48 protein-coding genes (2 of these 48 cut by a window edge) are annotated in these 57,671 nt (G+C 69.7%); 17 read left to right on the forward strand and 31 right to left on the reverse strand.

What is annotated here, in order from left to right; genetic code table 11:
• The 3 genes in view from AB1K54_RS05615 to mtrA are tightly spaced (at most 7 nt apart) and all read right to left on the reverse strand, a layout consistent with a single transcriptional unit that may run on beyond the window.
• Positions 1-243, reverse strand: the beginning of a protein-coding gene (locus AB1K54_RS05615) for an LpqB family beta-propeller domain-containing protein (protein WP_371201738.1). Its footprint begins 1,485 nt before the window's first position; only the first 243 of its 1,728 coding nucleotides appear in the window; its start codon is at positions 241-243; the stop codon falls past the left edge of the window.
• The gene (mtrB, locus tag AB1K54_RS05620) at positions 243-1,982 is read right to left on the reverse strand and encodes an MtrAB system histidine kinase MtrB (RefSeq protein WP_371201739.1); all 1,740 of its coding nucleotides are present in this window, start codon (positions 1,980-1,982) and stop codon (positions 243-245) included. The genes AB1K54_RS05615 and mtrB overlap by 1 nt, the downstream gene beginning before the upstream one ends.
• Before the next feature lie 7 nt (positions 1,983-1,989).
• Entirely contained in the window at positions 1,990-2,670 is a 681-nt protein-coding gene (gene mtrA / locus AB1K54_RS05625; protein ID WP_371201740.1) for an MtrAB system response regulator MtrA, read from the reverse strand.
• Between the two features lie 192 nt (positions 2,671-2,862).
• On the opposite strand from mtrA, the gene AB1K54_RS05630 reads away from it, so the two are divergent.
• The 6 genes from AB1K54_RS05630 to aqpZ all read left to right on the forward strand — a co-directional run bounded on the left by AB1K54_RS05630 (position 2,863) and on the right by aqpZ (position 9,618).
• Positions 2,863-4,326: a hypothetical protein gene (locus AB1K54_RS05630; RefSeq protein ID WP_371201741.1), complete on the forward strand. Its 1,464-nt coding sequence runs from the start codon at positions 2,863-2,865 to the stop codon at positions 4,324-4,326.
• Positions 4,317-4,997, forward strand: a complete 681-nt coding sequence (locus AB1K54_RS05635) for a DUF4129 domain-containing protein (protein WP_371201742.1) — start codon at positions 4,317-4,319, stop codon at positions 4,995-4,997. The genes AB1K54_RS05630 and AB1K54_RS05635 overlap by 10 nt, the downstream gene beginning before the upstream one ends.
• Positions 4,994-6,226: a DUF4350 domain-containing protein gene (locus AB1K54_RS05640; protein WP_371201743.1), complete on the forward strand. Its 1,233-nt coding sequence runs from the start codon at positions 4,994-4,996 to the stop codon at positions 6,224-6,226. Before AB1K54_RS05635 ends, AB1K54_RS05640 begins: the two co-directional genes overlap by 4 nt.
• Positions 6,223-7,362, forward strand: coding sequence for an AAA family ATPase (locus tag AB1K54_RS05645; RefSeq protein ID WP_371201744.1), 1,140 nt, complete (start codon positions 6,223-6,225; stop codon positions 7,360-7,362). The genes AB1K54_RS05640 and AB1K54_RS05645 overlap by 4 nt, the downstream gene beginning before the upstream one ends.
• A 64-nt stretch (positions 7,363-7,426) precedes the next feature.
• Complete coding sequence (locus AB1K54_RS05650; protein ID WP_371201745.1) at positions 7,427-8,740, forward strand: DUF58 domain-containing protein; 1,314 nt, start codon at positions 7,427-7,429, stop codon at positions 8,738-8,740.
• A gap of 89 nt (positions 8,741-8,829) precedes the next feature.
• The gene (aqpZ, locus tag AB1K54_RS05655; protein WP_371201746.1) at positions 8,830-9,618 is read left to right on the forward strand and encodes an aquaporin Z; all 789 of its coding nucleotides are present in this window, start codon (positions 8,830-8,832) and stop codon (positions 9,616-9,618) included.
• A gap of 78 nt (positions 9,619-9,696) precedes the next feature.
• On the opposite strand, the gene katG is transcribed toward aqpZ, so the two are convergent.
• The 3 genes from katG to AB1K54_RS05670 form a co-directional block, all read right to left on the reverse strand.
• A complete protein-coding gene (gene katG, locus AB1K54_RS05660) occupies positions 9,697-11,985 on the reverse strand; it encodes a catalase/peroxidase HPI (protein ID WP_371201747.1) in 2,289 nt (762 codons plus the stop codon).
• A 36-nt stretch (positions 11,986-12,021) separates the two neighbouring features.
• The gene (locus tag AB1K54_RS05665) at positions 12,022-12,456 is read right to left on the reverse strand and encodes a Fur family transcriptional regulator (RefSeq protein ID WP_371201797.1); all 435 of its coding nucleotides are present in this window, start codon (positions 12,454-12,456) and stop codon (positions 12,022-12,024) included.
• Between the two features lie 112 nt (positions 12,457-12,568).
• A complete protein-coding gene (locus AB1K54_RS05670) occupies positions 12,569-13,564 on the reverse strand; it encodes a stage II sporulation protein M (RefSeq protein WP_371201748.1) in 996 nt (331 codons plus the stop codon).
• A gap of 18 nt (positions 13,565-13,582) precedes the next feature.
• Here AB1K54_RS05670 and AB1K54_RS05675 point away from each other — a divergent pair, with 18 nt between their 5' ends.
• The gene (locus AB1K54_RS05675; RefSeq protein ID WP_371201749.1) at positions 13,583-14,446 is read left to right on the forward strand and encodes an RDD family protein; all 864 of its coding nucleotides are present in this window, start codon (positions 13,583-13,585) and stop codon (positions 14,444-14,446) included.
• A gap of 102 nt (positions 14,447-14,548) precedes the next feature.
• On the opposite strand, the gene ahcY is transcribed toward AB1K54_RS05675, so the two are convergent.
• The 7 genes from ahcY to manA form a co-directional block, all read right to left on the reverse strand.
• The gene (gene ahcY, locus AB1K54_RS05680; RefSeq protein WP_371201750.1) at positions 14,549-16,027 is read right to left on the reverse strand and encodes an adenosylhomocysteinase; all 1,479 of its coding nucleotides are present in this window, start codon (positions 16,025-16,027) and stop codon (positions 14,549-14,551) included.
• Positions 16,028-16,061: 34 nt separating this feature from the next.
• On the reverse strand, positions 16,062-16,268 hold the full coding sequence (locus AB1K54_RS05685; protein ID WP_371201751.1) for a DUF3499 family protein: 207 nt from the start codon (positions 16,266-16,268) through the stop codon (positions 16,062-16,064).
• A gap of 72 nt (positions 16,269-16,340) precedes the next feature.
• Positions 16,341-16,772: a metallopeptidase family protein gene (locus tag AB1K54_RS05690; protein ID WP_371201752.1), complete on the reverse strand. Its 432-nt coding sequence runs from the start codon at positions 16,770-16,772 to the stop codon at positions 16,341-16,343.
• Positions 16,773-16,827: 55 nt separating this feature from the next.
• Positions 16,828-18,219 carry a DUF5719 family protein gene (locus AB1K54_RS05695; RefSeq protein ID WP_371201753.1) on the reverse strand — a complete coding sequence of 464 codons (1,392 nt, stop codon included), beginning with the start codon at positions 18,217-18,219 and terminating at the stop codon, positions 16,828-16,830.
• A complete protein-coding gene (locus tag AB1K54_RS05700) occupies positions 18,216-21,173 on the reverse strand; it encodes a glycosyltransferase (protein ID WP_371201754.1) in 2,958 nt (985 codons plus the stop codon). Before AB1K54_RS05700 ends, AB1K54_RS05695 begins: the two co-directional genes overlap by 4 nt.
• A gap of 68 nt (positions 21,174-21,241) precedes the next feature.
• Positions 21,242-21,571, reverse strand: coding sequence for a WhiB family transcriptional regulator (locus AB1K54_RS05705; protein WP_371201798.1), 330 nt, complete (start codon positions 21,569-21,571; stop codon positions 21,242-21,244).
• A 161-nt stretch (positions 21,572-21,732) separates the two neighbouring features.
• Entirely contained in the window at positions 21,733-22,875 is a 1,143-nt protein-coding gene (gene manA / locus AB1K54_RS05710) for a mannose-6-phosphate isomerase, class I (RefSeq protein ID WP_371201755.1), read from the reverse strand.
• A 43-nt stretch (positions 22,876-22,918) separates the two neighbouring features.
• Between manA and AB1K54_RS05715 the strand changes: the two genes are divergently transcribed.
• The 3 genes from AB1K54_RS05715 to AB1K54_RS05725 are packed head-to-tail and all read left to right on the forward strand — an operon-like array spanning position 22,919 to position 26,700.
• Complete coding sequence (locus tag AB1K54_RS05715; protein WP_371201756.1) at positions 22,919-24,322, forward strand: O-antigen ligase family protein; 1,404 nt, start codon at positions 22,919-22,921, stop codon at positions 24,320-24,322.
• Positions 24,319-25,647, forward strand: coding sequence for an O-antigen ligase family protein (locus AB1K54_RS05720; protein ID WP_371201757.1), 1,329 nt, complete (start codon positions 24,319-24,321; stop codon positions 25,645-25,647). The genes AB1K54_RS05715 and AB1K54_RS05720 overlap by 4 nt, the downstream gene beginning before the upstream one ends.
• A gap of 54 nt (positions 25,648-25,701) precedes the next feature.
• The gene (locus AB1K54_RS05725) at positions 25,702-26,700 is read left to right on the forward strand and encodes a glycosyltransferase family 2 protein (protein WP_371201758.1); all 999 of its coding nucleotides are present in this window, start codon (positions 25,702-25,704) and stop codon (positions 26,698-26,700) included.
• 93 nt (positions 26,701-26,793) lie between these two features.
• On the opposite strand, the gene AB1K54_RS05730 is transcribed toward AB1K54_RS05725, so the two are convergent.
• The 4 genes from AB1K54_RS05730 to lhgO all read right to left on the reverse strand — a co-directional run bounded on the left by AB1K54_RS05730 (position 26,794) and on the right by lhgO (position 30,890).
• Positions 26,794-28,029 carry a glycosyltransferase family 4 protein gene (locus AB1K54_RS05730; protein WP_371201759.1) on the reverse strand — a complete coding sequence of 412 codons (1,236 nt, stop codon included), beginning with the start codon at positions 28,027-28,029 and terminating at the stop codon, positions 26,794-26,796.
• A gap of 98 nt (positions 28,030-28,127) precedes the next feature.
• Positions 28,128-28,874, reverse strand: coding sequence for an ABC transporter ATP-binding protein (locus AB1K54_RS05735; protein WP_371201760.1), 747 nt, complete (start codon positions 28,872-28,874; stop codon positions 28,128-28,130).
• Positions 28,874-29,680, reverse strand: a complete 807-nt coding sequence (locus tag AB1K54_RS05740) for an ABC transporter permease (RefSeq protein WP_371201761.1) — start codon at positions 29,678-29,680, stop codon at positions 28,874-28,876. The genes AB1K54_RS05735 and AB1K54_RS05740 overlap by 1 nt, the downstream gene beginning before the upstream one ends.
• A gap of 10 nt (positions 29,681-29,690) precedes the next feature.
• Positions 29,691-30,890: an L-2-hydroxyglutarate oxidase gene (gene lhgO / locus AB1K54_RS05745; RefSeq protein WP_371201762.1), complete on the reverse strand. Its 1,200-nt coding sequence runs from the start codon at positions 30,888-30,890 to the stop codon at positions 29,691-29,693.
• Between the two features lie 266 nt (positions 30,891-31,156).
• Here lhgO and AB1K54_RS05750 point away from each other — a divergent pair, with 266 nt between their 5' ends.
• From AB1K54_RS05750 to AB1K54_RS05765, 4 genes are all read left to right on the forward strand, one after another.
• Complete coding sequence (locus AB1K54_RS05750; protein ID WP_371201763.1) at positions 31,157-32,356, forward strand: nucleotide sugar dehydrogenase; 1,200 nt, start codon at positions 31,157-31,159, stop codon at positions 32,354-32,356.
• A complete protein-coding gene (locus AB1K54_RS05755; protein ID WP_371201764.1) occupies positions 32,353-33,114 on the forward strand; it encodes a glycosyltransferase family 2 protein in 762 nt (253 codons plus the stop codon). Before AB1K54_RS05750 ends, AB1K54_RS05755 begins: the two co-directional genes overlap by 4 nt.
• A complete protein-coding gene (locus tag AB1K54_RS05760) occupies positions 33,114-34,142 on the forward strand; it encodes an NAD-dependent epimerase/dehydratase family protein (protein ID WP_371201765.1) in 1,029 nt (342 codons plus the stop codon). Before AB1K54_RS05755 ends, AB1K54_RS05760 begins: the two co-directional genes overlap by 1 nt.
• Before the next feature lie 85 nt (positions 34,143-34,227).
• Positions 34,228-34,770 (forward strand): GtrA family protein, encoded by a 543-nt coding sequence (locus AB1K54_RS05765; RefSeq protein WP_371201766.1) that lies wholly within the window; start codon positions 34,228-34,230, stop codon positions 34,768-34,770.
• A 13-nt stretch (positions 34,771-34,783) separates the two neighbouring features.
• Here the strand turns inward: AB1K54_RS05765 and AB1K54_RS05770 are convergent, their stop codons facing one another.
• On the reverse strand, positions 34,784-36,412 hold the full coding sequence (locus AB1K54_RS05770) for a hypothetical protein (RefSeq protein ID WP_371201767.1): 1,629 nt from the start codon (positions 36,410-36,412) through the stop codon (positions 34,784-34,786).
• Positions 36,413-36,576: 164 nt separating this feature from the next.
• Here AB1K54_RS05770 and AB1K54_RS05775 point away from each other — a divergent pair, with 164 nt between their 5' ends.
• Positions 36,577-38,019, forward strand: a complete 1,443-nt coding sequence (locus tag AB1K54_RS05775; protein WP_371201768.1) for a glycosyltransferase family 4 protein — start codon at positions 36,577-36,579, stop codon at positions 38,017-38,019.
• 7 nt (positions 38,020-38,026) lie between these two features.
• Here AB1K54_RS05775 and AB1K54_RS05780 read toward each other — a convergent pair whose 3' ends face one another.
• Genes AB1K54_RS05780 through AB1K54_RS05800 form a run of 5 tightly spaced genes read right to left on the reverse strand, consistent with a single transcriptional unit; the run spans position 38,027 to position 44,862 of the window.
• A complete protein-coding gene (locus tag AB1K54_RS05780; protein ID WP_371201769.1) occupies positions 38,027-40,069 on the reverse strand; it encodes a DUF6541 family protein in 2,043 nt (680 codons plus the stop codon).
• Positions 40,066-41,949: a glycosyltransferase gene (locus tag AB1K54_RS05785; protein ID WP_371201770.1), complete on the reverse strand. Its 1,884-nt coding sequence runs from the start codon at positions 41,947-41,949 to the stop codon at positions 40,066-40,068. The genes AB1K54_RS05780 and AB1K54_RS05785 overlap by 4 nt, the downstream gene beginning before the upstream one ends.
• A 5-nt stretch (positions 41,950-41,954) precedes the next feature.
• The gene (gene glf / locus AB1K54_RS05790; RefSeq protein ID WP_371201799.1) at positions 41,955-43,091 is read right to left on the reverse strand and encodes a UDP-galactopyranose mutase; all 1,137 of its coding nucleotides are present in this window, start codon (positions 43,089-43,091) and stop codon (positions 41,955-41,957) included.
• Between the two features lie 11 nt (positions 43,092-43,102).
• On the reverse strand, positions 43,103-43,783 hold the full coding sequence (locus AB1K54_RS05795) for a UDP-N-acetylglucosamine acyltransferase (RefSeq protein WP_371201771.1): 681 nt from the start codon (positions 43,781-43,783) through the stop codon (positions 43,103-43,105).
• Positions 43,780-44,862: a lysylphosphatidylglycerol synthase domain-containing protein gene (locus AB1K54_RS05800; protein ID WP_371201772.1), complete on the reverse strand. Its 1,083-nt coding sequence runs from the start codon at positions 44,860-44,862 to the stop codon at positions 43,780-43,782. Before AB1K54_RS05800 ends, AB1K54_RS05795 begins: the two co-directional genes overlap by 4 nt.
• A gap of 25 nt (positions 44,863-44,887) precedes the next feature.
• On the opposite strand from AB1K54_RS05800, the gene AB1K54_RS05805 reads away from it, so the two are divergent.
• Entirely contained in the window at positions 44,888-45,988 is a 1,101-nt protein-coding gene (locus AB1K54_RS05805) for a DegT/DnrJ/EryC1/StrS family aminotransferase (RefSeq protein ID WP_371201773.1), read from the forward strand.
• The gene (locus AB1K54_RS05810) at positions 45,985-46,938 is read left to right on the forward strand and encodes a Gfo/Idh/MocA family protein (RefSeq protein ID WP_371201774.1); all 954 of its coding nucleotides are present in this window, start codon (positions 45,985-45,987) and stop codon (positions 46,936-46,938) included. The genes AB1K54_RS05805 and AB1K54_RS05810 overlap by 4 nt, the downstream gene beginning before the upstream one ends.
• 36 nt (positions 46,939-46,974) lie before the next feature.
• On the opposite strand, the gene AB1K54_RS05815 is transcribed toward AB1K54_RS05810, so the two are convergent.
• The 8 genes from AB1K54_RS05815 to AB1K54_RS05850 form a co-directional block, all read right to left on the reverse strand.
• Positions 46,975-47,397 carry a DapH/DapD/GlmU-related protein gene (locus tag AB1K54_RS05815; protein WP_371201775.1) on the reverse strand — a complete coding sequence of 141 codons (423 nt, stop codon included), beginning with the start codon at positions 47,395-47,397 and terminating at the stop codon, positions 46,975-46,977.
• A gap of 23 nt (positions 47,398-47,420) precedes the next feature.
• Positions 47,421-48,347, reverse strand: a complete 927-nt coding sequence (locus tag AB1K54_RS05820) for an NAD-dependent epimerase/dehydratase family protein (protein ID WP_371201776.1) — start codon at positions 48,345-48,347, stop codon at positions 47,421-47,423.
• A gap of 37 nt (positions 48,348-48,384) precedes the next feature.
• Positions 48,385-49,515, reverse strand: coding sequence for a DegT/DnrJ/EryC1/StrS family aminotransferase (locus tag AB1K54_RS05825; RefSeq protein ID WP_371201777.1), 1,131 nt, complete (start codon positions 49,513-49,515; stop codon positions 48,385-48,387).
• Between the two features lie 130 nt (positions 49,516-49,645).
• Complete coding sequence (locus tag AB1K54_RS05830) at positions 49,646-51,601, reverse strand: hypothetical protein (RefSeq protein ID WP_371201778.1); 1,956 nt, start codon at positions 51,599-51,601, stop codon at positions 49,646-49,648.
• 382 nt (positions 51,602-51,983) lie between these two features.
• A complete protein-coding gene (locus AB1K54_RS05835) occupies positions 51,984-53,213 on the reverse strand; it encodes an ABC transporter ATP-binding protein (RefSeq protein WP_371201779.1) in 1,230 nt (409 codons plus the stop codon).
• Positions 53,214-53,217: 4 nt separating this feature from the next.
• The gene (locus AB1K54_RS05840) at positions 53,218-54,135 is read right to left on the reverse strand and encodes an ABC transporter permease (RefSeq protein ID WP_371201780.1); all 918 of its coding nucleotides are present in this window, start codon (positions 54,133-54,135) and stop codon (positions 53,218-53,220) included.
• A 44-nt stretch (positions 54,136-54,179) separates the two neighbouring features.
• Positions 54,180-56,123, reverse strand: coding sequence for a rhamnan synthesis F family protein (locus tag AB1K54_RS05845; RefSeq protein WP_371201781.1), 1,944 nt, complete (start codon positions 56,121-56,123; stop codon positions 54,180-54,182).
• On the reverse strand, positions 56,120-57,671 hold the 3' portion of the coding sequence (locus AB1K54_RS05850; protein WP_371201782.1) for a rhamnan synthesis F family protein. It continues 392 nt past the right edge of the window; 1,552 of the gene's 1,944 nt are visible here — the last part of the coding sequence; its start codon lies beyond the right edge, outside the window — the gene reads right to left on this strand; its stop codon occupies positions 56,120-56,122. The genes AB1K54_RS05845 and AB1K54_RS05850 overlap by 4 nt, the downstream gene beginning before the upstream one ends.

Consider the following 57,671-nt stretch of genomic DNA (forward strand, 5'->3'; position numbering starts at 1 on the left):
GTCGACGATCTCGGTGGGCGTCGCGCCCGGCTGCGGCCCCGCCGGGGCGAACGCGAACTCGGGCTCGGTCAGCGAGTCGACCACCGGCAGGCCCTGGTACACCTGTCCGTCGGTCGGCAGGCTCCCGCAGGCCGTGAGGGCGAGCACGGCGGCCGCGGCGGCGAGCAGGCCCAGGATGCCGCGCCCCCGCGCGGTGCTCGGGCTGCGGCGCGACCTCGCCGGGGCCGCGGCGATCGACGGCATCAAGCGCTGCCTCCCGGTGTCGGCTCCGCCCCGGCGTGGGGAGGCACCGCCAGCGGACGAATGTCGAGGGGCTGGGTCAGCCCGAGGGCGTCGAAGGCCGAGGCATCGTCGTCTCCCGGCTCGAGCGGAACCGGCGACACGCCGTCGAAGCTCGAGCCCGAGCGCGGGATGGTCAGCACGAAGTTCGACCCGCGCCCCGGCTGCGACCACACCGCCAGGTCGCCGCCGTGAAGGCGCGCGTCGCCGAGCGAGATCGACAGGCCCAGGCCCGTGCCGCCGATCGTTCGCGTGCGCGACGGATCGGCCCGCCAGAAGCGGTCGAAGACATGCTCGAGGTGCTGCGGCTCGATGCCGAGTCCGAAGTCGCGCACGCCGAGCGCGACGGCCTGCTGGTTGCTGTCGACGGTGACGACGATCGGATGCCCCTCCCCGTGCTCGATCGCGTTGCCCAGCAGGTTGCGCACGATGCGCCGCACGCGGCGGGCATCCATCTCCATGGGCGAGTAGCCGCCTGGGGCGACCAGCCGCACGTCGCTGCCGTGCTGCTCGGCGAGCGCCTGCATCGAGCCGATGACGTCCCCGGCGAGATGCGCGAGGCTGGTGGGTTCGAGCTCCAGCTGCACCGACCCGGCGTCGTAGCGGCTGATCTCCAGCAGGTCGGTGAGCAGCGTCTCGAAGCGCTGGACCTGCGCGTTGAGCAGTTCCGCCGCCCGAGCGGTCGCCGCGTCGAACTCGTCGCGTCGGTCGTTGATGATGTCGGCTGCGAGGCGGATCGTCGTCAGGGGCGTGCGCAGCTCGTGCGAGACGTCCGACACGAATCGCTGCTGCACGAGCGAGAGGTCGGCGAGCTCCTTGATCTGCGACTCGATGCTGTCGGCCATCGCGTTGAACGACCGGCCGAGCGTCGCGAACTCGTCCTCGCCGCGCACCGGCAGCCGAACGCCCAGGTCGCCGGCGGCCAGGCGCGCGCTGGTGTCGGCCGCATCGGCGATGGGCGTGGTGACCGAGCGCAGCACGAACCACGCGATGGCGCCGATGAGCAGCACCAGCCCCACCCCGACGATCCACAGCGTCACCTGCACGAACCCGAGGGTCTGCGCAGGTCCGACGAGGTCGTAGGCGAGGTAGAGCTCGTAGCTTCCGAGTGCCGGCACCTGCAGCTGCTGGCCGACGAGGATGCCGGGCGCGGTGCTCTCACCGATCGCGATGCCGATCGATTGCCACCACTGCTGCGAGGCATCCTGCTCGACGGCGGCGCTCATGGCGTCGCTCACCGTGACGAGCCGGTTGAACCCGCCCGAGAAGAAGTCCGGCGGGGCGATCGACGATGGCGTCTGATCGGTGCGGATCATGGTGAACAGGTCGGTCTCGGACTGCTGCGCGATCGTGCTCCCGACGGCGAGCAGCAGACTCTGCAGCTGCACCTCGTCGCCCTGCACCTCGGCCGAATCCAGGGTCGCCTGCGCCTCGACGGCGGCGCGACGGGCGTCGGCGAGCACCTGCTGCTTGCGCGACTCGAACAGTTCGTTCTGGATCGCCAGCGACATCCACACGCACGCGACGAGGATCGCCAGCGCCGTGAGCGCGAGCGTGATCACGACCGTTCGGAACCGCAGGGACCTCCGCCACATGGCCGCGATGTCGTCGGGCCAGGCCCGCCAGCCGGTCGCACGCGTGACAGGGCGACGGGATGCCGCAGCCGTGGTGCCCGTCGTCGCGGCGCCCTGCCCCCGAGCCATGGGCCGCTCAGACCACGGCGCCGGCGCGGTACCCCACACCGCGCACCGTGGTCACGATCTTCGGGTTGTCGGGGTCGATCTCGACCTTGGCCCGCAGCCGCTGGACGTGGACGTTCACCAGGCGGGTGTCGGCCTTGTAGTGGTAGCCCCACACCTGCTCGAGCAGCATCTCTCGCGAGAACACCTGCTGGGGCTTGGAGGCCAGGGCCACGAGCAGCTCGAACTCGAGCGGGGTCAGCGCGATGACCTCGTCTCTGCGGCGCACCTCGTGTGCGGCGACGTCGATCGTGAGGTCGCCCACACGCAGCGTCTCGCCCGCGGGCTGAGCGGCCGGGCGAAGGCGCGTGCGGATGCGCGCGACCAGTTCCTTCGGGTTGAACGGCTTGACGATGTAGTCGTCCGCGCCTGACTCGAGGCCTTTGACGACATCCGCGGTGTCGGTGCGCGCGGTGAGCATGATGATCGGGATGCCGGACTCGGCCCGCACGCTCGTGCAGATCTCGATGCCGTCCATGCCCGGCAGCATCAGGTCGAGCAGGATCAGGTCGGGCCGCTCCTCGCGGAACACGTCCACCGCCTTGCCCCCGTCGGCGCAGAACACGGTCTCGAACCCCTCGGTGCGCAGCACGATGCCGATCATCTCGGCAAGAGCCGTGTCGTCGTCGACCACCAAGATTCGTGATGTCATGAAACGCGTTCGTCCTTTGCGTGCGGCCTGCGCCGTTCGGGCCCGGCGCAGCCTGCGGACACGCTGTGCCCGCGCGTCGCCGCGCGCTTTCGCCCACTGTAATCCACAGCGCCTGAACGCGCGCCGAAGAGCGCCGCGACGTATGACACGATAGGGATGCACCCCGCTCAGGGCCACAGTGAGGAGGCGCCCATGACCGCCCAAGCGGCCTGGACCCCGGCATCCCGTCCCGGGATCATCCCCCTGCATCCGCTCACGTTCGGCACGATCCTGGGGCGCTCGTTCGCCGCCCTGCGGCAGAACCCGCGCGTCCTGCTCGGGTTCGCGCTGTGCGTGCAGACGGTCGCCTACCTCGTGCTCATCGTCGCGATCGGGGCGATCGCGTGGGCGACGTTCTCGCGGCTCGACACGCTGCTTCCCGGCACCGACGAATACGACGCGGTGATGGCGGGCTCGATCGCCATCACCGCCATCTCCGGCATCATCCTCACTCTCGCCGTGGGCGCACTCACCACCATCGTGCAGGGTGTCGTCGTCAGCGAAGTGGCACATGCCGCCGTCGCCGAGAAGCTGCCGCTCGGCGCGCTGTGGCGCCGTGTGAAGCCGGTCGCCTGGCGACTCATCGGCTACGCGTTCCTGGTGGCGACCGCCGCGCTCCTCGCCGTCGCGCTCGTCGTGGCCGTGCTCATCGCGATTGGGAGGGCCGCCCCCGTGCTGGCGGTCGTGCTGGCGGTCCTCTCCGTCCTGGCGGCGATCCCGCTCGCGATGTGGCTGTCGACCAAGCTGATCCTGACACCCGCCGCCATCCTCCTCGAGGGCGCCCGCGTCTTCGAGGCCGTCGCGCGCTCGTGGCGTCTGATCCGCGGCCGCTTCTGGCCGGCGCTCGGCATCAGCGTCGTCATCGCGATCGTGTTCAGCGTGGTCGGGCAGATCGTGTCGGTGCCGTTCTCGATGATCTTCGGCTGGATCGGCGCGACCATCGCACCCACCGGCGCTGGCGACGTGGGCAGCATCGTCACGATCATTCTGGCGGGGTTCGTCACCGAGGCGGTGACGCTGCTGGTGCAGTCCGTGAGCCTCATCGTGCAGGCCACGGCGGCCTCGCTGATCTACATCGACTGCCGTATGCGGCGCGAGGGCCTCGACCTCGACCTGCTGTCGTACGTCGAGCGCCGCGATGCCGGGGAGCACCCGCTCCCCGACCCTTACCTCGTAGGCGTCGGCCGCAACTTCGTGCGGCCGTACGCGCCCGCGCCGGCGGGATACGCCCCGGCCGGGTACGCGCCCCCGGCCTACCCGGGCCAGGCGCCCTATCCGGGTGCGAGCGCCTACCCCGCCCAGCCGGGGCAGCCCGCGTACCCTGCGCAGCCCGGGCATCCCGCGTATCCGGCGCAGGGCCAGGCGTACCCGCAGGGCTACCCCGCGCCGCACGCTGCCGCTGCGCCATACCCGCCGCAGCCCTCGGGCCCGCCGCATCAGGAACACGCTCCAATCCCCCAGCCGCAGCCGCCGGCAGCGGACCCCCCGCCGTATGCGCCGCCGCCTTCCGCACCTGCGCAGCCGCAGCCCGAGCCCGGCGCCAGCGCGCCGTCGACGCAGTGGACCGCCCCCGGTGCCGCGACGCCCCAGCCGGGCGCCCAGGATCCGTGGCGCTGACAGCGAGCTGCGCCGCGCTGGCCCAGTCGGTGCCTCCCCTCACGCCCGACGGCGACGAGGCCCGCGAGTGGGCCGAGCGCGAGCTGTCCGACCCCGTGTACGCGGCGGCCGAGCCGACCCTGCTCGACCGGATCGCGCAGGCGATCGGCGACTTCTTCGTCGGCCTCTTCTCAGCCGACCTGTCCGGCGGGTGGGGCGCGGGGTTCGCCATCGTGGCGGCCGTCGTCGTGACGGTGCTGATCGTGACGGCGCTGCTCATCTGGGGCGTTCCGCGTGCGCGGCGGCGGGCCGCGGCATCGGTCGACTCGCTCTTCGCGAAGCACGACACGCGCACCGCCGCACAGCTGCGAAAGGACGCAGCCGCGCACGCCGCCGCAGGCCGGTGGGACACGGCCGTCGTCGTGCGCTTCCGCGCGCTCGCGCGCGCCCTCGCCGAGCGCGACCTCGTCGAGGCGGCACCGGGCGCGACCGTGCACGCGTTCGCGCGTTCGGCCGCTCTGGCGTTCCCGCGCCACGCCGGCGAGCTCGAGGACGCCGCCGCGGTGTTCGACGACGTGCGCTACCTGCGTCGCCCCGGCACCGCCGACCTCTACCGGCGCGTCGCTGCGGTAGACGATGCCGTCGCCGCCGAGCGGCCGGTGCTCAGTCGAGGCCCGGAGGTGCCCGCGTGACCCTCACCGATGCTTCGCGGGCCGCTGCCGGCGCCGAAGAACCGCGGTCGAGACCGCGCCGACGGGCCGTGCTCGGCTGGGTCGTCATCGGGCTCGTGGTGCTGGTCGTCGGCGGATTCGGCGCGGTGCTCGGCGGCCTGGGCCAGTGGAGCCAGCGCGGCATGCTCGACCCCGAGTCCGCCGGGCCGAACGGCACGCGCGCGATCGCAGAGATCCTGCGCGACCACGGCGTCGAGGTCACCGTGACGCGCGACCGCGCGGCGGCCGCGGCAGCGCTGAACGAGGCATCCGCCACCCTCGTGCTTCCCGACGCGCCCGCCCTGAGCGACGAAGGGATCGAACGGCTGACGGATGCCGCGACCGATGTCGTGCTGATCGACCCGCGCGCCCGCACCCTGCGCCTCGCGTTCCCCGGCTCAGAGCCCGCCGGATCGGCCGGGCCCGATCCCCTCGTCCCCGCGTGCGACCTCGCGGCGGCCAGCATCGCCGGCGTCGTGGCACCCGGCGCCGTGTTCACCGCCGGCGACGCGCTCGAGGCGTGCTACCGGTCCGGCGACGGCTATGGGCTGCTCGCCGACCACCACGGCCAGGACGGGTGGGCGTCGGCCATCGACGGGCGGGCGCTGCTGACCAACGAACGCCTGGCCGAGAACAGCAACGCCGCCCTCGCGGCGAACCTCATGGGCCGGCTGCCTCATCTGGTCTGGTACGTGCCGAGCGCAGCCGACACCGACCTCGCTGCGCACTACCCGTCGCTCGGCGAGCTGACCCCACCATGGGTGAGCCCGGCGATCGTGCTCCTGCTCGTCGCCGGCGTCGCCGCGACCGTCTGGCGCGGCCGGCGCTTCGGACCGCTCGTGGCCGAGCGGCTTGCCGTGACGGTGCGCTCTTCTGAGACCACCGAAGGCCGCGCGCGGCTGTACGCGCAGTCGCGCGACGCCGCCCACGCCCTCGACCAGCTGCGCATCGGCGCGCTGGAGCGCATCGCACGCCTGCTGGGGCTCGGGCCCGCCGCATCGGTCGCCGAGATCTGCGACGCCGCGGCCGCACGCACCGGATTCGAACGCGGCCTGGTGCGGGCCATCCTCGTCGACGAGGTGCCGGCCGGCGACGCGCAGCTCGTCGAGCTCGCCCAGAACGTACGGCACATCGAGAGGGCGGTGCAGGAGGCCGTGCGGCCGCCCGGCAGCGACCCGCGCACGACACCGACCGACCAAGGAGGATCATGACCGACGCTCCCCAGCCCCCCGCCCAGGCCGACCCGCCGGGGACGCCCGCCGCGACGGCCGCCCCCGCCGCTCCGGCCGCCCCGGCCGCCCCCGCCCAGGCCGACCCGCCGGGGACGCCCGCCGCGACGGCCGCCCCCGCCGCCCCGGCCGCCCCTGCCGCTCCTGCCGTCCCGGCGCCGACCGACGACGCAGCGCTGCGCGAGGCGATGAACCGCGTGCGGATCGAGGTCGGCAAGGCCGTGATCGGCCAGGACGGCACCGTGACGGGCCTTCTCATCGCCCTGCTCGCACGCGGGCACGTGCTGCTGGAGGGCGTCCCCGGCGTAGCCAAGACGCTGCTCGTGCGCGCCTTCTCGACAGCGCTCGGCCTGGACACCAAGCGCATCCAGTTCACGCCCGACCTCATGCCCGGCGACGTGTCGGGGTCGCTCGTCTACGACGCGCGCACCGGCGAGTTCGAGTTCCGCGAGGGGCCGGTGTTCACCAACGTCGCCCTCGCCGACGAGATCAACCGCACCCCGCCCAAGACGCAGGCGGCCCTGCTCGAAGCGATGGAGGAGCGCCAGGTCTCGACCGACGGCGTCACCCGGGCGCTGCCCGACCCGTTCCTCGTCGCCGCGACGCAGAATCCGATCGAGCACGAGGGCACCTACACGCTGCCCGAGGCGCAGCTGGACCGGTTCCTGCTCAAGCTCATCGTCGAGGTCCCGGCGCGCGAAGCCGAACTGGCGGTCCTGCGCCGCCACGCGGGTGGGTTCGACCCGCACGACCTCGCCGCGGCGGGTCTGCAACGGGCCGTGTCGGGTGACGAGATCCGTGCGGCGCAGCGGGCCGCGGCATCCGTCACCGTCACCGACGACCTGCTCGGGTACGTCGTCGACCTCGCCCAGGCGACCCGGCGCAGCCCCTCGGTGCAGCTCGGGGTCAGCCCCCGCGCGGCGACCGCGCTGCTGGCGACCGCGAAGGCGTGGGCGTGGCTGGGCGGGTACCCCGCCATCACGCCCGACCACGTGCAGACGATGCTCGTGCCGACGTGGCGCCACCGCATCCGGCTGCGTCCGGACGCCGAACTCGAGGGAGTGTCGGCCGACGCCGTGCTCGGCTCGGTGCTGCAGCAGACGAGAGTTCCGATCTGACGCGAGTCGAGCTCGAGCGCCGGCGCTGCGCGCAGGCGAATCGAGACCACACCCCTAGAGGACCATGTACCTGACCTATCGCACCCCCCTCCTGGTCGCCATCGGCGTCGTGCCGGTCGTGCTGCTGTCGCCGGCCGGAGTGAACGCGTGGGCGTCGATGGCGGGATGGCTGGTGCTGTGCACGGCGGCGGTGCTGACCGATGCCGCGCTCGCACCCGATCCGCGCGCGCTGCGGGTTGAGCGACGCGGGCCGCGCCGCGCGCTGCTCGGTCAGTCGGTCGTGACCGAGATCGCTCTGGTCAACACCGGCGGGCGCACCGTGCGTGGGCGCGTGCGCGACGCGTGGCAGCCGACCGCCGGCGCGCCCGAGGCGCGCGCGACGATCGCGATCCCGCCCGGTGAGCGCCGCCGGGTCGCGGTGCCGCTGCGGCCCCGCCGGCGCGGCGAGCTGGTCTCGCGGTTCGTCGTCGTGCGCTCCGACGGCCCGCTCGGCCTCGCCGGACGCCAGGCGCGCATCGCTGAGCGCGGCGCGATCCGCGTGCTGCCGCCGTTCACCGCCCGCCGCCACCTGCCGTCGCGGCTCGCCCGCCTGCGCGAGCTTGACGGCAACACGAGCGTGCAGGTGCGCGGCCAGGGCACCGAGTTCGACAGCCTGCGCGAGTACGTGCGGGGCGACGACGTCCGCTCGATCGACTGGCGGGCCACGGCCCGCTCGACCACCACGATGCTGCGCACGTGGCGTCCCGAGCGCGACCGCCACGTCGTGATCGTCGTGGACACCGGCCGCACCGCGGCCGCGCGCGTGGGCGACGGCGTGCGACTGGATGCCGCGATGGAGGCCGCCCTGCTGCTGGCGGCCCTGGCGAGCCGGGCCGGCGACCACGTCCACCTGCTCATGTTCGACCGCGTCACCCGCGCTCGCGTCTCGCGGGTCGACGGCCCGGCGCTGCTGCCGGCGCTCGTGGACGCGATGGCTCCGGTCGAGCCGCAGCTGATCGACACCGATTGGGATGCCGCGTTCGCGCAGGTGCGCTCCCTCACCTCGCGCCCGTCGCTCGTCGTGCTGCTCACGGCGCAGGACGCCCCCGAGGCCTCACGCGGGTTCCTCGGGTCGCTTCCCGCCCTCGCACACCGCGCCCATGTGCTCGTTGGCACCGTCACCGACGACCCGGAGCCGCTTGCGGACGGCCGCGACCGGCGCCCGGAAGCGGCCGACGTCTACCGGGCCGCGGCGATCGAGCGGGCCACGCGCGACGCCGCCCGCGTCGCGGCGGCGGTCGGGCGCGCGGGCGGCGAGGCGATCGCGGCGAGCCCCGACCTGCTGCCGCCGCGCATCGCCGACCGCTACCTCGCGCTCAAAGCCGCCGGGCGGCTTTAGCGCCGGGACTCTGACACGCCCGGAAACCTGCTGGTCAGCCACCTCTGGGCGCCGCTACGCTCACGACCGTAGAGGGAAAGGAGTCCGTCATGTCGGATGCCCCCACCAGCGCCCCCAGCACAGCGACCAAACTCGTCGCAGAGGCGCTCGGAACGTTTCTGCTTGTCTTCGGCTCACTCGGCGCTGCGCTTTTCGCCGCATCGTTCGGTCAGGGCACCGACGACTCGATCAAAGCGATCGGATTCCTCGGTGTGGCGCTCGCGTTCGGCCTCACGATCGTGGCCGGCATCTACACCTGGGGCCCGGTGTCGGGCGGACACTTCAATCCCGCCGTCACCTTCGGGCTCGCCGCGGCCGGACGCTTCGAATGGAAGAACGTCGCCGGCTATGTGATCGCGCAGATCGTCGGCGGCGCGGTCGGCACGACGCTGCTCGTGCTGATCGGCCTGTTCGGCCCGGCGGGATGGCTCTCGTCGGCGCAGGACTCCGGTTTCGCCAGCAACGGCTTCGGCGAGCACTCCCCCGGCGGCTTCGGCCTGGGCGCGGCGATCATCGCCGAGATCCTGTTCACCGCGATCTTCGTGCTCGTGATCCTCGGGGTCACCCACCCGCACCGCGGCGCCGCCGGGTTCGCGGGGCTTGCGATCGGCCTGACGCTCACGCTCATCCACCTCGCCTCGATCCCGATCGACAACACCTCGGTCAACCCCGCCCGCTCGATCGCCGCGGCCATCTACGGCGGCCCCGACGCGCTCATCCAGTTGTGGGTGTTCATCGTCTTTCCCCTCGTCGGCGGCCTTGTCGGCGGGCTGCTGCACCGCGCGCTGTTCGAGAGGACGCCGGTGGCGCCGGCGCCCGAGGAGGCGCGCCGGCGCTGACCGCCTGGACCGTACGCGCAACGCCCGCCCCCTCTCGGGGACGGGCGTTGCGTCATTGCGATCCGGATGCCGGCCCGGTCAGCGCAGGTCGAAGCGGTCGAGCTCGGTGACCTTGCCCCACGCCGCGACGAAATCGCGCACGAACTTCTCCGTCGCGTCGTCCGAGGCGTACACCTCGGCGAGCGCGCGCAGCTCGGAGTTCGAGCCGAACAGCAGGTCCACGCGGGTGCCGCGTCCCACGACCTCGCCCGAGCCCTCCTTCGTTCCCTGGAACGCGTGCGAGCCTGGGTCCAGCGGCTTCCACGTCGTGCCGAGGTCGAGCAGGTTCACGAAGTAGTCGTTCGTGAGCACGCCGGGGCGGTCGGTGAACACGCCGTACTCCGAGCCGTCCCAGTTGGCGCCGAGCACGCGCAGGCCACCGACCAGCACCGTCGTCTCGGGTGCGGTGAGCGTGAGCAGGTTCGCGCGGTCGAGCAGGTGGTGCTCGGCCGGCATCTCGGCCAGCGGCCCCTGGTAGTTGCGGAATCCGTCGGCCACCGGCTCGAGGTAGCCGAACGACTCGACGTCGGTGTGCTCCTGCGAGGCGTCGGTGCGGCCCGGGTGGAACGGCACCTCGACCTCGACGCCGGCATCCGCCGCCGCCTTCTCGACCGCCGCGTTGCCGGCCAGCACGATCAGGTCCGCGAGCGACACCTTCTTGTCACCGGCCTGCGCCGAGTTGAACGAGTGCTGGATGCTGCCGAGCGCCGAGAGCACCTTCTGCAGGCGAGCCGGGTTGTTGACCTCCCAGTCCTTCTGCGGCGCGAGGCGGATGCGGGCGCCGTTCACTCCGCCGCGCTTGTCGCTGCCGCGGAAGCTGGATGCCGCCGCCCACGTCACCGAGACGAGCTCGGAGACGGTGAGACCGGTCTCGAGGATCTGCTGCTTGAGCGCGGCGGCGTCCGCCGCGTCGATCAGCTCGTGGTCGACGGCCGGGACCGGATCCTGCCAGATGAGCTCCTCGGCCGGAACCTCGGGGCCGAGGTAGCGCGAGAGCGGGCCCATGTCGCGGTGGGTCAGCTTGAACCACGCGCGCGCGAAGGCGTCGGCGAAGGCCTCCGGGTCCTCGTTGAAGCGTCGCGAGATCTTCTCGTACTCGGGGTCGAAGCGCAGCGAGAGGTCGGTGGTGAGCATGCGCGGCTCGCGACGGCCGTTCGAGTGCGCGAGCGGCACCAGGTCGGCCCCGGCGCCGTTCTTCGGCCGCCACTGATGGGCGCCCGCCGGGCTCTGCATGAGCTCCCACTCGTACGCGAACAGGATGTGGAAGAACTCGTTGTCCCAGCGCGTCGGGTGGTAGGTCCAGGTGACCTCGAGACCCGAGGTGATCTGGTCGTCGCCCTTGCCCGAGCCGAAGTTGTTCTTCCATCCCAGGCCCTGCTGCTCCAGGCCCGCCGCCTCGGGGTTGTCTTCGAGGTTCGAGTCGGGAGCGGCGCCGTGCGTCTTGCCGAACGTGTGGCCGCCGGCGATCAGCGCGACCGTCTCTTCGTCGTTCATCGCCATGCGCGAGAACGTCTCACGGATGTCGCGGGCCGCCGCCACCGGGTCGGGGGTGCCGTTGGGGCCCTCGGGGTTGACGTAGATGAGGCCCATCTGCACGGCCGCCAGCGGGCGCTCGAGGTCGCGGTCGCCCGTGTAGCGCTCGTCGCCGAGCCACGTGGTCTCAGGGCCCCAGTACACGTCGTCGTCCGGCTCCCACACGTCGGGGCGGCCGCCGGCGAAGCCGAAGGTCTTGAAGCCCATCGACTCGAGCGCCACGTTGCCGGCGAGGATCATGAGGTCGGCCCACGAGATCGACTGGCCGTACTTCTTCTTCACCGGCCAGAGCAGGCGGCGCGCCTTGTCGAGGCCGACGTTGTCGGGCCACGAGTTCAGCGGCGCGAAGCGCTGCTGTCCCGCCCCACCGCCGCCGCGGCCGTCGGTCACGCGGTAGGTGCCGGCGCTGTGCCACGCCATGCGGATGATGAGCGGACCGTAGTTGCCGAAGTCGGCCGGCCACCAGTCCTGCGACGTGGTGAGGGTCTCGGCGATGTCTTTCTTGACCGCCGCGAGGTCGAGCGCCTCGAAGGCGGCCTTGTAGTCGAAGTCCTCGCCGAGCGGGTTGCGCACCGACGGGTTCTTCGCGAGGATCTTGAGGTTCAGCTGGTTCGGCCACCACACCCGGTTGGCCGACCCGTTCACCGGGTGCGGCTGCGCGCCCGCGTGCAGCACCGGGCACTGCTCGGCCTGCGCCTGTTCGGCGCGGGCGCCTTCGGTGTCGGTGACGGTCACCGACTGGTCGGTGCCGGTCGGGTTCTCACCGATGCCGGTGGTGTCGTCGGTGTTGCTCATGGTGTGAGTTCCTTCCTCGAGAACGGGTGGGACGGATCAGGCGGCGGCTTCGGCGGCGCACGCGGGGCACAGCCCCCAGTACGTCACCTCGGCCTCCTCGACGATGAAGCCATGCGTGTCGGAGGGCTGCAGGCAGGGCGCTGCGCCGTGGGCGCAGTCGACGTCTTCGATCGCGCCGCACGAGCGGCACACGATGTGGTGGTGGTTGTCGGCGACTCGCAGCTCGAAGAGCCCGGCGCGACCGGCGGGCTCGATGCGCCGGACCAGTCCCGCGTCGACGAAGTCGTTGAGCGCGTTGTAGACCGACTGCAGGCTCGTGCCGGGGACGGTGGGCACCACCCGCGCGTAGACGTCGTCGGCGCTCGCATGAGGGTTCGCGCAGAGCGCGTCGTAGACCGCCCGCCGCGAGTCGGTGACACGCAGCCCGGAGCCTCGGATCGCGGCATCCGCCGTCGTCGACCCTCGGAGCATCGTCACCCCTCGAGCGTAGCGCTGTTTTGAGTCATCCAAAACAAGGTATGCTCTCCGCCCTCTCCCGCACAGTGAGAAGACGGTGACGGATGCCGCGGCATCCGTTGCGGCGTCATCCGGCCGTCAACGTGGGGGTGCCCGCCTCCTGCTCGGTGAGATCGCCCGTCTCGCCGGATCGGTGCGCCCGCCCGCCGACGACGAGCTGGTAGACGAGGAAGAGCGCCAGGGCGCCCGCGCCGATGCCGATCTTGACCGGCCACGGCCAGGGCTGAGCCGTCACGAACCCCTCGATCGCCCCCGCGACCCCGAGGGCGATCACGAGCCCGACGGCGACGGTCGCCAGCGCCCGCCCCGCCGACGCGAGCGACTCGCCGCGTGGGCGGCGCCCCGGCGCCGCCCACGCCCAGAAGATGTGCAGGCCCGCCGCGGCCGCGACGAACACGCATGTGAGCTCGAGCAGGCCGTGCGGCAGGATGTACAGCACGAAGACGTCTGCGCGCTCGAACGAGATCATGATCCCGGCGGCGAGCCCCACGCTCACCGCGTTCTGCACGATCACCATGATCGGCCAGAGCCCGGTGATGCCGAACAGCACGCACTGCGCGGCGATCCACGCGTTGTTCGTCCACACGGTGCCCGCGAACACCGCGGCGGGGTTCTCGCTGTAGTAGCCGGTGAAATCCTCGGACGCGTACTGCTCGAGCTGGGCCGGGTCGCCGAGGCTCGCCACCAGCGCGGGATCGGACGACACCCACAGCGCCACCACCGTGGCCACCGCCACGAACGACACCGCGATCACCAGAGTCGTCCAGCGCAGCCGGTACAGCGCCGCCGGCAGCTGCAGCACGAAGAACCGCGGGATCTGGCGCATCACGTTCTCGGGCGCGCCGGTGAGCCGCAGCCGGGCCCTGGCGAGCATCGTCGACACGTGGTCGCCCTGGGCGCTGCGGCCCGCGGACGTCTTCATGTCGGCGAGATCGGCGGATGCCGCGCGATAGCGCGTCACGAGCTCGTCGATTTGTGCGCCGTCGAGCCGTCGGGTGCGACTGAGCTCGTCGAGCCGGGCCCACTCGTCGCGGCGGGCGGCGGTCAGTGCGTCCAGATCCATATGCTGTTTACTGTACCCATGCCCGGCGCTCCCGCATCCCACGCCCCCGGCCCCTCGGTGATCTCGATCCACCAGGACGAGATCCTCACCGGCGAGGCCGTCGCACTCGATGTCCAGCCCCTCGGCTACTTCATGCGGGCACTGGGCACCCTGATCGACTTTCTCATCGGCATCCTCGTGCTGGTGCTGTTCGCGCTGGTGTCGGGCTGGCTCATCGCCCAGGGCATCATCGACGGCAGCGCCGCGCCGATCCTGACCGTCACGGCGATCGTCGTGGTCATGGTGGTGATCCCGACCGCGGTCGAGACCGCGACCCGCGGGCGCAGCCTCGGCCGCCTCGCGGTGGGCGGGCGCATCGTGCGTGCCGACGGCGGGGCCTCGGGGTTCCGACAGGCCTTCGTGCGGGCGCTCCTGGGGGTGTTCGAGCTGTGGATGACCTTCGGCGCGGTCGCGGCGATCGTGGGCGCGTTCACGCCCCGCTCGCAGCGCCTCGGCGACCTCGTCGCCGGCACCTACTCGGAGCGCACGCGCACTCCCCCGCTTCCACAACCCGCGCACGGCGTTGCCCCATCGCTTGCGGCCTGGGCGATGACCGCCGACGTCGCCCGCCTGCCCGACCGCCTCGCACGGCGGCTGGCGCGGTTCGCGCTGAGCGCCGAGCGCCTCGACCCGCCCGCGCGGGCGCGGCTGGCGGCATCCCTCGCGCGCGAGGCGGAGGCGTTCGTCTCGCCGCTGCCGGCGACAGACCCAGAGACGTTCGCGCTGGCCGTCGCCGCGGTCCGGCGCGACCGCGAGTATCGTGCGCTCGCGCTCGAGACGCAGCGGGTCGACGCCCTCACGGTCGGCGTGTCGGCGGCGCCTCGCGGCTTTCCGACGCGCTGAGGCGCAGCGCTCGCGGTCATCGGGCCGCCCGAAGCGCACCAATCAGGGGACGGATGCCGCGGCATCCGTCATTCGCGCACTCTCGAGCGCGCTCGAGGCCCGTCAGTAGCGGTAGTGGTCGAGCTTGTACGGGCCCTCGACCGGCACGCCCAGATACGCGGCCTGGTCGTCGGTCAGCACCGTGAGTTCGACGCCGAGCGCACCCAGGTGCAGGCGCGCGACCTTCTCGTCGAGGGCCTTGGGCAGCACGTACACGCCCGTCGGGTACTCGTCGGTCTTCGTGAACAGCTCGATCTGGGCGAGCACCTGGTTGGCGAACGACGCGCTCATGACGAACGACGGATGCCCCGTGGCGTTGCCGAGGTTCAGCAGGCGCCCCTCGCTCAGCACCAGCACGCTGCGGCCGTTCGGCAGGCGGTACTCGTGCACCTGCGGCTTGATCTCGATCTTCTCGACGCCCTCGAGCGCCTCGAGGCCGGCCATGTCGATCTCGTTGTCGAAGTGGCCGACGTTGCCGACGATCGCGAGGTGCTTGAGCTTGAGCAGGTCTGCGGGGGTGACGACGTCCTTGTTGCCGGTGCCGGTCACGATGATGTCGACCTGCCCGGCGACGTCGGACAGGCGCGCGACCTGATAGCCGTCCATCGCGGCCTGCAGCGCGCAGATCGGGTCGATCTCGCCGACGATGACGCGTGCGCCCTGGCCGCGCAGCGCCTCGGCCGCGCCCTTGCCCACGTCGCCGTAGCCGGCGACGAAGGCGACCTTGCCGCCCATCAGCACGTCGGTGGCGCGGTTGATGCCGTCAGGCAGCGAGTGGCGGATGCCGTACTTGTTGTCGAACTTCGACTTGGTGACCGAGTCGTTGACGTTGATCGCCGGGAACAGGAGCGTTCCGGCCTCGGCGAGCTCATACAGGCGGTGGACGCCGGTGGTGGTCTCTTCGGTGACGCCGATCAGGCCCTCGGCCATGCGCGTGAAGCGCTGCGGGTCGCGCGCGAGCGACGCGCGCAGCGTGTCGAGGATCACGCGGTACTCGTGCGGGTCGCCGGGTGCGGCATCCGCAACAGCGCCCGCCTTCTCGAACTCGACGCCCTTGTGCACGAGCAGGGTCGCGTCGCCGCCGTCGTCGAGAATCAGGTTCGGGCCGTCTGCGCCCTCGTCGGACCAGTCGAAGATGCGGTCCGCGAGCCGCCAGTACTCCTCGAGGGTCTCGCCCTTCCACGCGAACACCGGAACGCCCGCGGGCGCGTCGACGGTGCCGGTCGGGCCCACGACCACAGCGGCGGCGGCCTCGTCCTGCGTGGAGAAGATGTTGCAGCTGGCCCAGCGCACCTGGGCGCCCAGCGCGACGAGCGTCTCGATGAGCACCGCAGTCTGCACCGTCATGTGCAGCGAGCCGGCGATGCGGGCGCCTTTGAGCGGCTGCGACGGGCCGTACTCCTCGCGCAGGGCCATGAGGCCCGGCATCTCGTTCTCGGCGAGACGCAGCTGGTGGCGCCCCGTCTCGGCGAGAGAGAGGTCCTTGACCTCGTACGCGAAGGGACGGGCAGAGGTCTCGGGAGCGGCGGTTTCGAGCGGCATCCGCCCATTCTGTCACGACCGCCCGCGAGCGAAGTCAGACGCCGAGCGTCTCGTGCTTCACGACCACCCAGCCCTTCGGCACCGAGAGCCGCTCGGTGTGGATAGCGCACAGATCGTGGGCGTGCGGGTCGGCAGCCGCCCCCAACGGCCCCACCGCGGCCATCTTGTCGCCGTAGTCGTAGGTGAGGGTCGACACCGCCTCGCGGGCGCACGCGACCTTGGAGCAGAGTCTCTCGCGCATCTGCGCCACGCTATCGTCCGCAGCCGTGCGCACGCGCGGGGCGCGCGGGAAAGCGCGGGGACGGATTCCGCGTCAGAAGTACCGGAACCGCTCCGGCCCCAGATCCCACGGGTCGCGATCGAGGTACTCGGCGGCTGCTCTGAAGACCGAGCCTTCGACCATCATGCGCCGGTGCAGGTCGTCGTTGCGGTGCAGGTGGCTCAGCCGCTCGATCGGAACCCGGTAGAGGATGATGCGGCGCTCATCGGGCAGCACCGTCCACCGCGGGATGCCCTCGTCGTCCGACGCGGCGGGCATGTCCCCCACCTCGAAGCGCACCTCGCGCAGTTCGGGCCACGCCGAGCGCAGGAACTCCGCGGCGGTCACGACGGCCAGGTCGAAGCGCTCCATGCGGGTGTCCAGCGGCGCAAGCGGCGGGCGCACGATCGGGCTGCGATCCTCGCGGCCGTGGCGACCGTGCCGCGCGGGACGCCGCACCGCGCTTCGCGCCCTCCGCCATGCCATGGCCCCCATCCTAGGCGCGCACGCACGCAGCGAGCGCCGCGGGAGGCCGCCCGCGCTACGGGTACACCGTGATCGGGCGGGAGGCCGCGTCATCGGGCCACACCGGAAAGCCGGCCAGCGCGCCGTCGCCGGTGAGCGACACGCCCGCGTGCACCGGGGCTGAGGGATCCAGCCGCACGATGCCCTGCCCGCGGAGGCGCACCGACGTCGTGGACTGGGCAGGCACGGTGACTTCGGACGCCTCGTCGAGGCCGCCGTACGCGACGACGAGGTCGGCGTCGCCGGTGTTGACGAGGGTGAGCGTCGGCTGAGGACCGGGCGGCAGCGCGAGCACCGTGGGCGCGCTCACCTCGGGCGCGGGGGTGTACCACGCGAAGTCGGCACCCGTGCCGAAGCCCGTCGTCTGCCACACCGCCGCCACCACCGGGACGTCCGCCACGACCTCCACCACGTACTCGCCGACCTCGAGCCCGCTGAGGTCCACCTCGACCGGGTACCCCGCTCGCAGCGGCGCCGAGATCGCCTCGCGGGCGGGGCCCGCGCCTCGAACGGCCGTGACCTGGATGGACGCCGTGCCGTCGGCGGTCGGCGCGAGCACGCGCGCGACGGTGGCGGCGTCTCCGGTCGCCGCGGCCGCGGCCGACGACACCGAGACGCCCGCGATGATCAGGGTCGGCTGCGCGCTCGCGACGGCGCCCACCGTGTCGACGCCGCCCGTTGCGAGCGTGCGGGTGATGCTCGTCTGCAGCGTCGCGGTCACCGCGGCTCCTCGCGCGCTCACGCGCACGACGGGGCTCGTCTCGCCGAACGCGAGCCCCGCCAGCGGGATCGCCCGCTGCGACCCGGGCGCCACGACGAGGTTCGCCCCGCCCGGGGGCACCACCGGCCCCTGCGCTCCGTACACGGTCAGCTCGACCATCGCCGGCACCGGGGAGGGGTTGCCCAGCAGCACGACGTCCGCGGCGCCGGTGGCGCCCGATCCTGCGACCAGCCACGACTCGGTGAGCGGCGGGCGGCAGGCGGAGGCCGCGAAGCCGCGCAGAAAGCTCGTCGACGCGGTCGCCGATCCCGATGCCGCGATCGGCGTCCGGTCGGACCCGACCGGCTCCGCGCTGAACGCGCCGGCCTGCGCGGGCCCTTCCAGCACCCAGTCGGTGAGCGGGGCGCCGTCGACGCCGGCGCCGGCTCGCACGGTCTGGGGCGAGACCAGGACCATCTGGTCGGCGTCCTCGACCACCTGTCCGAGTCCGAGGATCCCTCCGCCGCACGCGAGCACGCTCGCCGCCGGGACGGGCATGGCCTCGACCGAGAGCGCCTCGCGCGAGTGCGTCGGCCAGGGCACGCCGATGGCGGTCACGACGGCGAAGACGAACGCGGCGACGGCGACCGTCCCGGCGAACGCGCGGGCGCCGGTGGTCGCCCAGCGGAAGATGCGGCGGTCGCTCATCGTCCCTCCTGCCAGTGAATGCCGACCACGCGCGGGGCGCGGCGGGCGGCGCGACGCGACGCCGCCGTCGGGATCGCCAGCAGCACCGCGATCCCGAGTGCGACCAGCTGCGCGATCGCGATCCAGAGCCCGATGCGGTCGGCGGATACCCCGGCCGACGCACGCGGGGCGACGGCATCCGTCACCCGCCACAGCGAACCCTTCGCGGTGTCGCCGACGGCGACGAGCCCGTCGCGCTGGTCGAGCGCGGTCGCCGCGCCGAGCCGCAGGGCACGCGCCTGGTCTGACTCGGGGTCGGCGGCAGGCGCCAGCAGGACGAAGCCGATCCCGGCGGCGCCCAGCCGCCCCGTGACATCCGTCGCGGCGCTGGTCACCAGGTCGGCGGCCAACTGCGCGGTGCGGCGGTCCTCCTCGGTCAGTTCGGACCGCGTGGACACGATGCTCGCCTGCCCGCCGAGCGACTCGCTGGCACCCCACACCACGCGGGTCGCGACGCCGCCCGCTTCCTGCGGGGTGAGCACGATCGTTCCCACGTCGGGGTCGCTGCGCCCCTCGGCCGCGACGAACGCGGGCAGGGTGCTGGCATCCCCCAGATGGATCAGGGCGGTTCCGCGTGCCATGGCGGTGAGGTTCGGCACAGCGAGCACCGCGATCGCGGCCACCACGACCACCGCGAGGACGCCGCGCACCGCGGCCAGTCTTCGCGCGAGGTTCGGCGAGGCCGCTGCGCCGTCGGCGGGGTCGCGTCCTGTGCCGAGCGCGGCGTCGAGGGTCACGAGGGCCCCCGCGAGGGCCCCCAGCCAGGCGAGACTGAGGCCGGTCCCCGGCCACAGCGCGACGACGTCGGACTGCGTCGCCGCGACCGCGATGCCCACCGCCGCGAACGCGGTCGCCAGCCCCAGGCCGGTCACGACGAGCATTCCGATTCCGACGCCCCAGCGCTGCGTGATCGGCGCGATCAGCGCGAGCACGGCCACGGGCGCCGCCAGCAGCGGCACCCACCACAGGTCTTCGCCCGGGAGGAATGCGGACCACCCCGCCAGATCCGCCGTGGGAAGGCCCGCCGCCAGCAGCGCGCGGCCCTGCGCGTCGGCGGCGACCTGCGGGCCTGCCCACACGGCGCCGGGATCGGCGAGCAGTCCCAGGGCGTTGCCGTCGACGAGCTGACGCCACACCAGGGGGACGGCCACCACGATCGTCGGCACGACCAGCCAGATGAGCTTGCCCACGCCGCGAGCGCTTCGCACCGCGACGACGAGCAGGAGCGCCGCGATCCACACCACGGCGAAGGCGGGCGCCAGCACGGGCGCGCACGCGACGCACGTCGCAAGCAGAACGGATGCCGCGCCCGCCGGCACCCAGTCGCGATGCGCCGCGCACGCGGCGAAGAACAGCCACGGCAGCAGCAGGTGCAGCAGCACCGCCTCCGGCCGCCCCTGCACGAGGGCCGTGAGGAACGTCGGCGCGAGCGCCCAGATCGCCCCGCCCGCGAGCCGCAGCACGGCGCGGTCGCTCACGCGGGTGGCGGCGAACCAGCCGCCGAGCGCGGCCAGCGGCATCGCCAGCACCCATAGGATCACCAGCGCCCGCGAGGGCGCGGCCGGCCACAGCGATCCCACCGCCGCCACGATGCCCGCGAACGGATCTGCGGGCCCGACCGTGTGCAGCCCGATCGCGCGCGACCCGAACGCCGCGTCCGACCACAGCGCAGCAAGGTGCGACGGCAGCGGCAGCATCCCGCCGCCGCCCAGCACGGGCCACGCGAGCAGGGCCGTGAACGAGGCGACCGATGCCACCAGCGCCGCGAGCACGAGCCACGCGCCGCCCCCCGTGAAGAAGTGCAGGCCGCCGCGGGCGGCGCCGCCCGCCGCCTCCGGGTCGTCCTCGAGCCGCTCGCGCAGCTCGAGCTGCGTCATGCGCAGCGGAGCGAGCGCGGCCCACCCCGCCGTGCGGGCGCGCCGGATGCGCGCGCGGGAACGGCCGATCGCCCCCAGGCGCACGGCGACGACGGCGGCCGCGGCCCACTCCGGCGCCACGAGCGAGGGCTGCTTCTGCACGAGGCGCAGCAGGGTGCGCCACAGGGCGAGCGGCAGCAGCGCGAGCCATTGGAACGGCACCGCCGCGACCGGCGCGTAGGCCAGGCGCCGGTGCAGCTGGGCGACGCGGGACGCGTAGGCGCCCCGCACGCGCCGCACGGCGTCGACAGGCGCCCGCGGACCGGCCACCCCGTCGCCGGCAACGGCGACGATCGCGCCCGCTGCGAGGGCGGGGCGTCCGCCCGCAAGGCGCGCCCGCACCCCCAGATCGAGGCCCTCGTCGGCTCCGGCGAGCGCCGGGTCCAGTCCGCCGAGGGTCTGCCACGCGTCGGCGCGGACGAGAAGGCCGCGCACGTCGGCGCCCATGACGTCCTCGACGGCGTCGTGCTGGCCCTGGTCGAGCTCACCGTCGGCGAGTTCCACCGCGCGGCCGAAGCGCGTCATCGTGACGCCGAACGAGACGATCTCGCCGCGGTCGTCCCACCGCACGAGCTTGGGGGCGGCCAACAGCGCGGCGGGCGAGCGCTCGAGCGCCCCCACGAGCCGCTCCAGGGCCGCGCGTTCGGGCGCTGTGTCTTGGGCCAGCAGCCACAGGGCCTCGGCCGGCGCGGCATCGGCGTCTTCACCGGCTCGCGCGACCGCCAGCGCGACGGCGTCCGCGAACGACGTGCCCACGGGCGCGCGCACGATGCGCGATGCGTCGAGGGATGCCCCGCCCCCGCCGTCCTGCGACGCGCCTGCCGCATCCCCCGTCACGACCTCGGCGACGCGGACGGCGTCGCCGCACAGCACGACGGTCACCGCATGCGGCGGGAGGGACTGGCGCGAGAGGGCCGCGAGCGTACGGCGCACGTGGAACGCTGCGGCCGGATGATCGTCGGCGCGCACGATGAGGATGGCGTGTACTCGGGGGGCCATGACGTGGTCAGCCTAGGCGCGACGGCTCGCCGGCTCGGCGCTACGCGCCGAGGTCGGCATGATCGGTGTCAGCTGGCGCGGCGCTTGAGCTTGCGGCGCTCGCGCTCCGAGAGCCCGCCCCAGATGCCGAACCGCTCGTCGTTTCGGAGCGCGTACTCGAGGCATTGCGCACGCACGTCGCACGATGAGCAGATGCGCTTGGCGTCACGAGTCGATCCGCCCTTCTCGGGAAAGAAGGCCTCTGGATCGGTCTGTGCGCACAGCGCATCGGTCTGCCAGCCCAGAGCGTTCTCGTCGTCGACCTCGACCGGCCGACGCACCCCCGGAACGCCCAGTTGAACTGGGTCGACGAACCAATTGTCCGGAACGCCGGAACGGAACTGCGATACCCCCGCCATTTCGTTCTCCACCCTCTGATCCCCCCGGCACGCGGTCCGCGTGATGAAGTAATTACACCGGTGTAGTTCGAAACGGTCAAGTCGGGTATCGTAAAGCCTCAACCCCCGCGTTAACCTTCATGACGCGCCGACGGCGTGTCACGATTCCAGAACGGCGCGGGTCATCGGCCGGGCTCGGCGACGAAGACCTCGCCCTCGCCGGTCAGCGAGATCCGGGCCGCGCCGGCCGCGAACCCGGCCTTCCCGGGCGTGAGGGCGACCACGTCGCCCGGGGTCCCCTCCGAGACCGACACCGAGCCCGACACGGCCAGCACGATCGCCGCACCGTCGAGCGGCACCGACACCGGCTCACCATCGACCTGCACGCGCAGCAGCGCGAAGTCGGGGACGGGCGGGGCGTACCGGTCGACGTTCGCCGCGACCTGCTCCGGCACGAGCAGGGGCGGCGGGGCCGGGTCGCCGTCGACCACCTCGAGCAGGCCCGCGACATCGACGTGCTTCGGGGTGAGCCCGCCGCGCACGACGTTGTCGCTCGCGGCCATGATCTCGACGCCCAGGCCCTCGACGTAGGCGTGCAGCACCCCGGCGTCGACGAACAGCGCCTCGCCGCGCCGCAGCGTCACGAGGTTCATCAGGAGCGCCACCACCAGCCCCGGGTCATGCGGGAACGCGCCGCCGAATCGCCGCAGCAGCGACAGCTCCGCCGCGAACTCGTCGGAGCGGGCCTCGAGCGCCTCGGAGATCACGCCGTCGACCTCGGCGGCCGCCTGGCCCGAGAGCAGCCACGCGATCACGTCGCGCGGGGTCGAGGCATCCAGCCGATCCGCCACCGCCGTGCCCGCCTCGCCCAGCCCGCGCAGCAGGCGCCCGGTCGCACCGAGTTCGCGCAGCCCCGCGAGCGCGACGAACGTATCGCTCACCGCGACGATGAGCTCGGGCTTGTGGTTGTCGTCGCGGTAGGTGCGGTGCGCCGCGTCCCGCGGAATGCCGGCGGCCTCTTCGCGCGCGTACCCGGCGACGGCCTGCGCCTTCGACGGGTGGGCCTGGATCGAGAGGGGGGATGCCGCGGCCAGCAGCTTCAGCAGATACGGCAGCCGCACCGGCGCACCGACGGCGGCGCCCTCCTCGGTGAGCCACCGGTCCAGCGTGCGACCGTCGGGAAGGCGGGCGGGGCTGCCCGGGTGATCGCCGAACCACACCTCGGCCTCGGGGGACCGGGTCGGCTCGCGCCCCTCGAGCCCGGCGATGAGCGACGTGGAGCCCCAGGCGTAGTCGCGGGGAAGGTTCGTGATCGGCACCAGCACGGGACCAGCCTAGGCGTGATGCGCGCGGTAGCCTGAGATCGCGATGGCCATCCACACGAAGCACCCGGTGTCAGCCCCGCCGGGAGCCCCGGTCCGCGAGAAGACGGCACACATGCTCCTGCGGGGCTGGTGCATCTTCGTGCTCTTCATGGCCCTGTCGGGCACCGCGTGGATCAACGCGTTCGGCACGACGGCGACGACGGTGATCACCATCGCGGGGGGCGTGCTGTCGGCGGGGCTGTGGTTCGCCGTGAAGCCGCCGGTGCAGTGGCGGCGCCTGCCGTGGTTCGTCGTGGCCTACGTCGCGTGGGCGGCGCTGTCGATCACCTGGTCGGCGTGGCCCGCTGTGTCGGCCTTCACGTGGCTGCTGCTGGCGATCACGTCGCTGCAGGGCCTGTTCGTGGGGGCCGTCCTGACCTGGCGAGAGGTCGTGAAGGCCCTCGCCTCGGCGCTCAAGTGGGTCATGGCACTGTCGCTCGCCTTCGAGCTGTGGGTGTCGCTGTTCGTCGGCGGGCCCATCCTGCCGGGGTTCGTCATCCCCGAAGAGCCCGCGGCCGACCCCATCCTGTACTGGTCGCGCGACAACCTGCTCGACGGCGGGCGGATCCAGGGCATCATGGGCAACGCGAACCTGCTCGGTCCCGTGGCCCTCCTCGCGATCATCGTCTTCGCCATCCGGATCGCCGCGCGCGCCCCGCGCCGCGCGATCCTGTGGATCTGGATCGCCGTGTCGGCGTACCTGCTGGTGCGCGCAGCCTCGGCGACGGCGTATCTCGCCGCAGCGGCCGTGGTCGTGGTGCTCGTGACGATCCTCCTCATGCGCACCACCCGCAGACCCGGCGAGCGCACGAAGTACTACGTCGCCTACGCTCTGGTCGCCGTCGGGGCGGGGCTTGCGCTGCTGCTGCTGCGCGAGAAGATCCTCGACGCACTCGGGCGCAGCGCCGACCTCACCGGCCGCGAGGACATCTGGTCCGCCGTCCTGCAGCGGGCGGCGCAGCGCCCCTTCGCCGGATGGGGCTTCGCCACGCCCTGGGTCACCACCGACCCCGCCTTCGACGGCTGGATCATCGACCACGGTGTGAGTGTGATGCAGGCCCACAACATGTGGATCGACGTGCTCATGCAGCTCGGAGTCGTGGGCCTCGGCATCCTCATCCTCCTGTATGCCGCCTTCACGTGGCGGGCGTGGTTCTTCGCCGTCGACCGTCCTCGGTGGGACCTTCGCGCCGATCGCCCGTACTCGCCCCTCACGCTGCTTCCTTCGCTCGTGATCACGATCCTGCTCGTGCAGGGCGTGGCCGAGTCCGGTCCGCTCCTGGTGTGGGGATGGATGCTGGTGGCGCTGTTCGGGGGCAAGATCAAGCAGTCCCCGCACGTCGGGGCAGGACCGGCCGAACGGACGCTCGCGATCGAGCGGGGCGATCTGACGAAGCGGATGCCGTGACCGAGGCCACCCGCCGTGGGTCGCCCGGCTGGCTCGGGGCGCTGCTGGGCTCGGCCGAGTTCGCGCGCGCCTACACGATCGCCGTGCTCGGCACGGTGTTCGCCGCCTATCTCATCGAGCACCTCGCCGGCCGCGTCACCTACGCCACGATCGTGACCACCCTGTGCGCGACCGGGGTCGGAGTGCTCATCAGCCGGCGCCGGGAGATCTCGCTGCTGCGCCTCGTGCCGATCTCGCTCATCGTGCTCGTCGGCTGGATGCTCGCGAGCGTGTTCTGGGCGTCGGATTCCGGCCAGTCGTTCTGGAGCTGGGTCTACACCGCGGCGATCGCACTGCTGGCCGTCGTCATCGGGCATGTCCGCGACACGCTGCAGACCGCTCGCGCGCTCGGCGACGTGCTGCGCGTGCTGCTGTCGGCGTCGCTCGCGGTCGAGGTGCTGTCGGGGATCCTCCTCGACATCCCCTTCCGCTTCATCGGCGTGCAGGGCAGGATCGCCGAGTTCGGACCCATCCAGGGCATCTTCGGCACACGCAACGCCCTCGGGTTCGTCGCGGTCCTGGCGCTCATCACGTTCCTCGTCGAGCACCGCACGCAGTCGGTGCGGCCCGGGGTGTCGCTGTTGTCCGTCGTGCTCGCGGGCCTGCTGGCCGTGCTCAGCGACTCCCCCACCGTGCTCGTGCTGGCGGCGACCGTCGGGCTCGCCGCCGCCGTGCTGGCGCTCGTGCGCCACACCTCCCCCGCCCGCCGCTCGGCGCTGCAGTGGACGATCGGCTCGGTCGTCGTGGCCGGCCTCGTCGTCGTCTACTCCGCGCGGGCGCCCCTTATCCGGCTCCTCGGCGCGCAGGACGACCTGGCGCTGCGCACCGAGCTGTGGAGCGACCTGATCGGGTACGTGCGCTTCCATCCCGTGCAGGGGTGGGGATGGTACGGACCGTGGGCGACGGACGAGTTCCCCTTCAACAGCGTCAACTACTGGCTCCATCAGAACCACGCCAGCGCCCTCAACGCCTACGTCGACGTGCTGATCCAGCTCGGCTGGGTCGGTCTCGTGCTGTTCGTCACGTTCGCCGCCGCCGCGCTCGTGCGGTCATGGCTCGACGCCAGTGAGCGCCGTTCGATCGTCTACGCGTGGACGCCGCTCATCCTGGTGGCGCTCCTGGCGGACTCGCTCTTCGAGAGCTTCACGCTTTCGGGCCTCGGCTGGCTGATGCTCGTGGTGTGCGCGGTGCGCGCGGGCCAGTCCCGATCGTGGCGCGGGCGCCTGCGCGACGGGCCGGGCGGCGAAGAGCCCGACGTCTTGGAGGAGCTGCCCCACGAGCGGTGACGAACCCGCCTGCTGGTGGGAACGGTTGGGCGCGGCAGGTAGGATTCTCAGGTCATGTCTGCCCTCGCCGAATCCGCCGCGTCCGTCTCCGCCCCCGCCTTCGTTCCGGCGACCGCCACCATCGCGATCGTGACGTACAACCGATCGGGGCTGCTGACGCGCCTGCTCGAGAGCATCGAGCGGATGGACCCCAAGCCCGGCCACGTCGTGATCATCGACAACGCGTCGGTCGACGACACCACCGAGGTCGTCGAGGGCTTCCGCGAGCGCCTGGCTCCGATCGAGCTGGTCTACCGCCGGCTCGAGACCAACACCGGCGGCTCGGGCGGCTTCAGCGAGGGTATGCGGGTGGCCTACGAGCTCGGCTCCGAGTGGATCTGGCTCATGGACGACGACGTCGAGGTCATTCCCGACGGCCTCGCGAAGATGGGCAAGTGGGCCCCGCGCTTCCAGAGCATCCAGGGCCGCCGCTACGACTACGACGGCAGCGAGTTCTACTGGCAGTACCGCGTGTCCGAGCCCCTCGGCATCCCGATCCCGTTCGCTCCCGCCGGCTTCGACGAGTCCGGGTACAAGCCGATGAACTCGGGATGCTTCGAGGGCATGTTCATCAACCGCGACGTCGTTAGGCAGATCGGCCTTCCCGACCCGCGCTTCTTCATCTACTGGGACGACCAGATGTACGGCTGGCTTGCCTCCCGCAAGACGCAGTCGGTCATCGTGAACGAGTTCGTGCTGCGGCGCACGCGCGAGATCAAGCAGTGGGACATGGGCATCCGCCACATGAACGCGTCGAGCAACGCGTACCGCTACTACATCATGCGAAACCGCGCCCACATCAAGCGCTACTACCGCTCGCTGGGCGTCTACAACCCGGTGCTGTTCGGTCTCGGCACGGCGCTCACGTTCGGCAAGGAGCTCATCCGCCTCGCGTTCGTCGAGCGCACCGTGCGCGGCACGTCGAACCTGTTCCGGGGCCTGCGCGACGGGCGCAAGATCGCGAAGGATGCCTCGTGGCAGCCGATGCCGCCGCTGGAGAGTGCGGCAGGCTGACGCGGTCGAATCCGGGCTTCCACCCGGGGAGTTCGAGGATCACGGCGAAGATCTTCAGCAGGGCACTTTCATTCGTGCATTCGGGCGTATGACCTACCCGGGGATCCCTCGGGAACCGCCCCGTCCATCCGCCATCTCCGCGAGAACCTCCAGGTGACGCTGGGCGACGCGCTCGATCGTGAAGTGCTCTTCGATCAGTCGCTGCGCGTTGGCCGAAACCTGCTCGCGCGCTGCAGCCGGGTCCTCGAGCACCCGCATCAGCACACCTGCGAGAGCGCTCGGGTCCGCCCGCGGATCAGTGCTGCTGATAGGGGGCGTGATGAACAGCTCACGTCCGTCTGCGATGCGGAAGTCGAGGAAGTTGTCCTCCTCGATGGCCGCGATGACCGGCACGCCGACGGCGAGCGCCTCGAGGCTCGCCGTCCCGAAGCCCAAGCCTTCCAGCTCATGCACCTCGACGTCTGCCGCGGCAAGGTAATCGGGGATCCGCGCCTGCGGAATGGCCCCCGTGGTGATGAGTGCGTGTTCGACCCCCAGATCCTTCGCGATATGGAGGAACTCGTCGTGATACACGCCGCCGATGACGATGACAGCGAGGTCGGGGAATCTCTCGAGCACGAGCGGCAATGCGCGTACGAGCGCGATTCGACTGCGTTGAGGGATCACATGGCCGATCGAGACGACGACCCGGCGACCCTCCAGACCGTGTTCGGCGATGACGTCCGCAGGATCGCCGCCGCGCATGACATCGGGGGCGACGCCCACCGGGATCGCCACCTTGCCGGTGATGGCTCTGCGGTACCTGCGGTCGATGTAGCGGTCCATCAGGATGTCCATGACGACCAGCTTCGGCCGGTGGATGCGCATTGTGGGGACCACGACCATCAGATCGGCCATCGCGTAGACGAAGTCGTTGAACCGGCTGAGGGGCGTTTCGAGCCGAGTGTGGATGCTGAGCAGCGTGGGAACCCTGCGCTTGCGCGCCCACCATCCCGACAGCCAGGTCAGGTCGAAGAACTGGCCGTGCTGGTGGATCACATCCGGCGCGAACTCATCGAGCACGGCGAACACACGGCGCTTCGCCGAAGGCGAGATCGTGAATCCGATGTCGAAATTGGCTGACAGGCGGCTCTTGGGCAGCGTCCATGCGGGGATCCGCACGATGCGCACTCCGTCTCGCACCTCTTCGCGAGGGGCGTCGCCGTATGTCGCGGTGATCACGAGAATGTCGTGGCCGGCTTCGGCGTACCTGTGCGCGAGATGCTGGGAAAGATGGGCCGACCCACCGGGACGCGGCGGGTAGAAGTTGTTTACTACTGCGATTCTCATTGCTTGGCCGATCGGCGACGTGGACGGCGCTCTCGGCGCAACCTCTCCAGCCTAACAACCGTGCATCCACCACCCGGACGCCAGCGGTCGGGCGCGCCTCAGCCCGTCGGGTAGTCGGCGTTGTAGCGGTCGAGCACCTCGCCGATCGGGGCATCCATCGCCAGCCGGTGCTTGTCGAGATACAGGCCCCGCGTGCAGAAGCGGCGCAGGTCGCGCTCGCTGTGCGAGACGAAGAAGAGCGTGCGGCCCTCGGCGAGCAGTTCGTCGATGCGCCGGTAGCACTTCTCTCGGAAAGCCTTGTCGCCCACCGCGAGCACCTCGTCGACGAGGAGGATGGGCTCTTCGAGCTGCGAGACGACCGAGAACGCCAGACGCACCTTCATGCCGTTGGACAGGTGCTTGTAGGGGGTGTCGATGAACTCGGCGAGCTCGGCGAAGTCGATGATCCCGTCGAAGCGGCGCGCGACCTCGGCCTTCGACATCCCGTGCAGTCCCGCCGCGAGGCGCACGTTCTCGCGCACCGTGAGATCGCCGACGAAGCCGCCTGTGATCTCGATGAGCGGCGCGACGCCGCCGTTGACCGACACCGTGCCTTCGTCGGCCAGGAGCACTCCGGCGACGAGCTTGAGGAGCGTCGACTTGCCCTGCCCGTTGCGTCCCACCACGCCGATCGACTCGCCGGGCTTCACATCGAAGCTGACGTCGCGCAGCGCCCAGAACTCCCCGGGCTTGGAGCGGCGCGACGAGTCCGAGAAGAGGTCCTTGATGCTGCGGCGACCGCGGCGGTTGCGGCGGAAGCGCACGCCGAGATCCCGCACCTCGATCGCCGGACCGGATGCCGTCATCACAGTTCCTTCAGCATGGGACGCTCCAGCCGCCGGAACACGAAGACGCCCAGCGCGAGGAAGAGAAACGACAGGACCGCGCCGATGCCGATGGCCCAGGCATCCCATTCCGCAGCGAACAAGCCGACGCGGTAAAGGGCGAAGATGCCCGAGAGCGGATTGAACGCCGCGACGGTATCGAACGGCACGGGGAGGTCTTCGACGCCGTAGATGACCGGGGAGGCGTAGAAGAGCGCGCGCAGGATGAGCTTCGTGGTGCGCTCGAGGTCGTTCCACAGCACGCACAGCGGTGCGACGAGCAGCCCCAGCCCGACGAGCAGCACCGCCTGCAGCACGACGGCGACGGGCAGCCACAGCAGGCCCCAGTTCAGCTGCGCGGGGAACGTGGTGAACTGCGAGATCACGACGAACAGCGCGAGCACGGGCAGCGAGCAGAGGAACTCGATCCCCTTGCTCAGCACGATGCGGTTGACCCAGATCGAGCGCGGGATCGCCGTGGATCGCACCAGCCGCGCGTCCTTGTTGAACGCACGCGTGAAGTCCGACACCGAGGAGTTGAACCACACCCACGGCAGGAGCGCCGTGATGAGGAACACGATGTACGGTTCGTGGCCGACAGTGCGCTGGAAGACCTGCGTGAAGACGAACCAGTAGATGGCGCTCATGACCAGCGGATCGAGGATCGACCACAGGTAGCCGAGCGCGCTCGTGGAGTAGCGCACCTTCAGGTCGCGCGCCGACAGCAGCCACAGGGAGTGGAGGTAGCGCCGGGCGGATCCGGGTGCGCCGACGGCTGCGGTGGTCACGCGATCGATCTTAGGCGGCGGCCTTCGATAGGTAGTGCTCGAGCACGTACTCGGCGATGGCGATGGAGCTCGTCGCGGCCGGAGAGGGGGCGTTGCGCAACACGGTGACAGGGCCGACCTGATCCACGGCGAAGTCGTCCAGAAGCTCCCCTGCGCGGCCCCACGCCTGCGCTCGGACGCCGGCGGCGGACTTGTGCGTGAGGTCGGAGCTCTTGAGCTCGGGAATGAACCGGCGCGCCTTGCGGTAATACAGCGGCTTGATCAGCGAGGCGGAGATCTCGTCGACGCCCATGCGCCAGTGCTGCTTGGCGAGCGGCCATGCGCCCGGCCACCGCAGCGACTCCCACGTGTCCTTCACCGACCACTGCAGCCAGTCGTATCCTTCGCGGGCGAGCGCTGGCACGGCGTTCGGGCCGACGTGCACGTTGTCGTACACGCCGCGCGTGAAATGTACGCCGAGGAACGGGAATCGCGGGTCGGGAACCGGGTAGATCATCCCGTTCACCAGACCGGTGCGCTCCGGCGCGAGCTCCCAGTACTCGCCGCGGAACGGCAGGATCTTCGGCGACGCATCCGCACCGATCAGCTTCGCGACCACGTCGGACTGCAGCCCCGCGCACACGATCACCCGATCCACCACGTCCTGCGACACCGGGGTGGACACCCGCACCCGGCCGCTCTCCAGCCGCAGCCCGGTGACCTCATGGCCGAGGCGGATCTGCCCGCCTGCGGCACGCACGTCCTGGGCCATCGCCTCGGTGATCGACGCGTAGTCCACCACCGCGGTGTGCGGCGAGTGCACCGCGGCGATCCCGGCCACGTGCGGCTCGATCTCCCGCAGCCGCGCGACATCATCGATGCGGGCCAGGTCCGGCACCCCGTTCAGGGTCGAGCGGCGCTCGATCTCAGCCAGCGCGTCCAGCTCGGTCTCGTCGACGGCGACGACGAGCTTGCCGACCTCGCGATACGGCAGCCCCTTCGCCTCGCAGAACTGGCGGATCGACACGCGGCCCGCCGCGCACAGCGTCGCCTTCAACGACCCCGGCTTGTAGTACAGCCCGGCATGCACGACGCCCGAGTTGTGCCCAGTCTGATGCTGCGACAGCCGTGTCTCCTTCTCGAACACCACCACTTCGGCACCCCGCGACGACAACGCCCGCGCGAGCGCAACGCCCACGATCCCGCCACCGACGATCCCGATCTTCGCCATCAGTGCATGCACTCCTCATCCCTCGAGCCGGACGCGCATTCCGCGAGCAGGCGGTGCCGCATCGAACGCGTCGTGCGCGTCGTCCCGGCCTGGGCCCTCGGCGCCTCCGATCAGCCTAGAGCGCGCCGACTGGAGACCACGCGCACCCCCGACGGCACTGAGCAGGGCTGGTGGACTGTGCCGAGCGGTCTGAGTGGACATTGCGGCCGTCATCGGGTGGATATCCTTACCGAGTCGGCTCCGGCGACTCAATGAAACGGTGGACAATGAGCTTTGAGAACGATGTCGTCGTCGTCGGCGGCGGCGGTCATGTCGGCCTGCCTCTGGCGATCGCGCTGGCCAGCCGCGGAAGGCGCACCGTCGTGTACGACGTTGCCGAGGTGGCGGTCGCGCGCATCCGCGAGGCGAAGATGCCCTTCATCGAGCCAGGCGCCGACGATGTCCTGGCACGTGTGGTCGCGCAGGGCTTGCTCACCGCGTCAACCGATCCCGCGGTGGTCGCCACGGCCGAGAATGTCGTCGTCGTGATCGGAACGCCCGTCGACGAACACCTCAACCCCGACCCGAACGCGATCCCCCGTGCGCTCGCCACGTGCGCACCCTTCTTCCGCGACGGTCAGCTGCTCGCCTTGCGCAGCACGATCTACCCCGGTGTGACGGCTCTGGTTCGCGACATGGTCGCCGAAATGGGCATCCGAATGGATGTCGCATTCTGCCCGGAGCGGATCGCGGAGCATCGCGCGATGACCGAGCTGTTCGAGCTGCCGCAGATCGTGTCCGCCTATACGCCGGAAGGCCTTGCCCGAGCCGGAGCCCTGTTCGGCGCCCTCACCGACTCGATCGTGGAGCTGACTCCCGAGGAGGCGGAGCTCGCCAAGCTGTTCACCAACACCTGGCGCTACATCAAATTCGCCGCGGTGAACCAGTTCTACATGATGGCGAACTCCAAGGGCGTGGATTTCGAGCGCGTGCGCGCCGGCCTCACCAAGGACTACCCGCGTGCTCAGGACATGCCCGGGCCGGGATTCGCCGCCGGCCCGTGCCTGTTCAAGGACACGATGCAGCTCGCCGCGTTCAGCGACAACACCTTCCAGCTCGGCCACTCCGCGATGCTCGTGAACGAGGGCCTCCCGCTGTACATCGCCAGTCAGCTCGAGCAGTCGTACGACCTTTCGGACAAGACCGTCGGCATCCTCGGTATGGCGTTCAAGGCAGGCTCGGACGACATCCGTTCCAGCCTCTCGTACAAGCTTCAGCGCGTGTTGCGATTCAAAGCGCGCGAGGTGCTCGGCACCGACCCGCATGTGCCTGCGGAGGTGGACGCGTCTCTGGTTCCGCTCGAAGAGGTTCTCGAACGCGCCGACATCCTCATCGTGGCCACGCCGCACAACGAGTACCGCGATATCAAGACGGACAAGCCGGTTGCGGACGTCTGGAATCTGCTGGGGAACGGTGTGCTGATTTGACCCGCACCGAACCTCGCGTCTCGATCGTCGTCCCCGCCTACAACGAGGGCGATGCGATCACGCCATTCCTCGAGCGCGTGACGAAGACCGTGACGATCCCCTTCGAGCTGCTGGTGGTCGTCGACACGCCCGAAGACACGACGATCCCGGTCGTCGCCGAGGCCGCCAAGAGCGACCCTCGCATCCGCAGCGTGATCAACACCCACGGCCGCGGTCCCGCCCAGGCGATCCGCTACGGATTCGACGTGGCCTCTGCGCCCACAGTTGTGGTCACCATGGCGGACGGCAGCGACGATCCCCGTCAGATCGACCCGCTGACCGAACTGGTCGAGCGAGGCGTGGTGGTCGCGGCGGGCAGCCGCTACATGGCCGGCGGGCAGCAGATCGGCGGCCCGCGCCTGAAGCGCTTCTTGTCGCGCCTGGCGGGACGATCGCTGCACACGTTCGCAAGCATCGGCACACGCGATGCCACCAACTCGTTCAAGGCCTACAACGCCGAATTCGTCCGTGCGGTGACCATCCAGTCGCGCGACGGGTTCGAGATCGGCCTGGAGCTGACCGCGAAGGCTCGCCGCGCGCGCAAGCCCGTCGCCGAACTGCCCACGATCTGGCTGGACAGGACCGAAGGCGCCTCGAACTTCCAATTGCAGAAGTGGATCCCGAAGTATCTGCGTTGGTACTTCTTCGCCTTCGGGCCTCCGCTGCCCATCGACGAGATCAAGCAAGCCGCACAAGCCGGCTCGAAGGGAAACAAGTAATGGAAAAGGTTCTCATCACCGGATCCGCGGGCTTCATCGGCGGCTACGTCGTGGAGGAGCTGCTGCGCCAGGGTTACCAGGTGGTCGGCGTCGACAACTACTCGAAGTACGGGCCCGTCAAGAAGTCCTATGACGACAACCCCAACTACGAGCTCGTCATCGCGGACGTCACCGACACGGCGCGCATGACCCAGCTGCTGATGGACTGCGACCACTTCATCGCCGGTGCGGCCCTCATCGGCGGAATCTCCTACTTCCACACCTACCAGTACGACCTCATCGCGGCCAACGAGCGCATCATCGCCTCGTCGTGCGACGCGGCGATCGCGGTCAAGAAGGCCGGCGGAAAGCTCAAGAAGGTCACGTACATGTCGTCCTCGATGGTGTTCGAGTCGACCGATCGCTGGCCGTCGAAGGAGGGCGACGAGCTGCTCGTGCCGCCGCCGCTGTCCTCGTACGGATTCCAGAAGCTGGCCGTCGAGTACTTCGCCCGTGCCGCAAAGGGTCAGTACGACGTCGACTACACGATCCTGCGCCCGTTCAACTGCGTCGGCATCGGGGAGTCGCGTGCGCTCGGCGACGTCGAGATCCACTCGGGCAACGTGCAGCTCGCCATGAGCCACGTCGTTCCCGACCTCGTGCAGAAAGTGCTCAAGGGCCAGGACCCGCTCCACATCCTCGGCGAAGGCAACCAGGTCCGCCACTACACCTACGGCGGCGACCTCGCGCGCGGCATCGTGCTCAGCCTGAACCACCCCGCGGCGCTGAACACCGACTTCAACATCTCGACGCCGGTCGGCCACACCGTTGTCGAGCTCGCCGAGGTCATCTGGCGCAAGATCAGGGGCGCCGACGCACCGCTGAACATCGTCAGCGACCCCGCGTTCGAGTATGACGTGCAGAAGCGTGTGCCCGACGTGACCAAGGCGAAGGACGTGCTCGGCTTCGAGGCGACCACCACGCTCGACGAGATGCTCGACGAGGTCATCCCGTGGATCGAGAACGCGATCGCCGAAGGCAACATCTGATCAGATGATCCGGCGCCGGGCGGATGCTCGGCGCCGGATCGTTCTCGGCCCGCCGCACCGAGGAAGAAGTCACATCACCATGCGTATGCCCGACACCACCGACATCCGCGAATTCTTCATTCGCAACATCCGCCGCGGTGGCATCTTCCTCGCGATCGGCGGCCTCGGGTTCGTGGTGGATGCTGTCGTCTACAACCTGCTCGTCTTCGGCGGCGGCGAAGGCCCACTCGCCTCTGCTCCGCTCGTCGCCAAGACGATCGCTGTGATCGCCGGTCTCGTCGTCACCTATCTGGGCAACCGCCTGCTGACCTACCGTGACCGCAAGGTCGCAGTCAGCTGGGGCCAGGTCCTGCGCTACGCCGTTGTGAACGTGCTGGCCATCGCGCTGCAGTTGGCCTGCCTGGGCTTCTCACGGTATGTGCTCGGACTCGACTCCGTCGTCGCCGACAACATCTCCGGCACACTCATCGGCCAGGCCCTGGCCACCGGATTCAGGTACATCATGTACACCCTCTGGGTGTTCCCGCATTCCCCGAGCGTGGATCCGATCACCTACATCGAAGAACACCACGAATCCCCGGAGCGTGCCGTGCCCGAGCATCCCGCAGACCGCGACGCGCGGGATTGATGCCGCTCCGCCCTCACTCCGTGAAGACGCAAAGCCCCTCGGTGTCGACGATGGACAGCACGACATCCTGATCCAGACCGGTCAATCGACTCGCGCCGGACGGGACGCTGATCGGGACGTCGGCGTGGGCGTCGCCCTCCGTCGCGTGGACTGTGAGGGTGGCGCCCTCGGCGACATGGACGAGCTGCGTGTCGGGGTCATAGGCCACTGCGCCTCCCGCTCGAGGAGAGTCGCATCGGTTCAGATCCGGGGCGGGGACATCCACTGCCTCCGCCGTGAGGTCGAAGACCATCCTCACCGCCAGGAGGTCGTCAGGCGTGAACGCGACGGGTTCGAACTGTCCGCGATCCAAGAACGCGCAGATATCCGCCATCGTGAGCGTCGGAGCCATGACCGGTGACGGCACACGACCGGCCAGTGACTGGTCGTCGCACCCTCCCAGCTCGATCGCAGCGGACATCGCGCGCGGAACGGTCCGCTCGGCCGCGCTCTGCGCGCGTGCGATCGTCACGAAGCCGCCGGCGTTGTACGCGAAGAGGACGACCAGCAGTGCCGCAGCGATCGCCGTCAAGGTGCGCGACCGTCGGGCGGCAACACCGAGCGCAGCCACGCCCGCCGGTGTCAGCAGAAGTCCGTACACGTAGGCGTATCGCCCGACCGACGCCGCCGGAATCCCCAGCCCGACACGCGAGAAGGCGGTGAGAATCGCGAACAGCACCAGCGCAAGGACCAGGTAGTGCGCCACGCTCGCGCTGCGCAAGCCGGTACGTCGCAGGTCGAAGACAATCCAGACGATCAGCAGCACCAGCAGCACGGCCGAGACCACGCCGAGGGCCGGCGACGCCGCGAACGGCAGAAAGGACCGCACACTGTCGAGAAAGCCGTGCACAACGAATTCCGGTACGCCGAAGAACACCTCCGACGGCGTATCGGCTCGCCAGTTGTCCCAGATCGCCGGCGCACGGTTGAAGATCAGATACCACGCTCCGTACACGATGGCAGAGGCCAGCGCCGGGACCAGCGCGAGGCGCCAGCCGTGATGAACCAGGATGTAGAGCACCACGACTGCGATCATGGGCAGCGCCGTCCCCGAGAATCCGAGACTCACCACCAGCATGACGCTCACCCACACGAGAGCCCACCGGCTCATCGCCGGGCGCATCACGATGAGCAGCGCAGCCAGCCCGAGAGCGAGCGGCGTCATGAACCCGACCTGAAAGGCCCACAGGACGTTGTCGGCTCCGGGGGCGAGCACTCCGAACACCATCGCACCGAGGAGCGCGAGAAGGGGCAGGGCACTCGAACGCATCATCACCCGCCACAGCAGATGGATGATCAGCAGGTGCACCGCGATGGCGGGCAGCAGATAGGGCCAATAGCTGTGCAGACCGAACACGTACTTCGTGATCGTCGTGAGCAGTTGAGGGACCAGACTCAGGTGTCCGACGTGCGTCGTCAAGAGGTTCCACTCCGAGCGCTCGGCCAGGAAGTCCCACTCGTCGTAATAGAAGTACTGGCCCCTGGCCGCGACGATGATCAGCGCCGCGGTGACGAGGAGACTGACCAGGTGGGCGATGAGCCAGCCGCGAGCAAGAGCGCCGGGGGTGCGGTCCACCTCCGGCGCAGAGCCGACTGAACTCATCTGCACCCACCCTCGACTCACGAAGAACGTCTTCGAGCCTAGGCTGTGCGACGCACGCCGCCGAATCACGCCCGGCGGACTCATCGCTTCGGGAACGCGGCTCCCGCGCGGGTAGGCTGATTCGGTTCGTGCCGCCCGATCGGGCGGCGATGAGGAGGACTGCAGTGACCGATCGCTCGACGGGATCTGTGATCGAGCAGCGCCGCACGCGGGTGCTCATCATCACGGGCGATCCCATCCGCGAGCAGATGGCAGGCCCCGCGATCCGCGTGTGGAACATGGCCGATCTGCTGAGCGACTTCTGCGACGTGCGGGTCGTCTCGTGGAAGCGCATCGAGCGCACGACCGATCGCTTCGGGCTCCACTTCGTGCACGAGTCCGACGACGCCGCGATGGTCCAGCACGAGCAGTGGGCGGATGTCATCGTCGTGCAGGGCATGTCGTTCCGGATCTTCCCCGCCGTGCGGACCACGTCGAAGATCATCGTCGCCGACCTGTACGACCCGTTCCAGCTCGAGCAGCTCGAGCAGAACAAGTACGAGCCGGCGGATGCCTGGACCGACGAGGTCCGCAAGGCGGTGTCACTGCTCAACGAGCAGGTCGCGCGCGCCGACTTCTTTCTGTGCGCGTCCGACCGCCAGCGCGACCTGTGGCTGGGCAACCTGTCGGCGATGGGCCGGCTGAACCCGCTGACCTACACGCAGGACGAGACCTTCTCGGCGCTCATCGATATCGCACCCTTCGGCCTGGCCGCCGAGCCCCCGACGGCAACGCGCCGGGCGATCAAGGGCGTCGTGGACGGCATCGGCGAGAACGACACGGTGCTGCTGTGGGGCGGCGGCATCTACAACTGGTTCGATCCGGTCACTCTCATCGAGGCGATGGGGCTCCTGGCCCACGAGCGCCCCGACGTCAAGCTCTTCTTCCTCAGCACGACGCACTTCAATCCCGAGGTGCCCGAGATGCGGGCCATCGCCGACACGGTCGAGGCTGCCGAGCGCCTCGGGCTCACCGGCCGCACCGTCTTCTTCAACGACACGTGGGTCGACTACGACGATCGCGCGAACTACCTGCTCGACGCCGACCTCGGTGTGAGCACGCACCTGGTGCACGCCGAGACGCGCTTCTCGTTCCGCACGCGGATCCTGGACTGCCTGTGGGCGGGCATCCCCGTCGTCGCCAGCGACGGCGATGCGTTCTCCGACATCATCCGAGGCGCCGGCGCCGGGCGGGTCGTCGAGCCGGGCGACCCCCGTGCCCTCGCAGAGGCGATCCTCGAGCTGCTGTCGAGCCCCGAGTCGATGGCGGATGCCGCGGCCGGCGCCCGGGCCCTGCGCGAGCGGTTCGTCTGGAGCCAGACGCTCAGGCCGCTTCTGGAGTTCTGCGCCGCGCCCCGCCCGGCGGCGGACCGCGAGCTCATGGCGCAGCGTTCGGGCAGCATGGCGGGAAGCCGGTTCGAGCAGATCCTCCTGATGCCCCGCGGGCGGCGGCGCGACCTCGCGCTCTTCGCGTACTACCTGCGGCGCGGCGGGCTGGACCTCGTGCGCGAGAAGATGAGCGAGCGGCGGGGGCGCCTGGGCGAGGACCGCCACGCCGGGGATCAGTGAGCCGCGATCATCCGCCGGCTCCGGCATCCGGAAGCGGCCCGCACGACTCCACACGGTAGAGCGTCGACTCCCCGTCGGTGAGGACCGGCTCCAGCAGCCCCGCCTCGACGGCGTCATGGATCGCGAAGAACTGGTTGCCGATCGGGTCTCCGCCGCCGAACTCGTGCGGGTTGTAGACGACGTATCGCACGCGCAGCGCGTCGAGCGCCTCGCACACGGAGGGGTCGGACTCGAGCGCGGCGAACCGGTGCGCGAGCGCGATGCGGTGGGCGTCCCACTGCCCGTTCACGTGCGGGAACACCGGCCTCGCTCCCCCGAACATCAGCGAGAGCGCCGACCCGTCCCACGGATCGCCCAGCAGCAGCTGATCGTCGGGGACGATTTCGCCCACCTGGCGCAGGAAATCGATCTGCTGCCGTGAGACGACCTCGTCGCCGGCGGCCGAGTCCGGCATCTCGAAGACCTCGCCGATCGACGCCGCTGCTCCGCTGACGACGAGCGTCGCCGCCGCGGTGAGCGCGGTGAGCCAGGCCAGCACCTGGACCAGGACGCCCTCGGCGCGCTCGCGCAGAGTCGACCTCCCGCGCAGCCACGCCGCCGTGGCGAGGATCCCCGCCGTCGCGAACGCGACGCCGAGCACCGGGATCGCCGAGCTCAGGCGGTAGCGGTCCTTGTACCACAGCGCCGTCATGAGCTTCGTGACGACGTCGTCGCTTCCGGCCGCGAGCGCGAACAGCAGCACGAGCAGCGCCGCCGAGACCACTGCCCACCGGAAACGGCCCGCACGCCACACCGCCACCGCGCCGACAACGACGAAGACGGCGAGGAGGATCGCGCTGAAGGCGACCGTGCCCGACGACCCCGTCGGCCACGCCTGGCCGAAGGCTTCGAGGATGCCTGCGAGCACGGACTGCGTCGCGCGGGCCTGGGGGCCGCCGAGCCGGTCGTCGAGCGGCCGGTCGAAGAGTCCGAGGCGCAGCACCACGTACGCGAACGCCGCCGCCGCCGCGAGCACGCCCGCCGCGGCGACCGCCGACAAGGTGATGACCGCACGCCGCCGCCGCATCCCTCCGGCACGCCATGCCCGCAGGAACACGCGCGCGGCGCTCACCACCACGAACGGCGCGATGAGCACGACCCACGTCGCGAGCACGCGCGGCTGCGCGACGCACACCGCGCCGAGCACGAGCGCCAGCGCCGCTCCCCCGCCGAGCACGCCGACCACGCGCGCCACCTCGCGCCGGCGCGTCCACAGCACGACGGGAACGCCGACCGCTGCCGGCAGCAGCGCCGTGGCGAGCAGGGTCGGGTAGATCGTTCCCCACGACAGCAGCGCGTACGGCATCGACCCGAACGAGGCGCCGATCGGGAGCGCGACCAGTGCCACGCGCGTGCGCGGGAACCCGCGCACGACGAGTTGCGCCAGCCACGCGGCGCCCGGAAGCCACACGGCGGCGCACACCGCGATCCACGCCGCGTTCGAGGCGACGGCGATGCTCGCCCCCGAGAGCATCGAGGTCGATGCGACGAGCGTGTGCCAGGCCGCAGGGTAGAACGACCACGTGCGATCGGGCTCGATGAGGGTGCGCAGCGTCAGCGACGAGGCGTCGCCGTCGGTGAGGATGTGCGCGGTCGCGCTGAGGTGGAAGACGTTGTCGTAGGTCTGGCTGAACAGCTCGGGCGACGGCACGTGCCAGAACGCCACGACGGCGACGATGACGGATGCCGCCACCCACGCCGGAACCAGCCACCACGCCCCGCGGTCGGCGCCCGCGCGGGCCGCGGGCCGTGGCAGCCTTCCGCGCACGAGCAGGAGGACCGCCCCGACGACGACGGCGGGCACGACGATCTGCCATGGCGAGAAGCCGATTCCGACCAGGCCGAAGGCTGCTCCGGCGATGCCGATGCAGGCGACGCTGAGCGCCGCGCTCAGCGCCACGCGCGGCACCGGTCCGACCCGAAGCGGGGCGGTGGCGATGAGGCCGGGCGCCAGCAGGATCGCCATTGCGACGACAACGGCGGGCAGCGCCCCCAGCCACTGGCCGGTCACGCCCTGCCCTCGAAGATCCGCGCCCAGGCGTCCGGCGAGGCAAGCCCCGGTGCGGCGTCCCGGTACTGGCGCGACAGCCGCGGCCACAGCCGCCACAGGCGCGCGTGCAGTCGCACGCTCCGCCACAGCGCTCGCACCGTGTCTCGGCGACGGCGGCGGTACCACACGGTCGCCGTGCCGTCCGAGGTGTCGACGAACGCCGAGTCGATCCGCGCGAAGCTCGCCCAGGTGAGCTCGGACGCCGTCACGTGCGCGTCGGGGCGGAGGCCGGATTCGCGGCTCTCGCGCCGCAGGAGGTGTCGGCCCCACATGCGCGCGAGGAGCGCTGCCTGACGCACGCGACCGGAAGGCACCGCCACGACTGTTCCGTCGCCGATCGTCGCCGCAGAGGTGTCGACGGAGGCGGCATCCGGGAATCCCGCCCAGCCCTCTCGGATCTCGGCGACGCGCGTGCCGAGCCGGCCCGGCAGACGCTCAGGGCCGGCGAACACGTCGACGATCGCCTGCGCGCGCAGGGCGACGGCGCCGTACTGCAGCGTCAGCAACGGCTTCAGGTCGCCCAGGAACGAGTGCGCGATCACCCCCGCCGGGCGCCTGCTGGGCGTGTGCAGGAGTTCGCCGATGAGGCGGTTGCGGTGCAGGAAGTACGCCTCCCACGAGCGCGTCGGGGCCTTGCCGCCCCAGCCCAGGTGCCACACGGCGACCCCGGGCACGCTCACCGTCGCGATGCCGTGCGCGGCCGCGCGCATGCCGAACTCGACGTCGTCGCCCTTCAGGAAGAGCGGCAGCGCCAGCCCCACGCGCCGCAGCACGGGAACCGGGATGAGGCACATCCACCAGCCGTTGAAGTCCGAGCGGTGCAGCGCATGCAGGAACGGGGACTCCCGCAGCGGCGCGCTCGCGAAGTCGTGGTCGTACGCTCCCGGCCGGTCGAGGTCGACCCAGCCGATGCGCCGGTCCCACTGCTCGCTCTGCGTGTAGAGCACGGCCCGGTCATCGAGGTGGAGCATCCCCCCGCCGACGATCGCCGGAGTGGCCGCGGCATCGGCGAACGCGATCGCGCGCGCGATCGCCTCGGGCTCGCTGATCGCGTCGTCGTCGAGGATGAGCACGTAGTCGCTCTCGTCGCGCGCGAGCGCCTCGGCCATCGCCCGCGAGAACCCGCCCGAGCCGCCGAGGTTCGGCTGCCGGATCAGCACCAGCCGATCCCCCAGCGCCGCCGCGGCCGAAGCGAAGCCCGTCTGCGCCTCGACGTTGTCCGTCCCCTGGTCGACGACCACCACGCGATCGATGAGCGCGAGCACCTCGGGCGCCGCGATGAGTGCGAGCAGCTGGTTCAGGCAGTCGCTCGGCCGGTTGAACGTCGCCATCCCCACCGTCGCGGTGCCGGCGGGGCCCGTGGTCGCGATCGACCAGTCGGCGCCCGCGAACTCCAGCGCAGCGCCGCGCGCGGCGAGGTCGAACCAGTACAGCCCTCCGCCGTCGAAGCCCGATAGCGGCAGGTCGAAGACGTTCTCCTGGTCGGGGGTGAAGCCGCTCTCGGCGACGAGGACGCCCTTGCCCGCGGCATCCGATCGGAAGACGCGCACGAGACCGTCCGCCGCCGATGCACGCACCCGCAGCCGCACCTCGCGCACCGCCGTATGCGCCTGCCAGTACGCGGCGGGGAACGCGTTGAAGTACGAGCCGAACGACACCGTGCGCCCGGCCGGAATCGACAGCGAGGCGCGGCCCGTCAGCTGCAGGCCGGCGCCGTCGGCCTCGCCGTCGAGATAGAGCGGCACGACCTCGGCGATGTCGCGCTCGGGAAGGACGGTGCGCCAGACGATCCGCCGCTCCTGCGAGTCGGCACCGCCCTCGGCGCTCCCTGAGGTCGACACGGCGCTCACGCGAGCTGGTTGTTCCACATCGACAGCGCAGAGCCGATCGCCATGTGCATGTCGAGGTACTGGTAGCTTCCCAGACGCCCCCCGAACAAGACGTTCCGCTCGCCCTTGGCGAGCTCGCGGTATGCGAGCAGACCCGCCCGGTCCTCGGGCGTGTTCACCGGATAGTACGGCTCGTCGTCCAGCGTCGCGAAGCGCGAGAACTCGCGCATGATCACGGTCTTGTCGGCGGGATACCGGTCGGCGCGCTCGGGGTGGAAGTGCTTGAACTCGTGGATGCGCGTGAACGGGACATCCGCGTCGGCATAGTTCATGACGGACGTGCCCTGGAAGTCGCCGACCTCGAGCACCTCCTCCTCGAAGTCCAGCGTCCGCCACGACAGCGCGCCCTCGGCGTAGTCGAAGTAGCGGTCCACGGGGCCGGTGTAGACGATCGGCACCTGGCCGACCGCGTCCTTCTTGTTGAGCGGCTGCGACGCGTCGAAGAAGTCGGTGGACAGCTTCACCTCGATGTTCGCGTGGTCGGCCATCCGCTCGAGCCACGCGGTGTAGCCGTCGGTGGGAAGGCCCTCCCAGGTGTCGTTGAAGTAGCGATTGTCGTACGTGTAGCGCACCGGAAGGCGGCTGATGACCTCGGCCGGGAGCTCCTTCGGGTCGGTCTGCCACTGCTTGGCGGTGTAGTCGCGGATGAACGCCTCGTACAGCGGACGGCCGATGAGGCCGATGCCGCGCTCCTCGAGGTTCTGGGCCGACTTGGGGTCGAACTCCCCCGCGAGTTCATGCACGAGCGCGCGGGCCTCATCGGGCGAGTGCGCCGCCTGGAAGAACTGGTTGATCGTGCCGAGGTTGATCGGCAGCGGGTACACGACGCCCTTGTGGTTCGTGTACACACGGTGGACGTAGTTCGTGAACGTCGTGAAGCGGTTCACGTACTCCCACACCGTCGCGTTGGAGGTGTGGAACAGGTGCGCGCCGTAGCGGTGCACCTCGATGCCCGTGGTCGCCTCGTACTCGCTGAACGCGTTGCCGCCGATGTGATGGCGCCGATCGATGATCGTCACCTTGCGACCGGATGCCGCGGCGCGCTCAGCGATCGTCAGGCCGAACAGGCCCGACCCGACGATGAGCAGATCCACTCGAGAGTCCGTCATGATGCCCCGCTCAGTGCTCGTGCGATGTGGTCCGGCAGGTCGGCCCCGACGAGATCGGGCACCTCCCCGCTCAGGTAGGCGCGATGGATCCGTTCCACGAGGGAAGCGTCGACATGCTGTCGCTGCAGGCCGACGCGGTTGGCTCCCACGACCCGGGCGGGAGCGCCGTAGGCCAATGCGAACGCGGGGATATCCCTCGTGACCAGCGCTCCCATCCCCACCATCGCCCCGGCGCCGACCGAACGGAACTGGTGGACCTTCGTCCCGAGCCCGAGGTTGGCGCCGTCTCCGACCGTCGCGTGACCGGCCAGGAGCACGCTCGATGCCATCGTCACCCCGTTCCCGACGCGCCCGTCGTGCGCGATGTACACCTGGTTCATGATGAATCCCGCGTCGCCGATCGACGTCGGCGACTTCAGGCCTGCGTGGATCTGGGCATACTCGCGGATGACATTGCCCGACCCGAGGACGACACCCGCGCCGGGGTCGTCGCCCGCCGCGCGCGGATGGTCGAACGTCCGGACCTCCGGGGGCGCACCGATCACAACGCCGGTGCCGATCCAGTTGTCGTCGCCGATGACGACATCGCCGGTCAGGACGACGAATGGGCCGATGGTGTTCCCCCGGCCCAGGCGAACACCTTCGCCGATGACGGCAGTCGGGTGGATGTCGTTCATCGCGGCGCCCCTCCCGAGTCGGTCGAGTCGGCGAACGCTTCGTCGTACGGCGCACGCTCGACGTTGACGGAGCCCTCGCGCGCGAGGCGCCGGTGCATGACCAGCACGGCGAGGGCGGCCGCACCCGCTGCCGCCAGATCCGTCAAAGTGAACATCATCCGCGAGACGACGGTCATGGCGACGGACTCCGGAACGGTCAGGACCAGCGTGAGCGCCCCGACCAGCACCGCTTCACGGGCGCCGATGCCCGACGGCAGCAAGAACGCCACGAGTCCCGCCGTGAAGCCGATCGCCATCGCGCCCGTGATGAGGACGAGTGTTCCGAAGTCCGGGTCCACGAGCGAGTTCACCAGGACGAACAGGTGCAGTCCGTAGCAGATGTACGACACGATCGCCGTGCCGAGTGCGCCCGCCACGACGCTGAACGACACCTGGTGATCGAGCGGCGGACGGCGGAAGATGCGCAAGACCACAGACGCGAGCCACGTCATCACCTTCGGGTGAAGACAGATCAGTCCGATCGGCAGCAGCGCGAAGAGCCACAGCATCGCCGGGTGATCCTGAATGAGGATCGGCAGGGCGAGCGAGCCGAGCACGAGCGACGCCACGACCCCGACGCCGGCCGCGTAGAGAGAGGTCACCAGGACGCGCGGCCTTGCGATCCCGTACTGCCGGCCGAGTTCCATCTGCATGACGTAGGACCACACGGAGCCGGGGACGTACTTGCCCAGTTGTCCGACCAGGAGCACCTGCGCGGCCCGAAGGACGGGAACGCGCGGCCCGAGCCCGTTGAGGACGATGATCCAGGACAACGTGCCGAAGCCCACCCCGGCTGCGACGAGCAGCAGCGAGAGCACGATCGACGCCGGCGCGATGACCTTGATGGCAGCCGAGACCTCCTGCCACTGGGAGATCAGGTAGTAGACCGCAAAGCCGATGACCGTGACGAGCAGTGTGTAGCGCAGGATTATCAGCGCCCACGAACGGGGGCTTCGCTTGGCGGAGATGGGACTGCCTCTCAGTGGGGATGCCGGCGCGCGAAAGGCACCGTGTCCTCGCAAGTATGCTTGGGAGGTCATCCAGACGCTCTAGTGAGTAGGTTTCATGATACCCATTACGGTTGTGGAGTTCGGGCAGGCTGAAGAGCAGCTGGTGCTCGAGGTCCTGCGTTCCGGTCGGGTGGCCCAGGGCCCCTTGGTCGCGCAGTTCGAACAGGAGTTCGCGGAGTTGACGGGTGTCGCGCACGCTGTCGCGGTGAACAACGGAACAACCTCGCTCGTGGCGGCACTGCAGTGCTTCGATCTCGAACCCGGCGACGAAGTCATCACGAGCCCCTTCACGTTCGCCGCAACGCTCAATGCGATCCTCGAGGCGGGAGCGACCGCCCGGTTCGCCGATATCTCGGCCGATGATTTCAACATCGACCCCGAGTCGGTCGCGGAGCGGGTGTCGCCGAAGACGAAGGTGCTCATGCCGGTGCACCTCTACGGTCAGGTCGCCGACATGGATCGCCTCATGCCGCTGGCCGAGCAGCACAGCCTCCGCGTCCTGGAGGATTCCGCTCAGGCACACGGGAGCACGCAGAACGGCAGGGCTGCCGGAAGCTTCGGAGTCGGTTCCTTCTCGTTCTACGCGACGAAGAACATCACCACCGGTGAGGGCGGCATCATCACCACCGACGACGACGATCTCGCCGAACGGCTTCGCATCCTGCGCAACCAGGGAATGCGCGCGCGCTACGACTACGTGATTCGCGGTCACAACTACCGGATGACCGACCTCCAGGCCGCCCTCGGCATCCCGCAGATCCAACGCTACGAGTCGACGATCAGCAGGCGGGCAGAGAACGCGGCCAAGCTATCAGAGGGGCTCGCCGGGATCCCCGGACTCGTGACCCCGGCAGAGCTGCCGGGCCGTCGTCACGTGTGGCACCAGTACACGGTGCGAATCACCGAAGCGGCCAGGGTCGGACGCGACGAGTTCGTCGAACGGCTGACGGCCTCCGGCATCGGCGCAGGCATCTACTACCCGCGACTCGTCTTCGACTATGACGCGTATCGGGATCGAGCAGATGTCGTCCTCGATCCCACGCCGGTCGCCGAGCAGGTCGCTCGAGAGGCCGTCTCGCTGCCCGTGCACACGCATCTCACGGACGACGACATCGACGAGATCCTCTCGACGGTGCGTCGAGTGCTCGGAGCATGACCGTGATCAATGTCGCGCTCGTCGGCGCGGGCACGATGGGGTCCCATCACGCGCGAGTGGTGGCCTCATCCGCCCGCGCGAACCTCAGCCGCATCATCGACGGCCACCAGCCGACCGGCGAGGCCGTCGCAGACCGGTACGGCGCACGCTGGAGCGCCGAGCTCGGCGACCTCGGCGGCATCGACGCGGTCATCGTCGCCGCATCCACCGAAGCTCACTACGGCCTCGCCAAGAGTGTGCTCGACGCCGGAGTCCCGCTGCTGGTCGAGAAGCCCGTCGTCAACGACTACGCGCAGAGCTGCGAGATCGTCGAGCTGTCGGCCGCGACGGGAGTTCCGATCCTGTGCGGCCTGCTCGAACGCTTCAACCCCGCGGTGATGGCCGCGCGCCATTTCATCTCTGCGCCCATCCACATCACGTCGACGCGGCACTCCCCCTACGCTCCGAGAATCAAGACCGGTGTCGCGTGGGATCTGCTCATCCACGACGTCGACCTCGCCATCAGCATCCTCGGCGAGGCGCCGACATCGACCAAGGGCGCGCTCGGGTACTTTCACCCAGACTCGGTCGCAGGAGCCGAGGACGTCGCATCCGCGACCCTGGGGTTCGCCGACGGGCAAGTCGCCCAGCTGTCGGCGAGCCGGATCGGTCAGAAGAAGGATCGCACCATGACCGTGCACGAACTCGACCGTCTCGTCGAGATCGACCTCTTGCGCCGTGACGTCACCGTGTACCGCCACGGAGTCGTCGACGCCGCTGACGCCGACGGCCGCGGATTCCGGCAGCAGACGTCCATCGAGATCCCTGAGATCACGAACTCACGGGAGCCGCTCGCCGCACAGTTCGATCACTTCGTGGATCTCATCGAAGGACTCGCCGATGCCGATCAGGAGCGACGCTCGATCCTGCCCTCGCACGCGGCGATCGCGGCGCTGACTGAAGCACGCTGAGGCCGGTCCCCGGGCGATCAGTCGTCCGGGGACCGCTCAGCGGAAGCGGGGATCGGAGGGATCCGACAGATCCACCGACCCGATGACTCGCGCCGGCACACCGCCGACGATCGTGCGGGCCTCGACGTCGCCGGTCACCACAGCCCCGGCGCCGATCACCGCCTCGTCACCGATCGTGACGCCCATGTTGATGACGGCGTTCGCACCGATGAAGACACGGTCGCCGATCTTCACCGGGCGTCGCTCGACCTGCGGGAACCGCCGCCCCGACACGCAGCGCTTGGCGCTGGAGTGGGTGTAGATGTGCACACCGGACGAGATGTCGCACCCAGCGCCGATCTCCAGGCCTCCCGAGCCGTCGACGAGGGTGAAAGCCCCGATCCAGGTTCCGGCCCCGATGACCGGATCGCCGATGATCCACGCGTGCGGATTGTAGGGGTTCTCGGGAAAGTCCGACATCGTCCGGCGAATCGTCGGTGGGGTCAGGAGTTCTGGACCAGTCGGGTCATCCCGTCGATGACGTCGACCTGAGCCTCGAAGCCGATGACCTCTTTGGCGCGTGTGATGTCGGCCGCACGACGGGAGACCAAGACGTCGCGCGGGTTGAACTGGGGCTCGACATCGGAGCCCACCGCCGCGATGAGGATCCGGGCGAGCTGCTCGACGGTCGTGTCGATGCCCGTCCCCACGTTGATGGGCATGTTCGCCTTCTGCGAGGTCAGCGAGAGCACGACGGCGCGGGCGATGTCGGTGACGTGGATGAAGTCCATCGACTGCTTGCCCTCGCCGTCGATGATGGGCGCCTCGCCGCGCTTGAGTCGGTTCACGAAGTGGTTGATGACGGAGGTGTAGTACGCCGTCGTCTTCTGACCTTCGCCATAGACATTGAAGAAGCGCAGCGCGATCCAGGACAGTCCCGACCGCCGCTCGTAGTACGCGAGGATGTCCTCACCCGTGCGCTTTCCGATGCAGTAGGGCGTGAGCGGGTTGAGCTTGTCGTCCTCGTGCATCGGGAGCTTCTCGGGATCCCCATACACCGACGCACTCGAAGCGAACACGACGCGCTTGACACCGAGGGTGGCCGCAGCGGCGACGACGTTGTGCGTGCCCACGACGTTGATGTCGAACGAGGAGTACGGATCGGCGACGCTCTTGTTGATCGAGTCGGCGGCGAGATGGATGACGTGGTCATACCCGCGCATGGCCGCGAGCACGGCCGCCCCGTTGCGGGTGTCCTGGTCGACGACATCGACGCGGCCGGTGGCGGCGAGTTCGTTGGCGCGATCCCGGTCCCCCCTGACCATGTTGTCGAAGATGCGCACGCGCCAGCCGTCAGCCAGCAGCTGATCCACGACGTGCAGGCCGATGAAGCCCGCTCCACCGACGACGAAAACCTTCTTCTCGGACATGAATCAGTAGCTCTTTCTCGTGCTGGTCAGGAAATGGTCACCGGGCGCCGGCGACTGCGTCGGTCAAGACCTCGACCACGCGATCGACGTCTTCCTCGGTGAGGTTGGCATGCATGGGGATCGCGAGATGCCTCGTGAACAGATCCGCCGAGATCGGCAGCGAACCGGAGAATCCGTAGACCGGCTGAACGTGCGACGCGTAGGTGCCGAAATTGCACTGGACACCGTTGCCGCGCATGTGGTGCACGACCGCCCCGCGATCGATGCCCGGGTCGAGCGTCACGACGTACGACTGCCACGGGTGAACACGGTCATCGAGCGCGACCGGTGCGTGGACGCCGTCGACGGCGGCGAGGCGCTGCGCATAGGCTGCGGCGATCTCGCCCCGGCGTGCCACGAGATGCGGCAGTCGCTCGAGCTGTGCGAGCATGATTCCCGCCGCCACGTCGGAAAGCCGGTAGTTGTAGCCCGCCTCATCGAAGGACGGGATCGGCAGGTCCGTGCTTCCCTCGCGCGACAGGGCCGGCGCGATGCCGTAGGTGTGCAGCTTGCGCGCGTGGTCGGCCAGTTCTGAGTCATCCGTCGTCAAGGCCCCGCCCTCGCCGGCAGTGATGCCCTTACGTCCGTGGAAGCTGAAGGTGGCGACATCGGCCAGGCTGCCTGCCGCGCGACCGCGATACGAGGCACCCGCCGAACACGCGGCATCCTCCATGAGCCACAAGCCGTGCTTGTCGGCGATCGCTCGGAGTTCGTCATAGTCCGCCGACTGACCGAAGACGTCCACTGCCAGGATGCCGACGGTGCGCGGTGTGATCGCCGCCTCGACGGCCGCCGGATCCACCGTCCAGATATCGGGCCGGATGTCGGCGAAGACCGGCGTCGCACCCGTCCACATCACCGAATGCCCGGTGGCGGGGAACGTGTAGTCGCCCACGATCACCTCATCGCCGGCACCGGCGCCGAGGACCGACAGACCCAGGTGCAGGGCGGATCCGCAGTTGCTTGTCGCGAGGGCGTGCGCAGTACCGGCGGAGACAGCGAACTTCTCTTCGAACTCACGGCAGGTCGGTCCTGCACCGGAGAGCCAGCCCGAGGCGAAGACACGCGCGACCGCCTGCAGCTCTTCTTCACCGACAGTCGGTTCACCGAGCGCAACCGTATGCGGCATCGCATGCCTTTCGCGAGATAAGACGTGGGGGTGTCGGATCGACTGACCCGCGCCATCAATCGTATCCGATGCCGCCCCGGGGGCTGTCCGGCCGCCGAGCCGTCGCAGACCCGTCTGCCGACCGGAGCTGTCAGTCGGCGACGACCTCGTAGAACCGCATGACCGTAGGTCCCTCGGTCACGGTCGATATGAGGCTGAGGCAGGACTGCTGCACGGGAACCTCGGAGATGACCCACCGGACGTTCTCCTGCGCGAACACGGAGCACGAGTCGAAGGTCATCTGGATCTGATCCTGCGCAGGATTTCGGGGGTCGGGCTCTCCTTCGCCCACGACCCACGACACGTTCGCGAGCCGGTTCCAGATGGCCTCCTCGCGCCCACCGGGGTCGATCTCCGACCACATGTCCTCGGATGGCGCGCTCTGGAAGCCGTTGAACGACGGGACCGCGGTCTCGATCAGCAGCATCGTCGGCAGGGTGGTCGTCGAGATGCCGACCCAGTTTCCTGGAGAGTTTGCGTTGAGCCGCTCGATCTCGGCCGCGATATCGGTCTCCCGAAGGTCGACGACGCCCCGATACAGCGGGTTGACGCCGCTCGCCGCGGCGATCGACACGACGAGCACGACCGCGGCGCCTCCTGCCAGGTGCCCACGTGCGAACAGCCACACCGAGCCCACGAACAGCAGCAGCACGACAGCCGCCGCGACCATTCCCGTCAGATGGACCTGCTCGCGAAGGGCCGAGAGGCCGAATTCGCGGACGAGCACCCATGCGACACGGGCGACGACCACCGCGGCCAGCAGCGTGCAGACGGCGGCGACCCAGTGCGGGACAGGGCGGAGCCCCGCTTCCCTGTGCTCCGAGATGCGTACAGCCACCAGGACGATCATGACGATGCTGAGGATGCCGAAGCCCATTCGCACGCGGCCGTAGGTCGTGCGGTCGAGCAGGAGCACGTGCGCCACCGGATCCCATCCCGGGATGAACAGGAACGCCAGCAGGAGCGCGCCCATGGCCAGCACCGCGACCGTCAGCCAGTCGATTCGACGCGTGGAGCGGAAGCGGTCGACCACCAGCCAGACGAGCACCACGGCCAGGAAGATCCCCGGCAGAAGAAAAGTCGACGCTTCGGAGCTGTTCGCGGCGAACGGGTGCCCGGACGTGCTCTCGAGGCTGCCGGACAGTGGGCCGCTGAAGAGCGCATCGAACTCGCGCAGACCCGCTCCACCCACGTTCTGAAGTCGCTCGCCGGGGTAGACGGTGCTCGTGAACCCGACGATCGTCTGCCAGCGCGTGAGCAGCCAGAGCGCAAGCACCGCGATCGCGACCGCTCCGGCGACGAGAAGCGGGATCATCCGACGCACTCGCCGGCCGATCGACTCGCCCTTCGCATCCCGAGTGAGCACCGCGCCGACGCTGAAGGCCAGCGTCACCAGAACAGCGGGAACGATGAAGGGGACGTAGATGGTCGTGCCCATGGTCACGGTGACATACGAGCAGAGCGCAGCAAGCACCCACGGGCCCCACCTGCCGCGCGACTTCAGTGACCAGACGACGGTCGCCATCACGAGGAACGCCCAGGCCGCCGCGAAGAACGTGATCGAGAGATACCACCACTGGAAGAACGGCGCGAAGAAGAATCCCACCGCGATCATCGACGCGGCGACCGGGCGGCGGGGAAGCAGCGCCACGACGAAGAGATAGACGGCGGCGATCATCGCGAAGCCGGGCAGCCACCACTTGAACGCCATCGCCTGATCGAGCGGGAGCACGAGAAAGCCGAGCAGATGCGGCCGCAGGGCGGTCGACCAGTCGAGGGCGGGAAGATCATGCTGGACTGTCGCGTCCATCCCGCCGGGGAACGTCTCGTTCCGGATGGGAAGACCCTGCTCGACCTGCGAGATGGTCCAGGGCGTCTGCACGAACCATTCGTCGCTGCGGATCGCCTGCGGATGCCCGGACACCAGGTCCGCGTCCGCCGACGTGCTGATGAGCGAGTGCACCGCCCCCGACGACGATCCCGTCAAGCCGAGACCGACCAGGACGACGAAGACCATCGCCAGCAGCCCGAGCGGCAGCGAAACCACCCAGGCGTTGGGCAGTCCGTCCTCGCGCGGCTGGACGATCGTCCGCCAAACCGCGCGGGCACGACGAAGACGATCCTTCCCCGGTGTCGAGTTCTCTGATGCTGTCAACAGAGGGCTCCGCTCGGCCCGACGCCGTTCGCAGGTCGGGACACCCGCGGGAGGGCGGCATTCATGACAGGGAGTGACATCGGATTCTCATGGAGAGTGAATGAGGCGTGCCGGGGCGCACGATTAATCCTAACGGCTGGAATCTGGGGAATCCGTATGCGACCGGCGCCCGGTACGCGCCGCACGAGGGCTTCATCGGCGGGGTTTCCCACGCTCTGCCGCAGGGGCGGCCGGGCCCCGACGGGTCGTGCTCGCGCGGATCGGAGCGACGCGCTCAGCCGCCTTCTCCCGAGACCGGCTGTTCGAGCAGTCGCGCCGTCGCAGCCGCAGGACCCATCGTGCCCGAATCGCCCTCCACCACGAAGGTCGCTCCCTGAGTCACGGAGTGCGACGAACTGACGCTCAGCCCGACGACGTTCGCGTTGACGAAGTACTCGCCGGGACCGAGCCCGAGATCTGTCAGTGAGATGCGCAAGACTCTCGCATCCGTGATCGGGCTGAGCTCTACATCAAGCACATCGGTGTTGCTCGCCAGCGCGAGCTGACCGTGACGCGTGTTGATGCTGAAGCCTGCGGCCCATCGCTCGACCGGGCGAAGCGCTCGCACATGGAGGGCGACGTCGACCGGTTCGCCTATTCGGAATCGCGTCGAGATCGCGCCGGTCGAATCACGGATCTCGATCGCCGAGATCTCGAGGCTGTGCGATGCCCGCTCGCCCTGCACCCCGCGCGTTCCCTCCCCGCTGGCGAGGAGCTCACGGAAGCGGTCGATCGCGGCTCGCGCCGTCCCGTCCAGCACGACCTGCCCACGGTTGAGCAGAACGACACGATCGCAGAGCGACTCGATCTGCTCGAGCGCGTGACTGACGATGATGATCGTGCGCCCCTCATCCTGGAACTCTTTGATCTTGTCGAGACACTTCTTCTGGAACTGCTCGTCACCGACGGCGAGCACCTCATCGACCAGGAGGATGTCAGGATCGGTGTGCACGGCGACCGCGAATGCGAGACGCACGTACATGCCCGACGAGTAGAACTTGACCTGCGTGTCGATGAAGTCGGCGACGCCCGAGAACTCAAGGATGTCATTGAAGCGCGCCTCCGTCTCGGCTGTGCTCAAGCCGAGCACCGCCGCGTTCAGGAACACGTTCTCTCGGCCGGTGAGATCAGGATGGAATCCGGCGCCGAGTTCGAGCAGCGCTGCGACCCGCCCGCGATGACGGACCTCTCCGGTCGTCGGAAGGATGATCCCGCCGATCACCTTCAACAAGGTGCTCTTGCCGGAACCGTTGTGCCCGATGAGGCCGACGGTCGTGCCGGCCTGGATCTCGAGACCCACGTCGCTGAGAGCCCAGTAGTCCTGCTTGTGGCGGCGCCCCGCGCGACCGAGCGTGACGATCCTCTCTTTGAGTGAGGTGTCCTTTCGCACGGTGAACCGCTTGGACACGGCAGACGCCGATATCACGACGGGCGCCGACACCGGCGCTACAGGGTTGTCGATCATTGCCTCAGAGTTCCTGTGCGAAGTTGCCCTGCAGACGCAGGAAGACGCGATGACACCCGACCAGCACGACGAGCCCGACGATCAATGCGACGAACATGCGCAGAAGGAGGAGATCGGGTTGCGCCGCATCCGCTCCTGCCACCCAGAACGCCTCCTGGAAGCCGAGGATCGCGAGGGTGAGCGGGTTGTTCGTGTAGATCTCGACGATGACCGGGTTCTGGACCAGGTCGCGCACCATCTGCCAGGAATACACGACGGGCGATGCCCAGAACAGAAGAATGGTGAACACTTCGACCAGGTACTGCATATCGCGCAGATAGACGTTCAGCGCGCCGAAGAAGAGTGCGAACGCGAGACCGTAGACGACGATGATCGCCAGGGCGGGCAACGCGTACAGGATGGCCCAGTGGAACGGAGGGTGGCCCGTCAGGAACGTCGCCAGGACCAGGATGCACAACTGCACGAGGAAGTTGAACAGAGCCGATCCGACGCTGGCGAGCGGGAAGACCTCCCGAGGCACGTACACCTTCTTGACGAGCCCTGCGTTGGCGATGATCGAACCGGTGCCGCCGACGGCGATCTCGGTGAAGAGCCCGATCGCGGTGAGCCCCGTGAAGATGTAGATGGCGAAGTCCGGGATGCCGCGAGCGGCGCCGAGGAATTGTCCCAACACGACGAAGTAGATGAGAAGCTGCACCAGCGGGCGCGCCAGCGACCAGAGGAATCCGAGCGCGGAATCCTTGTATTTCGACTTCAGATCACGTTTGACAAGCAGCCCCAGCATCTCTCGCTGGCTGACCGCGTCGGTCACCGAGTCGAGGATGCCTCTGGGGGTGAAGGGGTAGGAGCCGCCGACGGATTCCAGCGGAACTGCCGCGAGCCGACGGAACCGCATCTCGACGGACTCGTTCTGTGAAGGCATGATGGAAAAGTCTATCCTGGGCGATTCTGTGCTCTTGCCGGGCGTCAGCGTGCGCGCCGAAGCCAGGAGCGGGGGCGCCGCAGGCGCGCAAGGATGACTCGAACCCTCTCCGCGCGTTGGTACCACGTCTCGATCGCCTGCTCGTCATCGGGGCGGTGCCGGTGCATGTACATGCGGACGAAGTCGCTCATGTTGCCCGCGCCCATGTACCCCAGGTCCCGGAGGACGCCGATCTGGTCCATCGTGGCGCCCGGAATCGTCTCCGACATCTGGTCGAGCTTGTAGTCCAGCGCCGTGTGGCTCATCGCGAAGTACTCGGCGTTGGCGATCGTGCGGGTGTGGTAGCCCAGTTCGCCCGCGGCGTAGGACGGCATGCGCTCCAGAATGTGAGCCAGGCCACCGTCCTGGTACGCCTCGGAGCCGCCGAAGTCGTCGTACGTCCACTCGTGCTCCACGAGGATGCGCAGTGCCGCTGGCCTGGCGATGTACATCGAGCCGAATGGAGCAAGCGGCGAGATGTCGTCGAGCGGGACTCGGATTCCGAGCTGCTTGCAGCGCTCGTAGAAACCGTGCTTGTTGGACCACCAGCTGTGTCCGAGGGTGGGATGCCCGAGGTGGATCATGGGCGGATAGACGATCCCGAGACCGGGCTCCTGCTGGAAGAGGGCGACGACGTTCGCCGTGTAGCCGGGGCTGTTCAAGAGGTTCAGGAACTGCTGGCGACGGAAGTGCCGCCCGACATGGAAGATGTCCTGGGGCGTCTTCTTGGAGTGGATCTTGACCACCAGGTCGTAGCCGCCGTCCAGCAGCACATCGCGGCAATCGATGAGGAACGCGCCCTGGTCCCGGCCGTTGTTGGAGGCGACCACGCGCACTTCGCTCTTGCCGCGCCGCCGCCGACCCGCGATGACCTGCCGGATCGCCGCTGCCTTTTCCTCGTCAGCGGTCGTCACCACGAGGTCGTAGTCGCCGGGCAGCATCTCGGCCCGATCGAGCATCTCGTCCGTCATCTCGGCGTAGAAGATGTGTGCGAGAACAACGGTGCGCAGGGGCGCCGAAGAGTCATACGAGACGTCCTGCTCGGGCAGCACCGAGAGCATCGCTGCGTCTGCGTTGTAGACGCGCGGCTGCACGTTGCGGGCCAGGTCCTGGTAGATCAGCTCGAGCGGATACCCCGACTTCTCGGCCACGTCGAGCGTCCAGCGCCCGATCACCGCCAGGCGATCGAGATGCGCCGGCCACTGGAAGAAGGGGCGGCGCTTGAGAGTCGGGCAGCCCGCTTCCAGAAGCTGCCGTGCGTAGAGCACGGGATAGTTCTCGGCGGTCTCGGTGACGATCGGAAACGCCACTTCGCCGATGAATCCCGCGTCCGAGAAGTGCTCCGTGAACACTCCCTCGTGCTTCACGACGGCGTCGGAGTACGAGTTCATCTCGGGCAGGTCGCGCCAGTACGCGCGCCAGGTGTCCGAGAGGAACATGCTCTTGCGCGCAGCGATCCAGTAGGACTGGAGGTGATACGGCAGATAGCCGGTCTGGGTGAACGGATGCGGCTCCACGCGCGCATGGTCGGTCATGCCCCAGAAGTGCAGCGACTGCCCGTCCATCTGGTCGAAGACAGGTCCGAACGGGTTGATCGGACCGAACCAGGTGTCGTTGGCCAAGATGACTTCGTCGTACTCGGCGATGCTCTCACCGAGATGGTCCAGGCCGGCCTTGTATCCCCAGATGTCGAAGCCGCGGTTCTCGCGTTCGAGCACCTCGTCGGCGACCGGCGCAAGCGCTGCGCGCCCGCGCGCGGTGAGCGTGCCGTTGACAACGACGAGGATGTGCGCGACGTGGACTCGCAACTCCCTGAGCGCGTACGGGATGTAGTCCTCCACGTCGCCGCGAACGTCGTAGACGACGTAGATCAGCAGTCGACGACCGTCCTGCGGGAATGGCTCTGACGCCCGCGACGGGAAGACGACGAGATCGCTTGTCTTGCTCATCGATCGGACCCCTCATCGGCGGTGGTCGGATGAAGTCCGCGGCGCACGAGCTTGGGGATCGTGAATGCCCAGTACGACAAGCTGTACAGCGGGAGCAGAAGACGCGACAGCAGTGGATGGTTCACGCGAAGGTACATGCGAGACAGCGCGACGACTCCCCCGTGGCCGGTGAAGCCCGCCCGATGCATGAACCTGATCTGCTCGACCGGGTAGCCGCGCGTGGTCGAGAACAGCTGATCCGCCTTGTACTCGAGCGACGTGTGGCTGATGGCGGCGTGCTCACCGTTGATCACGGTGCGGCAGTGGTAGCCCTGCTCCGCGGCGACGAGAGGAAGGATCCTCTCCTGCACGCTCCCCAACTGCACGTGCTTGCGCCGGTTTGCCCGGTTGTAGTCGTTGACCGTCCAGCGCACCTCAGCGAGGGGACGCACTGCCGCCGGACGACCGATCCACGTCCCGCCGAACGGCGCGAGTGGTGTGACCCGGTCCAGTGGCACTCGCACCCCCATCCGCCTGCACAACTCGACCGCCGCCTCTCGATACGGGCCCCAGCCGCGACCCATGATCGTGTTGCCGATGTGGGCCATCGGCGGGAAGACGAGCCCGAGACCGGGCTCCTTCCTGAACAGCTCGAGCAGATTCTCGACATAGCCGGCGCTCCCCAGCACATTGTCGAGCTGATAGCGCCGCGAGTAGTCGCGCATGTTGGCGGTCTTGCGCGACGAGACCCTGCCGTTCACGACGATCAGGAGGTCGTAGTCGTCGCCGAGGATGACGTCGCGGCACGCCATGAAGAGTGCGGCTTTGTCGCGTCCCCGGCGCGCCCACGACACCCGCGTCTCGAAGCGCTGGAAGGGAGGGTCGGGCCAGTCCGTCAGCATTCGATCGATCGCCTGCGCGCGAGCGCCGTCGCCGGTGGTCACGAACAGGTCGAACCCGTGTGGCAGCTCGACGAGGCGGGCACGCAGTTCGTCGACGAATGCGACATCGGGCACGTAGGCGATCACAGCGAGGCGGTGCGCCTGGCCGCCCCCGTCGGACGGCGGGTACTCGGGCAGCACCTCGAGCATGCCCGCGATCGTGTTGAGGGCCTTCGGCGCCACCGTTCGAGCCAGATCGCGCCAGGTCTCGGCAAGATCGAATCCCTCTTGCGCGAGGACGCTGAGCAGCTCACGGCCCAGCACCGCGTGCCGGTCGAGCAGAGGGGGGTACTGCGCGAAGACCGTCTTGCTCAGGAACGGGAAACCGTCATCGAGAAGGAGGTCGGGCGCGAAGAGCGCGGGGTCGCCGCGCGGATAGTTCCGCGCGGGAAACGCCTCGACGGCGGTGAATCCGGCTTCGGACAGCCCCGCCACGAATTCGTGCTCGGACCTCTTGCCGAGCGCCGACCACGCGCGCGCCCACTGCGCGGAATCGAGCAGCGCTCGACGCACGGCAATCCAGAGCCAGGTGAGAGGTCGCCCGGGAAAGCCTTCCTCGGGGAACGATTCGACCGCGCCGTCGATGTTGCCCGTCATCTGCCAAAGATGCGCGGTCGTCGAATCCATG

The sequence above is a fragment of the Microbacterium sp. BWT-B31 genome (assembly GCF_041379855.1).
GTDB lineage: Bacteria > Actinomycetota > Actinomycetes > Actinomycetales > Microbacteriaceae > Microbacterium.

Bases quoted from the DNA above. Each gene is read 5' to 3' on its own strand.
- mtrB (WP_371201739.1), bottom strand. From the start codon at position 1,982: ATGGCTCGGGGGCAGGGCGCCGCGACGACGGGCACCACGGCTGCGGCA.
- mtrA (WP_371201740.1), bottom strand. From the start codon at position 2,670: ATGACATCACGAATCTTGGTGGTCGACGACGACACGGCTCTTGCCGAG.
- AB1K54_RS05630 (WP_371201741.1), top strand. From the start codon at position 2,863: ATGACCGCCCAAGCGGCCTGGACCCCGGCATCCCGTCCCGGGATCATC.
- AB1K54_RS05645 (WP_371201744.1), top strand. From the start codon at position 6,223: ATGACCGACGCTCCCCAGCCCCCCGCCCAGGCCGACCCGCCGGGGACG.
- AB1K54_RS05650 (WP_371201745.1), top strand. From the start codon at position 7,427: ATGTACCTGACCTATCGCACCCCCCTCCTGGTCGCCATCGGCGTCGTG.
- aqpZ (WP_371201746.1), top strand. From the start codon at position 8,830: ATGTCGGATGCCCCCACCAGCGCCCCCAGCACAGCGACCAAACTCGTC.
- katG (WP_371201747.1), bottom strand. From the start codon at position 11,985: ATGAGCAACACCGACGACACCACCGGCATCGGTGAGAACCCGACCGGC.
- AB1K54_RS05665 (WP_371201797.1), bottom strand. From the start codon at position 12,456: ATGCTCCGAGGGTCGACGACGGCGGATGCCGCGATCCGAGGCTCCGGG.
- AB1K54_RS05670 (WP_371201748.1), bottom strand. From the start codon at position 13,564: ATGGATCTGGACGCACTGACCGCCGCCCGCCGCGACGAGTGGGCCCGG.
- AB1K54_RS05675 (WP_371201749.1), top strand. From the start codon at position 13,583: ATGCCCGGCGCTCCCGCATCCCACGCCCCCGGCCCCTCGGTGATCTCG.
- ahcY (WP_371201750.1), bottom strand. From the start codon at position 16,027: ATGCCGCTCGAAACCGCCGCTCCCGAGACCTCTGCCCGTCCCTTCGCG.
- AB1K54_RS05685 (WP_371201751.1), bottom strand. From the start codon at position 16,268: ATGCGCGAGAGACTCTGCTCCAAGGTCGCGTGCGCCCGCGAGGCGGTG.
- AB1K54_RS05690 (WP_371201752.1), bottom strand. From the start codon at position 16,772: ATGGCATGGCGGAGGGCGCGAAGCGCGGTGCGGCGTCCCGCGCGGCAC.
- AB1K54_RS05695 (WP_371201753.1), bottom strand. From the start codon at position 18,219: ATGAGCGACCGCCGCATCTTCCGCTGGGCGACCACCGGCGCCCGCGCG.
- AB1K54_RS05700 (WP_371201754.1), bottom strand. From the start codon at position 21,173: ATGGCCCCCCGAGTACACGCCATCCTCATCGTGCGCGCCGACGATCAT.
- AB1K54_RS05705 (WP_371201798.1), bottom strand. From the start codon at position 21,571: ATGGCGGGGGTATCGCAGTTCCGTTCCGGCGTTCCGGACAATTGGTTC.
- AB1K54_RS05715 (WP_371201756.1), top strand. From the start codon at position 22,919: ATGGCCATCCACACGAAGCACCCGGTGTCAGCCCCGCCGGGAGCCCCG.
- AB1K54_RS05725 (WP_371201758.1), top strand. From the start codon at position 25,702: ATGTCTGCCCTCGCCGAATCCGCCGCGTCCGTCTCCGCCCCCGCCTTC.
- AB1K54_RS05730 (WP_371201759.1), bottom strand. From the start codon at position 28,029: ATGAGAATCGCAGTAGTAAACAACTTCTACCCGCCGCGTCCCGGTGGG.
- AB1K54_RS05735 (WP_371201760.1), bottom strand. From the start codon at position 28,874: ATGACGGCATCCGGTCCGGCGATCGAGGTGCGGGATCTCGGCGTGCGC.
- lhgO (WP_371201762.1), bottom strand. From the start codon at position 30,890: ATGGCGAAGATCGGGATCGTCGGTGGCGGGATCGTGGGCGTTGCGCTC.
- AB1K54_RS05750 (WP_371201763.1), top strand. From the start codon at position 31,157: ATGAGCTTTGAGAACGATGTCGTCGTCGTCGGCGGCGGCGGTCATGTC.
- AB1K54_RS05760 (WP_371201765.1), top strand. From the start codon at position 33,114: ATGGAAAAGGTTCTCATCACCGGATCCGCGGGCTTCATCGGCGGCTAC.
- AB1K54_RS05765 (WP_371201766.1), top strand. From the start codon at position 34,228: ATGCCCGACACCACCGACATCCGCGAATTCTTCATTCGCAACATCCGC.
- AB1K54_RS05770 (WP_371201767.1), bottom strand. From the start codon at position 36,412: ATGAGTTCAGTCGGCTCTGCGCCGGAGGTGGACCGCACCCCCGGCGCT.
- AB1K54_RS05795 (WP_371201771.1), bottom strand. From the start codon at position 43,783: ATGAACGACATCCACCCGACTGCCGTCATCGGCGAAGGTGTTCGCCTG.
- AB1K54_RS05800 (WP_371201772.1), bottom strand. From the start codon at position 44,862: ATGACCTCCCAAGCATACTTGCGAGGACACGGTGCCTTTCGCGCGCCG.
- AB1K54_RS05805 (WP_371201773.1), top strand. From the start codon at position 44,888: ATGATACCCATTACGGTTGTGGAGTTCGGGCAGGCTGAAGAGCAGCTG.
- AB1K54_RS05810 (WP_371201774.1), top strand. From the start codon at position 45,985: ATGACCGTGATCAATGTCGCGCTCGTCGGCGCGGGCACGATGGGGTCC.
- AB1K54_RS05815 (WP_371201775.1), bottom strand. From the start codon at position 47,397: ATGTCGGACTTTCCCGAGAACCCCTACAATCCGCACGCGTGGATCATC.
- AB1K54_RS05820 (WP_371201776.1), bottom strand. From the start codon at position 48,347: ATGTCCGAGAAGAAGGTTTTCGTCGTCGGTGGAGCGGGCTTCATCGGC.
- AB1K54_RS05825 (WP_371201777.1), bottom strand. From the start codon at position 49,515: ATGCCGCATACGGTTGCGCTCGGTGAACCGACTGTCGGTGAAGAAGAG.
- AB1K54_RS05835 (WP_371201779.1), bottom strand. From the start codon at position 53,213: ATGATCGACAACCCTGTAGCGCCGGTGTCGGCGCCCGTCGTGATATCG.
- AB1K54_RS05840 (WP_371201780.1), bottom strand. From the start codon at position 54,135: ATGCCTTCACAGAACGAGTCCGTCGAGATGCGGTTCCGTCGGCTCGCG.
- AB1K54_RS05845 (WP_371201781.1), bottom strand. From the start codon at position 56,123: ATGAGCAAGACAAGCGATCTCGTCGTCTTCCCGTCGCGGGCGTCAGAG.